At 69.0% G+C, this 55,222-nt stretch carries 55 protein-coding genes and 1 pseudogene (2 of these 56 running past the window's edge); 24 read left to right on the top strand and 32 right to left on the bottom strand.

What is annotated here, in order from left to right:
- Positions 1-524, bottom strand: partial view of a helix-turn-helix domain-containing protein gene (locus tag IEX84_RS05375; RefSeq protein WP_188870603.1) — the 5' portion only. Its footprint begins 235 nt before the window's first position; the window shows 524 of its 759 coding nt (coding positions 1-524); the start codon lies at positions 522-524; its stop codon lies beyond the left edge, outside the window.
- A 152-nt stretch (positions 525-676) separates the two neighbouring features.
- The gene (locus IEX84_RS05370) at positions 677-2,320 is read right to left on the bottom strand and encodes a cadherin-like beta sandwich domain-containing protein (RefSeq protein WP_188870601.1); all 1,644 of its coding nucleotides are present in this window, start codon (positions 2,318-2,320) and stop codon (positions 677-679) included.
- A gap of 302 nt (positions 2,321-2,622) precedes the next feature.
- Between IEX84_RS05370 and IEX84_RS05365 the strand changes: the two genes are divergently transcribed.
- Together IEX84_RS05365 and IEX84_RS05360 are read left to right on the top strand one after the other, a co-directional pair.
- A complete protein-coding gene (locus tag IEX84_RS05365) occupies positions 2,623-3,231 on the top strand; it encodes a nitroreductase family protein (RefSeq protein WP_188870599.1) in 609 nt (202 codons plus the stop codon).
- A gap of 123 nt (positions 3,232-3,354) precedes the next feature.
- The gene (locus IEX84_RS05360) at positions 3,355-3,993 is read left to right on the top strand and encodes an NAD(P)-dependent oxidoreductase (RefSeq protein ID WP_188870597.1); all 639 of its coding nucleotides are present in this window, start codon (positions 3,355-3,357) and stop codon (positions 3,991-3,993) included.
- Between the two features lie 194 nt (positions 3,994-4,187).
- Here IEX84_RS05360 and IEX84_RS05355 read toward each other — a convergent pair whose 3' ends face one another.
- From IEX84_RS05355 to IEX84_RS05330, 6 genes are all read right to left on the bottom strand, one after another.
- The gene (locus IEX84_RS05355) at positions 4,188-5,678 is read right to left on the bottom strand and encodes an aldehyde dehydrogenase family protein (protein ID WP_188870595.1); all 1,491 of its coding nucleotides are present in this window, start codon (positions 5,676-5,678) and stop codon (positions 4,188-4,190) included.
- Between the two features lie 545 nt (positions 5,679-6,223).
- The gene (locus IEX84_RS05350; RefSeq protein ID WP_188870593.1) at positions 6,224-6,931 is read right to left on the bottom strand and encodes an ABC transporter ATP-binding protein; all 708 of its coding nucleotides are present in this window, start codon (positions 6,929-6,931) and stop codon (positions 6,224-6,226) included.
- A complete protein-coding gene (locus IEX84_RS05345; protein WP_188870591.1) occupies positions 6,928-7,710 on the bottom strand; it encodes an ABC transporter ATP-binding protein in 783 nt (260 codons plus the stop codon). Before IEX84_RS05345 ends, IEX84_RS05350 begins: the two co-directional genes overlap by 4 nt.
- Complete coding sequence (locus IEX84_RS05340) at positions 7,707-8,810, bottom strand: branched-chain amino acid ABC transporter permease (RefSeq protein ID WP_188870589.1); 1,104 nt, start codon at positions 8,808-8,810, stop codon at positions 7,707-7,709. The genes IEX84_RS05345 and IEX84_RS05340 overlap by 4 nt, the downstream gene beginning before the upstream one ends.
- Positions 8,807-9,829 (bottom strand): branched-chain amino acid ABC transporter permease, encoded by a 1,023-nt coding sequence (locus IEX84_RS05335; RefSeq protein ID WP_188870587.1) that lies wholly within the window; start codon positions 9,827-9,829, stop codon positions 8,807-8,809. The genes IEX84_RS05340 and IEX84_RS05335 overlap by 4 nt, the downstream gene beginning before the upstream one ends.
- 8 nt (positions 9,830-9,837) lie before the next feature.
- Entirely contained in the window at positions 9,838-11,100 is a 1,263-nt protein-coding gene (locus IEX84_RS05330; RefSeq protein WP_188870585.1) for an ABC transporter substrate-binding protein, read from the bottom strand.
- Positions 11,101-11,706: 606 nt separating this feature from the next.
- Between IEX84_RS05330 and IEX84_RS05325 the strand changes: the two genes are divergently transcribed.
- Entirely contained in the window at positions 11,707-12,102 is a 396-nt protein-coding gene (locus IEX84_RS05325) for a DoxX family protein (RefSeq protein ID WP_188870583.1), read from the top strand.
- Positions 12,103-12,118: 16 nt separating this feature from the next.
- Here the strand turns inward: IEX84_RS05325 and IEX84_RS05320 are convergent, their stop codons facing one another.
- The 3 genes from IEX84_RS05320 to IEX84_RS05310 form a co-directional block, all read right to left on the bottom strand.
- A complete protein-coding gene (locus IEX84_RS05320; protein WP_188870581.1) occupies positions 12,119-12,352 on the bottom strand; it encodes a MarR family transcriptional regulator in 234 nt (77 codons plus the stop codon).
- A gap of 73 nt (positions 12,353-12,425) precedes the next feature.
- Positions 12,426-12,989, bottom strand: coding sequence for an NAD(P)/FAD-dependent oxidoreductase (locus IEX84_RS05315; RefSeq protein ID WP_188870578.1), 564 nt, complete (start codon positions 12,987-12,989; stop codon positions 12,426-12,428).
- Between the two features lie 72 nt (positions 12,990-13,061).
- Entirely contained in the window at positions 13,062-13,814 is a 753-nt protein-coding gene (locus tag IEX84_RS05310) for a pirin family protein (protein WP_188870576.1), read from the bottom strand.
- Positions 13,815-14,064: 250 nt separating this feature from the next.
- Between IEX84_RS05310 and IEX84_RS05305 the strand changes: the two genes are divergently transcribed.
- The 6 genes from IEX84_RS05305 (at position 14,065) to IEX84_RS05280 (ending at position 20,158) form a co-directional block, all read left to right on the top strand.
- Complete coding sequence (locus IEX84_RS05305) at positions 14,065-14,481, top strand: Rieske (2Fe-2S) protein (RefSeq protein WP_188870574.1); 417 nt, start codon at positions 14,065-14,067, stop codon at positions 14,479-14,481.
- A 360-nt stretch (positions 14,482-14,841) separates the two neighbouring features.
- Entirely contained in the window at positions 14,842-15,255 is a 414-nt protein-coding gene (locus IEX84_RS05300; protein ID WP_188870572.1) for a DoxX family protein, read from the top strand.
- A 97-nt stretch (positions 15,256-15,352) separates the two neighbouring features.
- Positions 15,353-15,970 carry a TetR/AcrR family transcriptional regulator gene (locus IEX84_RS05295; RefSeq protein ID WP_188870570.1) on the top strand — a complete coding sequence of 206 codons (618 nt, stop codon included), beginning with the start codon at positions 15,353-15,355 and terminating at the stop codon, positions 15,968-15,970.
- 112 nt (positions 15,971-16,082) lie between these two features.
- Positions 16,083-18,758 carry a PAS domain S-box protein gene (locus IEX84_RS05290; RefSeq protein WP_188870568.1) on the top strand — a complete coding sequence of 892 codons (2,676 nt, stop codon included), beginning with the start codon at positions 16,083-16,085 and terminating at the stop codon, positions 18,756-18,758.
- 51 nt (positions 18,759-18,809) lie between these two features.
- Positions 18,810-19,322: an acyl-CoA thioesterase gene (locus IEX84_RS05285; protein WP_188870566.1), complete on the top strand. Its 513-nt coding sequence runs from the start codon at positions 18,810-18,812 to the stop codon at positions 19,320-19,322.
- On the top strand, positions 19,319-20,158 hold the full coding sequence (locus IEX84_RS05280) for an MOSC domain-containing protein (protein ID WP_188870564.1): 840 nt from the start codon (positions 19,319-19,321) through the stop codon (positions 20,156-20,158). Before IEX84_RS05285 ends, IEX84_RS05280 begins: the two co-directional genes overlap by 4 nt.
- A gap of 13 nt (positions 20,159-20,171) precedes the next feature.
- Here the strand turns inward: IEX84_RS05280 and IEX84_RS05275 are convergent, their stop codons facing one another.
- The 4 genes from IEX84_RS05275 to IEX84_RS05260 all read right to left on the bottom strand — a co-directional run bounded on the left by IEX84_RS05275 (position 20,172) and on the right by IEX84_RS05260 (position 26,164).
- The gene (locus IEX84_RS05275) at positions 20,172-20,579 is read right to left on the bottom strand and encodes a secondary thiamine-phosphate synthase enzyme YjbQ (protein WP_188870562.1); all 408 of its coding nucleotides are present in this window, start codon (positions 20,577-20,579) and stop codon (positions 20,172-20,174) included.
- Between the two features lie 52 nt (positions 20,580-20,631).
- Entirely contained in the window at positions 20,632-21,825 is a 1,194-nt protein-coding gene (locus IEX84_RS05270; protein ID WP_188870560.1) for an MFS transporter, read from the bottom strand.
- Between the two features lie 172 nt (positions 21,826-21,997).
- Positions 21,998-24,634, bottom strand: a complete 2,637-nt coding sequence (locus IEX84_RS05265; RefSeq protein WP_188870558.1) for a heavy metal translocating P-type ATPase — start codon at positions 24,632-24,634, stop codon at positions 21,998-22,000.
- A gap of 87 nt (positions 24,635-24,721) precedes the next feature.
- Positions 24,722-26,164 (bottom strand): MATE family efflux transporter, encoded by a 1,443-nt coding sequence (locus IEX84_RS05260; RefSeq protein ID WP_188870556.1) that lies wholly within the window; start codon positions 26,162-26,164, stop codon positions 24,722-24,724.
- Positions 26,165-26,303: 139 nt separating this feature from the next.
- Here IEX84_RS05260 and IEX84_RS05255 point away from each other — a divergent pair, with 139 nt between their 5' ends.
- The 3 genes from IEX84_RS05255 to IEX84_RS05245 all read left to right on the top strand — a co-directional run bounded on the left by IEX84_RS05255 (position 26,304) and on the right by IEX84_RS05245 (position 29,266).
- Complete coding sequence (locus tag IEX84_RS05255) at positions 26,304-27,533, top strand: MFS transporter (protein WP_188870553.1); 1,230 nt, start codon at positions 26,304-26,306, stop codon at positions 27,531-27,533.
- A 94-nt stretch (positions 27,534-27,627) separates the two neighbouring features.
- A complete protein-coding gene (locus tag IEX84_RS05250; RefSeq protein ID WP_188870551.1) occupies positions 27,628-28,929 on the top strand; it encodes an L-lactate MFS transporter in 1,302 nt (433 codons plus the stop codon).
- A 142-nt stretch (positions 28,930-29,071) separates the two neighbouring features.
- A complete protein-coding gene (locus tag IEX84_RS05245; protein ID WP_188870549.1) occupies positions 29,072-29,266 on the top strand; it encodes a hypothetical protein in 195 nt (64 codons plus the stop codon).
- 86 nt (positions 29,267-29,352) lie between these two features.
- On the opposite strand, the gene dpsA (IEX84_RS05240) is transcribed toward IEX84_RS05245, so the two are convergent.
- The 6 genes and pseudogenes from dpsA (IEX84_RS05240) to IEX84_RS05220 all read right to left on the bottom strand — a co-directional run bounded on the left by dpsA (IEX84_RS05240) (position 29,353) and on the right by IEX84_RS05220 (position 33,353).
- Positions 29,353-29,913, bottom strand: coding sequence for a DNA starvation/stationary phase protection protein DpsA (gene dpsA / locus IEX84_RS05240; protein ID WP_188870547.1), 561 nt, complete (start codon positions 29,911-29,913; stop codon positions 29,353-29,355).
- Positions 29,910-30,059, bottom strand: coding sequence for a hypothetical protein (locus tag IEX84_RS14690; protein WP_268237630.1), 150 nt, complete (start codon positions 30,057-30,059; stop codon positions 29,910-29,912). The genes dpsA (IEX84_RS05240) and IEX84_RS14690 overlap by 4 nt, the downstream gene beginning before the upstream one ends.
- 143 nt (positions 30,060-30,202) lie before the next feature.
- A pseudogene (locus IEX84_RS14685) lies at positions 30,203-30,367 on the bottom strand (DNA starvation/stationary phase protection protein DpsA); the annotation flags it as partial.
- A gap of 116 nt (positions 30,368-30,483) precedes the next feature.
- Positions 30,484-31,029, bottom strand: coding sequence for a DNA starvation/stationary phase protection protein DpsA (gene dpsA / locus IEX84_RS05230; protein ID WP_188870545.1), 546 nt, complete (start codon positions 31,027-31,029; stop codon positions 30,484-30,486).
- 127 nt (positions 31,030-31,156) lie between these two features.
- A complete protein-coding gene (locus IEX84_RS05225; RefSeq protein WP_188870543.1) occupies positions 31,157-31,807 on the bottom strand; it encodes an SDR family oxidoreductase in 651 nt (216 codons plus the stop codon).
- 208 nt (positions 31,808-32,015) lie between these two features.
- Positions 32,016-33,353, bottom strand: coding sequence for a ribonuclease J (locus tag IEX84_RS05220; protein ID WP_188870541.1), 1,338 nt, complete (start codon positions 33,351-33,353; stop codon positions 32,016-32,018).
- Between the two features lie 286 nt (positions 33,354-33,639).
- Here IEX84_RS05220 and IEX84_RS05215 point away from each other — a divergent pair, with 286 nt between their 5' ends.
- The gene (locus tag IEX84_RS05215; protein WP_188870539.1) at positions 33,640-33,897 is read left to right on the top strand and encodes a hypothetical protein; all 258 of its coding nucleotides are present in this window, start codon (positions 33,640-33,642) and stop codon (positions 33,895-33,897) included.
- Positions 33,898-33,901: 4 nt separating this feature from the next.
- Here the strand turns inward: IEX84_RS05215 and IEX84_RS05210 are convergent, their stop codons facing one another.
- Positions 33,902-34,291, bottom strand: coding sequence for a nuclear transport factor 2 family protein (locus IEX84_RS05210; RefSeq protein ID WP_188870537.1), 390 nt, complete (start codon positions 34,289-34,291; stop codon positions 33,902-33,904).
- Between the two features lie 107 nt (positions 34,292-34,398).
- On the opposite strand from IEX84_RS05210, the gene IEX84_RS05205 reads away from it, so the two are divergent.
- Complete coding sequence (locus IEX84_RS05205) at positions 34,399-38,598, top strand: Eco57I restriction-modification methylase domain-containing protein (protein WP_188870534.1); 4,200 nt, start codon at positions 34,399-34,401, stop codon at positions 38,596-38,598.
- Between the two features lie 320 nt (positions 38,599-38,918).
- Here the strand turns inward: IEX84_RS05205 and IEX84_RS05200 are convergent, their stop codons facing one another.
- Entirely contained in the window at positions 38,919-39,317 is a 399-nt protein-coding gene (locus IEX84_RS05200; RefSeq protein ID WP_209590332.1) for a nuclear transport factor 2 family protein, read from the bottom strand.
- Positions 39,318-39,452: 135 nt separating this feature from the next.
- Between IEX84_RS05200 and IEX84_RS05195 the strand changes: the two genes are divergently transcribed.
- Positions 39,453-39,923 carry an FKBP-type peptidyl-prolyl cis-trans isomerase gene (locus IEX84_RS05195; protein ID WP_188870530.1) on the top strand — a complete coding sequence of 157 codons (471 nt, stop codon included), beginning with the start codon at positions 39,453-39,455 and terminating at the stop codon, positions 39,921-39,923.
- Positions 39,924-39,980: 57 nt separating this feature from the next.
- Here the strand turns inward: IEX84_RS05195 and IEX84_RS05190 are convergent, their stop codons facing one another.
- Positions 39,981-40,580: a class I SAM-dependent methyltransferase gene (locus tag IEX84_RS05190; RefSeq protein WP_188870528.1), complete on the bottom strand. Its 600-nt coding sequence runs from the start codon at positions 40,578-40,580 to the stop codon at positions 39,981-39,983.
- Positions 40,581-40,773: 193 nt separating this feature from the next.
- Here IEX84_RS05190 and IEX84_RS05185 point away from each other — a divergent pair, with 193 nt between their 5' ends.
- From IEX84_RS05185 to IEX84_RS05175, 3 genes are all read left to right on the top strand, one after another.
- Positions 40,774-40,971, top strand: coding sequence for a heavy-metal-associated domain-containing protein (locus tag IEX84_RS05185; protein WP_188870526.1), 198 nt, complete (start codon positions 40,774-40,776; stop codon positions 40,969-40,971).
- Between the two features lie 113 nt (positions 40,972-41,084).
- Positions 41,085-42,500 carry a permease gene (locus tag IEX84_RS05180; RefSeq protein WP_188870524.1) on the top strand — a complete coding sequence of 472 codons (1,416 nt, stop codon included), beginning with the start codon at positions 41,085-41,087 and terminating at the stop codon, positions 42,498-42,500.
- A 118-nt stretch (positions 42,501-42,618) separates the two neighbouring features.
- Positions 42,619-43,629 carry a ring-cleaving dioxygenase gene (locus IEX84_RS05175; RefSeq protein ID WP_188870523.1) on the top strand — a complete coding sequence of 337 codons (1,011 nt, stop codon included), beginning with the start codon at positions 42,619-42,621 and terminating at the stop codon, positions 43,627-43,629.
- Between the two features lie 50 nt (positions 43,630-43,679).
- On the opposite strand, the gene IEX84_RS05170 is transcribed toward IEX84_RS05175, so the two are convergent.
- On the bottom strand, positions 43,680-44,297 hold the full coding sequence (locus tag IEX84_RS05170; RefSeq protein ID WP_188870521.1) for an AsnC family transcriptional regulator: 618 nt from the start codon (positions 44,295-44,297) through the stop codon (positions 43,680-43,682).
- 153 nt (positions 44,298-44,450) lie between these two features.
- Here IEX84_RS05170 and IEX84_RS05165 point away from each other — a divergent pair, with 153 nt between their 5' ends.
- Positions 44,451-44,885: a universal stress protein gene (locus IEX84_RS05165; RefSeq protein ID WP_188870518.1), complete on the top strand. Its 435-nt coding sequence runs from the start codon at positions 44,451-44,453 to the stop codon at positions 44,883-44,885.
- 52 nt (positions 44,886-44,937) lie between these two features.
- Here the strand turns inward: IEX84_RS05165 and IEX84_RS05160 are convergent, their stop codons facing one another.
- Positions 44,938-46,203: an outer membrane protein assembly factor BamB family protein gene (locus tag IEX84_RS05160; protein ID WP_188870516.1), complete on the bottom strand. Its 1,266-nt coding sequence runs from the start codon at positions 46,201-46,203 to the stop codon at positions 44,938-44,940.
- A gap of 104 nt (positions 46,204-46,307) precedes the next feature.
- Here IEX84_RS05160 and nikR point away from each other — a divergent pair, with 104 nt between their 5' ends.
- Together nikR and IEX84_RS05150 are read left to right on the top strand one after the other, a co-directional pair.
- On the top strand, positions 46,308-46,724 hold the full coding sequence (nikR, locus tag IEX84_RS05155; protein WP_188870514.1) for a nickel-responsive transcriptional regulator NikR: 417 nt from the start codon (positions 46,308-46,310) through the stop codon (positions 46,722-46,724).
- A 78-nt stretch (positions 46,725-46,802) separates the two neighbouring features.
- Entirely contained in the window at positions 46,803-47,819 is a 1,017-nt protein-coding gene (locus IEX84_RS05150; protein ID WP_188870512.1) for a zinc-dependent alcohol dehydrogenase family protein, read from the top strand.
- 51 nt (positions 47,820-47,870) lie between these two features.
- Here IEX84_RS05150 and IEX84_RS05145 read toward each other — a convergent pair whose 3' ends face one another.
- Positions 47,871-48,416, bottom strand: coding sequence for a GNAT family N-acetyltransferase (locus tag IEX84_RS05145; protein ID WP_188870510.1), 546 nt, complete (start codon positions 48,414-48,416; stop codon positions 47,871-47,873).
- 129 nt (positions 48,417-48,545) lie between these two features.
- On the opposite strand from IEX84_RS05145, the gene IEX84_RS05140 reads away from it, so the two are divergent.
- Both IEX84_RS05140 and IEX84_RS05135 read left to right on the top strand, forming a co-directional pair.
- Positions 48,546-49,061 carry a hypothetical protein gene (locus IEX84_RS05140; protein ID WP_188870508.1) on the top strand — a complete coding sequence of 172 codons (516 nt, stop codon included), beginning with the start codon at positions 48,546-48,548 and terminating at the stop codon, positions 49,059-49,061.
- The gene (locus IEX84_RS05135; protein ID WP_188870506.1) at positions 49,058-49,585 is read left to right on the top strand and encodes a permease; all 528 of its coding nucleotides are present in this window, start codon (positions 49,058-49,060) and stop codon (positions 49,583-49,585) included. The genes IEX84_RS05140 and IEX84_RS05135 overlap by 4 nt, the downstream gene beginning before the upstream one ends.
- A 55-nt stretch (positions 49,586-49,640) precedes the next feature.
- On the opposite strand, the gene IEX84_RS05130 is transcribed toward IEX84_RS05135, so the two are convergent.
- The 5 genes from IEX84_RS05130 to IEX84_RS05110 all read right to left on the bottom strand — a co-directional run bounded on the left by IEX84_RS05130 (position 49,641) and on the right by IEX84_RS05110 (position 54,552).
- Positions 49,641-50,348 carry an ABC transporter ATP-binding protein gene (locus tag IEX84_RS05130; RefSeq protein ID WP_188870504.1) on the bottom strand — a complete coding sequence of 236 codons (708 nt, stop codon included), beginning with the start codon at positions 50,346-50,348 and terminating at the stop codon, positions 49,641-49,643.
- A 3-nt stretch (positions 50,349-50,351) separates the two neighbouring features.
- The gene (locus IEX84_RS05125; protein ID WP_188870921.1) at positions 50,352-51,134 is read right to left on the bottom strand and encodes an ABC transporter ATP-binding protein; all 783 of its coding nucleotides are present in this window, start codon (positions 51,132-51,134) and stop codon (positions 50,352-50,354) included.
- Between the two features lie 176 nt (positions 51,135-51,310).
- Complete coding sequence (locus IEX84_RS05120; protein WP_188870502.1) at positions 51,311-52,399, bottom strand: ABC transporter permease subunit; 1,089 nt, start codon at positions 52,397-52,399, stop codon at positions 51,311-51,313.
- Positions 52,400-53,275 (bottom strand): urea ABC transporter, permease protein UrtB, encoded by an 876-nt coding sequence (urtB, locus tag IEX84_RS05115; protein ID WP_188870500.1) that lies wholly within the window; start codon positions 53,273-53,275, stop codon positions 52,400-52,402.
- Entirely contained in the window at positions 53,272-54,552 is a 1,281-nt protein-coding gene (locus IEX84_RS05110; RefSeq protein ID WP_188870499.1) for an urea ABC transporter substrate-binding protein, read from the bottom strand. Before IEX84_RS05110 ends, urtB begins: the two co-directional genes overlap by 4 nt.
- 453 nt (positions 54,553-55,005) lie before the next feature.
- Between IEX84_RS05110 and IEX84_RS05105 the strand changes: the two genes are divergently transcribed.
- Positions 55,006-55,222, top strand: the 5' portion of a protein-coding gene (locus IEX84_RS05105; RefSeq protein ID WP_188870496.1) for an urease subunit beta. It continues 197 nt past the right edge of the window; only the first 217 of its 414 coding nucleotides appear in the window; its start codon is at positions 55,006-55,008; its stop codon lies off the right edge, out of view.

Below are 55,222 nucleotides of genomic sequence, written 5' to 3'. Positions count from 1 at the left end.
ACGCCGTGTTTCGACCAGTTCGTCGCGCGCTCGATGTGGTCGAAGTCGATGGAGAGGCCCTCGCGGAGGTTCCGTTCGAGTTCGTCGTACACCGCGCTCACCGCGGCGTCGTCGTCGGCGAGGATGCGCCAGACGTACTCGTTTCCGTGCTGTTCTGCGTGGATGAGCACGCCGTCGCCGAGGTGGTCCGCGACGAGGTAGGGGATGGAGCGACAGCCCGGCCCCTCGGACTGCTGGGAGTAGACGAGCCGGCTCGTCGGCGTCTCCTCCAGCACCTCGTAGCGCCAGTCGAGCGTACAGCCGCCCATCCCGCGGAGGTTCGAGCAGCGCGTCACGCCGGAGAGGACGCCGTCGTAGGCCGCGAGCGCCTCCTCGGGGCCGGTCACCTCGTCGACGCGCCACATGGCGTCGTCGGTGGCGTGACAGGAGACCGTCCGCGAGGAGAGCCCGGGGTGGTCGATGAAGACGTCCATCAGCTCGTCCGCACCCCGCTCGTAGGTGACGGTGAAGGCGAACTCGCGCATACGTATCGCGTGGGGCGCTCGCGTATATATCGGTTCGGTTGGTATGTTCCAACGCGGGGACGACGCGACGAGGCGTCGGCGCGTCGGCGCGTCGGCGTGGCGGGGCGGCGGGACGGCGGGCACCGGGGAAGCCGGTCGAGAGACGACGCGCGTCAGGCCGCCGCCGCGTCGCCGTCCGCGCTCGCGGTCCCGTTGGCACTCGCGTTCCCGTCGGCCCGATTCTCGACCGTCAGTTGGACGTCGCCGCCCTCGGGGACGGTGATGTTCTGCGTCCCGGTGATCGTCCCGTCGGCGTCCGTGACGACGACGCGGACGGTCGTGTCGCTCGCCGTCGAGGCGGGGCCGTCGGAGCCGCCCGCCCCGCCCTCGACGGCGTCGACTTCGGCCGCCGTCATGAAGGCGTAGACCGGGCGGTCGCCCTCGAGAATCGTCACGTTGCCCGTCCCGGCGTTCACGAACGCCGTGTACGTGACCCCGGAGTCGCTGCGCGGGACGACCTTCACGTGCCAGTAGAGGGCGTCGCCCTTCACTATCGGAATCGGCGAGACCGCCCGCGCGTTCGAGAGGCGGTTCACCTCGGGGTTGCGCGAGACGAAGTCGATTGCGCGCTGCGGACCTATCTGGGCGTCGTCGTACTGCTGGACGCCCACCTCGCCGGTCTGCCCGTCGAACGTCCAAATCTGGTAAACGCCGTTCCCGCTCCCCGTGGGTTCGGTCGCCACGAAGTACGTCAGGCCGTTCTGCGTGTCCGTCGGGACGACGAGCGGCCACTCGTTGCCGCCCTCGGGGAGCTCCGCGACCGTGAGGACGTCCTCCTTCCAGAACCACTTGTTGAGCGGGCCGTGGACGTACTGCATCGACCGGACGCGGTAGGTGGACAGCGAGTAGGGGTAGACGTTCTGCCCGTCGAGGAGCGCCGACGCATCCGCCTCCGCGGGCGTGAGGTGGCTAATCGAGCCGTCCGGGCGCATCACCTCGACGCCGCCGAACTGCGGGACGGCGTAGAGCTGCGGGAGCGGGAAGAACCGGACCTTCCACTCGTAGGTCGTCGTCGAGTGGGCGATGTAGCTCGTCCCGTTCGCGCGGGCGTTGAACGTCGTCTCCCAGTCGTGACGTTCGAGCGGCGCGCTCAGGACGCTCTTGTACCGGTAGGAGTCGAAGAAGAGCTGGCCGCGGCCGTTCTCGAAGCGCGTCTCCTCGGTGGTGATGTCCTTGTCCGTCGTCGTCATGTTCACGTACATCGCGCCGCGCTGGTTCCCGAGGACGGAGACGAGGAAGGCGTCGGGGACGACGCCGTACGACCACTCGTAGGTGCCGTTCCGGTACGTGATGTCGGAGCCCGTGAGCCGGTACTGCGGGTACTGCATCGAGGACTGGGCGTAGTTGTCCGCGACGCTCCGCGGGAGCATCCGGACGTTGTCGGCGGACGTATTGGGCAGCGTATCGAGTTGCGCCGCGTCCGCGCTCATCTCGTCCGCGACGTCCTCGTGGGCGTAGATGCCGCCGACGACCGGCCCCGCGAAGAGGCCGAGGACGACGAAGACCGCGAGTGCGGCCATCACGAGCGGACGACTCCGCCGGCGGTAGCCGACCGCGCCGAGGACGAGCGCGACGAGTCCCCACTGGAGCAGGGCGGGCGTCCCGACGAGGAGTCCGTAGAGCGCGCCGTGGACGCTCGGGAACGAGAGGATTCCGAACACGACGGCGACGAGCGCGCCGGCGACCACCTGCCAGCGCTCGACGTCGCTCTCGATGCGGAACGGGTCGGGGTCGGTGTCGGGGCCTCGCGAACTCATCGGCGACCACCGCCGGTGTCGGGGAGCGCTGCGGGGAGCGCTGCGGGGCGCGCTGCGGGGCGCACGGCGGGGCGCGTCGGTATCCGTGGAGGGCGCGTCATCACGTTCGTACCGTTCGCGTCCGGGCGTATATATCCCGTCGTCACGGGCGGGGCGTGCGCCGGGCGAGCCACCGCGAGGAACGACCGGGAGACGCGGTGGCGGCCGCAGGCGACGGAGCAGCGACGGAGACGGCGGCCACGAACGACGATCGACTCGCCGGGGTCAAAGGCGATATGTCGGCGAGCGGGCTATCCCGTAGTATGACAGACACCGATCCGTCGCACGATCTCACCGACGAGGTCGCCGCGCACCGCGAGCCGAGCGCGGACGTCGGCGCGCTGTTCGTCAATCGCTGGTTGCCGCGCGCGATGACGGGCGAGCCGATCCCGGAGTCCGAGTACCGTCCGCTGTTCGAGGCCGCGCGGTGGGCCCCGTCGTCGCGGAACAGCCAGCCGTGGCGGTTCGCGTACGCCGCGCGGGGGGACGAGGAGTGGGAGACGTTCGTCGACCTCCTCAACGAGTTCAACCGCTCGTGGGCGGCCGACGCCGCCGTGCTCGCACTCCTCTGTTCGGAGACGACGGACGAGAAGGGGCGGTCGCTGTCGTCGCACAGCCTCGACGCGGGCGCGGCGTGGGAGAACCTCGCCCTGGAGGGGGCGCGCCGGGGGTTGGTCGTCCACCCGATGGGCGGCTTCGACCACGAGGCGGCAGCCAACGACCTCGACGTCCCGGAGACGTACGACGTCGAGGCGATGATCGCCATCGGCGAGCGCGCGCCGGCCACCGAACTCCCGGCCGACCTCCGCGATCAGGAGTTCCCGAAGGGGCGAAAACCGCTCGACGAAATCGTCAGCCGCGGCGGCTTCTGACGGCCCGGCAGAGAGACGCGACGCGTCACCGACTCGGGAGAGGTCGCACCGCGAGCGCCGAAACCCGCGGTGCCGGCCGTTTGGCGAAACGCTATACGCGCGGGCGTGGACGGAACAGCCGAGATGGACGTACTCCTCCTCGGCGCGAGCGGACGTATCGGCCACCGAGTCGCGGACGAACTCCTGTCGCGGGGACACCGCGTGACCGGCGTCTCGCGGAGCGGCGATATCGATGACATCGAGGACCCGGACTTCGTCGCGGTCGCCGGCGACGCGACGGACGCGGACGACGTCACGAAGCTCGCGACGGGCCACGACGCCATCGCGTCGGCGCTCGGCCCCAGCGACGACGAGGACCCCGGTATCCTCTCCGAGATGATGCGCGCCGCCATCGACGGGGCGCGCCGCGCGGACGTCACGCGACTCGTCTGGACGGGCGGCGCGGGCGGCCTCGACGCCGGCGACGGCACGCCGCTCATCGAGACGCCGGAGTTCCCCGACGAGTGGGAGCCGGTAGCGAGCGCCGCCATCGACGCCCTCGACATCCTCCGGGAAGCCGACGACCTCGACTGGACGTACCTCGCGCCCGCGGCGCTCATCGAGCCCGGCGAGCGCACCGGCGACTACCGCACCGCCGAGGGCGAACTCGTCACCGACGAGGAGGGCGAGAGCTACATCTCGATGGAGGACTTCGCGCTCGCGCTCGTCGACGAACTCGAAGACCCGCAGGGCGTCCACACCTACCTCGCCACGGGCTACTGAGGGCAGAAATACGGTGCGAGAAGCACGATACCGGGTCGAAAAACGTTTTTGACGGCGGGGCGCGGTGCGGCGGGGTTTCGCGTCCCCCCGAGCGCCCCGCGCTCGGGTCCGAGTGGCCCCCGAAGGGGGTCACGACGGGCTTTTGGTCGAGCTTTTATCGGAGCGCGCGACGCGCGCTCACAGTAAAAGGTCGATCAGAAGGGATACTCGCGCGCGTCGTGCTGGATCGAAATCCACTTCGTCTCGGTTATCTCGTGGAGGAAGGCGTCGCTGTTGTACGTGCCGACGCCGGAGGCACCGATGCCGCTGAAGGGCACGTGGGCCTCGTCGTTGATCGGCTGGTCGTTGATGTGGACGTTCCCGGTCTCCATGCGGTCGGCGATGTCCTTCGCGACTTCGAGGTCGCCGGAGTGGACGGCACCGGAGAGGCCGTACTCGGTGGCGTTGGCGAGTTCGACGGCCTCGTCGACGTCGCTGAAGGGGATGACGGGCGCGATGGGGCCGAAGTGCTCGTTGCACGCCGCCGCCATGTCGTTCGTGACGCCGGAGAGCACGGTGGGCTTCACGACGAGGGAGTCATCGACGCCGTCGAGGTCGGCGGTCTCGCCGCCGGTTTCGAGCGTCGCGCCCTGCTCGACGGTCCGCTCGACGTAGTCGAGCATCTCGTCGCGCTGGCTCTCGTTGACGATGGGGCCGACGATGGTGTCGTCGTCGTGTGCGCTTCCGAGCGGGAGCGATTCGGCGCGCTCCGTGAGCCGCTCGACGTACTCGTCGTAGACGTCCTCGTGGACGATGTGGCGGTTGATGGAGATGCAGACCTGCCCCTGGTGGACGAACGAGCCGAACGTCGCGCCGTCGAGGGCGCGGTCGAGGTCTGCGTCGTCGGTGACGACGAAGGCGTTGTTCCCGCCGAGTTCCATGGCGGGCACGGCGAGGTTCTCGCCGGCGAGGCCGGCGACGTGCTGGCCGACCTCGGTGCTCCCGGTGAAGGAGACGACGTCGCTCTCCGGATGGGAGGCGATGTGGTCGCCGATCTCCGAGCCGCGGCCCGTGACGACGTTGACGAGGCCGTCCGGGATATCCGTCTCCTCGAAGAGCTTGGCGAAGAGGAGGCCGCCCGTGATGGGGGACTCCGTCGAGGGCTTGAGGACGACGGCGTTCCCGGCGGCGATGGCGGGCGCGACCGCGCGCATCGAGAGGTTCAGCGGGAAGTTCCACGGCGAGATGACCGTGACGACGCCCTTCGGTTCGCGCTGCACGAGGTTCTCCTTGCCGGGGATGTTGGAGGTGACGTGCTCGCCCTTCATGCGGCGCGGCAGGGTCGCGGCCTCGCTCGCGTGGTCGCCCGCGATCTGGATGGAGGTCTCGCCCATGATCGCCGAGCCGCCCACCTCGTGCGCGAGGAGCTCGATTATCTCGTCGCGGTGGTTCTGGACGGCCTCGTCGAACTGCTCGACGACGGCCTGTCGTCGCGCGGGCGGCGCGTCGGCCCACTCCTCCTGGGCGGCCGCGGCGGCCTCGTAAGCGGCGTCGACGTCCGCCTCGGTCGCGGCGGCGACCTCGGTGAAGACCTCGCGCGTCGAGGGGTCTTCGTTCGGGATGGTCTCGCCGCTCTCGCTCTCCGTCCACTCGCCGCCGATGTAGAGCTTGTCCCACTCCGCGTCGACCGAGAAGTCATTCGACATCGTACTCTGACCGTATGGTCTAACCACTTAAAAGCAGGGAGGAAGGGGGAAGGTGTTACCGATTGCCAACCAGCGGACGTGTCAGCGGTCGTGAGCCACCCCGACGGGGGCTCGAGGTGCGCGTGCGGACCCGGGTCGCCGCGCGCGCGACGACCACGTGTTACCGCGAGCGGCGAGCGCGGCGTCACGACGAGGCGGTGGTGCGACGCGACGAGAAAATCGGTCCGACGGAAGAAATATCGATTGACAATTAATTCCTGTTCGAGTCGTATATATCTAAAATATCAATATAGTATAAATCTTCTTATCAGCTAGTAACTGGTTTGAGCAGCTTTGAGCCTATTTAGTGCCTCCCGTATCTGACTTCACCGATAACAATCAGTATTCAATAATTTATTTTCTATTGTCTATTCGAGCAAGCGGTTCCGTCCACGACCGTCTCGGATGGGTGGCCGTGCGGTCGGGCGCGGGGTCGAAAGTCGCGGACGGGTCGGAGACGGGAGAGGACCGACGACGCCGAGCCGAAGGGGCGGCAGACGTCGGGACTAGACGCCGAGGTAGCGCTGGCGGAGTTCCTCGTCTTCGCGGAGGCGTTCCGTCGTCACCTCATCAACGATGTGGCCCTCGTCGATGAGGTAGTGCCGGTCGGCCGTCGCGAGCGCGACCGCGACGTTCTGCTCGACGAGCAGGATGGTGACCCCCTCGTTCTCGCTTATCTCCTGGATGATGTCCTCGATACGCCGGACGATGTAGGGTGCGAGCCCCTCGCAGGGCTCGTCGAGGAGAATCATCTGGGGGTTCGTCACGAGGCTACGCGCGATGGCGAGCATCTGCTGTTCGCCCCCGCTCATGTTCTTCGCGGCCCGGTCGCGCATGTCGTCGAGTTCCGGGAAGCGCTCGAACATCGCCTCGATGGAGCGGGGGTCCTCGGCGTGGTTCGCCGCGAGTCGGATGTTCTCCGTGACCGTGAGGTCGCCGAAGCACCGGCGGGCCTCGGGGACGAGTGAGAGGCCGAGGCGCGGGATGTCGTGGGTCTTCGTGGCGAGCAGGTCGTGGCCGTCGAACGTGACCGAGCCGCCGCGAACCGTCGGTTCGTCCGCGCCGACGATGGAGCGCATCGTCGTCGTCTTCCCCGCGCCGTTGCGCCCGAGCAGCGAGACGACTTCGTCGCGCTCGACGTCGATGTCGACGCCGAAGAGGACCTGTCCCGTCTCGTAGCCGGCGTCGAGGTCGCGGACCTCCAGGAGGCTCATAGTTCCTCCCGGACGCCGCCGAGGTAGGCGTCCTGTACGTCGTCGTCACCCTGTATCTCGTCCGGCGTGCCCGTGGCGAGGACGGAGCCGCGGTTCAACACCGTGATGCGGTCGCTCACCGAGAGGACGATTTCCATGTCGTGTTCGATCATCAACACCGTCAATCCGAGGTCGTCCTGCAGCGACTGGACGAGCTCGACCGTCTCGCGGCTCTCGCCGGGGCCCATCCCGCTCGTCGGTTCGTCGAGGAGCAACACCGACGGCTCGGTGGCGATGGCCATGGCGATGCCGAGACGGCGCTGGTCGCCGTGCGAGAGGTTCTTCGCTTCCGTCTCGGCGTGCTCGCTCAGGCCGACGCGTGCGAGGATGTCGCGCGCCTCGTCCGCGCGGACGGCGCGCCCGTCGCCGAGGAGGGAGAAGGAGAACGTCCCGTCCGCGGCCGTCTGCGCGATAACTCGGACGTTCTCCAGTACGCTGAGTTCGGCGAACAGTTCGTTGCTCTGGAAGGAGCGCGCGAGCCCGAGGTGGGGGCGACGCTCCTGCGGGACGTCCGTAACGTCCTCGCCGTCGAGGTAGACCGACCCCGAGGTCGGCGCAAGGGCGTGCGTGACGACGTTGAACAGCGTCGTCTTTCCCGCACCGTTCGGGCCGATGATGGCGCGGAGTTCGCCGGACTCGACGGCGAGGTCGACCTCGTCGACGGCGACGATGCCGCCGAAGTGCTTGCTCAGCCCCTCGGTCCCGAGGGCGGCCGAGCGCGGGTCGGCGTCGTCGCTCATTCGCTCTCACCCCGGATGCGGGCGGAGAGTCGCCCCAGGACCGTCTTCAGCAACCCGAGGATACCCTCGCGCGGCGAGACCAGCACCGCGACGACGAACAGGAGGCCGAGGAAGAACTGCCAGTAGACGAGGACGCCCGCGAGTTCGATGCGGGCGAGTGGCACCTCGGTGAGCGGGAGGACGAGCGTGTGGAAGTCCGCGAGGTACTCCTCGACGAACATCCAGACGAAGACGCCGGCGAGCGGGCCGAAGAAGTAGTTCGCCCCGCCGAGCACCGCCATGATGATGATGTTCCCGCTCGTCACGATGGAGAGTTCGGAGAGCGTCGCGCCCTGGTTGTTGATTTCGAGGAGGACGCCGCCGAGCGCGGCGAACGCGGCCGCGAACGTGAACGCCCAGACCTTGTAGCGACGGACGTCGACGCCCATCGCGCGCGCGAGCGCCTCGTTCTCGCGGACGGCGACGAGCGTCCGCCCGAACGGCGAGCGGACGAGCTGCCACAGGAGCAACATCCCGACGACGAAGACCGCGGCGACCGCCCAGTACCAGTCGATGCGGAAGCCGCCGAGGGCGACGTACGTGAACCCGCGCGAGGTCTCGATCCACGCGGGCATCGTCCCGTCCGCGAGGCCGGTCGTCCCGCCCGTGAGACCGCCGGGGTTGTAGTTCGCCACGAAGTGAGCGGACTTCGCGAACGCGAGCGTCAGCATGGCGAAGTAAATTTCGCCCTTGTGCGCGATGAGGCGGCCGACGAGGTAGGCGACGCCCGCGGAGAGCAGGATGCCGAGCGGCGCGGCGACGAGGAACGGCACCGCGAAACTGGAGAGGGCGATGGCGACCGAGTACGTCCCGATACCCATGAACATCGCGTGCCCGAAGGATATCAACCCGGTGTACCCCATGAGGAGGTTGAACGAGGCGACGATGATCATCCAGATGAGGAAGGAGGTCGCCACCTGCGGGTAGCCGAGCATGAGGTCGTGCGAGACGACGGGACGGAGGAGGACGGCGACGGCGAGGAGCCCCAGCGGGACCTGCCAGACGCCGAGTTCGACCGCGCCGAGGCGTTCGAGGACGCCGGCGGTGGCGTCGCGGCTCATTCCATGAACCCCTCCTGGCCGTAGAGCCCGCGCGGGCGCACGAGCAACACGAGTATCATCACGAGGTACGGGACGAGCCCGCCGATGCCGGGGACGGCGAGCGCGCCGACTCCGGTGACGTCGGCGAGCGACCGGAGGACGAGGGGCGTCAGGAAGACGGCCTCGCCGATGAGGAGGCCGGCGACGACGCTCCCGAAGAGACTGCCGATGCCGCCGACGACCACGACGACGAACGTGATGATGATGTACTGTTGGCCCATCGTCGGGCTCATCCCGACGGCGGTACCCTGGAGGACGCCGCCGATTCCGGCGATGACGGCGCCGAGGAAGAACATGAGGACGAAGCGCCGCGGCATGTCGATACCGAGGAAGCCCGCCATCTCGCGGTCCTGGACGCCCGCGCGGACGGAGAGGCCGAAGTCGGTGCGCTCGATGAGGAGGTAGACCCCGAGGACGACGAGCGCGGCGACGACGACGCTGAAGAGGCGGATGCGCGCGACGGTCGTGACGGCGAGGTCCGCGCTCTGCGCGAGGACCGCCGGCGTGGCGACCGAGAGTGGCGTGTCGCCCCAGATGGCGCGCGTCGCCTCCTGAATCATCAGCGCGATACCGAACGCGGCGAGCAGGCCGGCGAGCGGCGGTTCGTCGTAGAGCCACTGGAGAACGAGTCGCTCCATCAGCACGCCGACGAGGCCGACGAGCAGGGGCGCGACGACGAGCGCGACCCAAAACGGCAGACCCCAGAGCGCCATGAGCTGATACGTGAAGTACGCGCCGAGCATGAACAGCGCGCCGTGCGCGAAGTTCACGATGCCGAGCAGTCCGAGGATGATGGAGAGCCCGAGCGCGATGAGCACGAGCGTCATCCCGTAGACGAGGCCGCCGACGAACTGATCGACGAACAGGCCGGGCTCCACCGCGAGAGCGACGAGGAGGAGGAGCGCGATGGCCCCCCAGACGGCCGCGCCGCCGGCGGAGAGACGGTCGAGTCCGAGTGTGCGAGACGAAGACGTGGACATCGGGGGAATCAGAGGGTGCAGCCGGTCTCCTCACACGACCGGACGACGTCGTCGCCGGGGGTCGTGTCCGTCACGTCGAACCACTGCTTGTAGGGGTCGTCCTGCATGGCGCTCGCCTCCCGCGCGGTGGCGCTGAAGACGGGCGAGACGAGTTCGTGGTCGCACGCGCGCCAGTACATCTCCCCGCCGCCGTGGATGTCCTTCGCGGCGCTCTGGACCTCGTGGCCTTCGAGTTCCTCGCGGATGTCCTCGGCGCGCGTGGAGCCGGCGCGGACCGCCGCGCGGACGTGCTGGTCGGCGGAGGTGTAGGACTTCGCGTGACGCACGAACGGGTCGAGTTCGCCCGCCTCGGCGACGCGGTCGTTGAAGTCGCCGACGCCGTCGATGGTGTTCACCCACCCCATCGAAGCGATGTCGACCATCGCGGCGGCCTCGTGGTCGAGCCCCCAGAAGACCATATCCTCGAGCATCTGCGCGCCGATCGTGATGTCGGTGAGCCCCTGATTGCGCATCTGCTTCACGGCACGCGAGGCGTCCGGACCGGGGATGAGGAGCGCGACGCCGTCCGCGTCGGAGTTGGCGACGTTGTTGATGTACTGGGTGTAGTCGTCGTTCGGGAACGGCGTCGCGTCCTTCCCGACGACCGTCGCGCCGTTCTCCTCGACGGCGCTGGTGACGACCTGCTCCGCGTTGTGCCCCCAGACGTAGTCCGCGTAGAGGACGTACCAGTTGTCGGTGGTGTCGGCCATCTCGCGGCCGATGGTGGTCGCCATCATGTGGTTCGTCTGATAGACCATGTACATGAACGGCTGACAGGCCTCGCCGCGCAGGGAGTCCGAGGCGCCCTGCCCGATGTAGGAGACGTTGTTGTCGGACGCCCACGTCCCGATCTTCGTGCAGACGGAGGAGTTGATGCCGCCCTGCGCGAAGTCGATGCCGTCCGCGGTGACGGCGCGCTTCATCGCGTCGAGCGCCCCGCTCGGGTCCGTCTTCGTGTCGTAGACCTCGAGGCCGACCGAGACGTCGAGCTCGTTTTCGAGGTCCTGGATGGCGAGACGCGTGCCCGTTTCGAGCGACGGCCCCCACGGCGCGAACGCCCCGCTGTTCGGCGTGAAGAGACCGAGCGTAATCTCCATCGGGCCGGTGCTACCGGTCGTCGTCCCCCCCGAACCTGACCCCTCACCGCCGGGGCCGCTGGAACAGCCGGCGAGGCCCGCGATACCCGCCGCACCGAGACCTTCGAGAGCGCGTCGTCTGGTAATCTTCGGCATACCACCGTAATTCAAACGTGTGCTTATAAAGATTGTTATGGATGCGATTTGGGGGTTCGTCACCGGTGTCGTGGCACGGACGACGCCCGGCGTCGCGAGTCGTCTGCGATATACAAACGGTTCGGGACGCCGTCGCGCCGAAGCCACGACGCCGACGCGCACGACGCACGCTCGACCGCCGACCGAGGGACGTGATTACGGCCGTATTCACGTAAAGGAGCGAGGATTCACGCGGACTCGTCTGCGATACGCAAACGAGTGGGTTGCCCGGGCGCGTCGAGCGCGGAAGCGCGGCCGTCTCGAACCCCGGTTCGGTCGACCCACGAACGCGGCTATTGTATTCGCGTATTTCGAGCTTTTTAACTAATAGACAATCTACGTATGATTCTACTATCCCACCTCACGATGGCGGAGCTATATCGAGACACATCTTTAGAGAATTTACCTCCGTTTGTGCCGCGCTCAGGCTACGTGTGGAGAGCGAGTGACGTATGCTCTCCGAGACGTCCCGTATTACGATACTACTATGATTTCGTATAGTTCTGTCCGGTACGTTCGTCCACGGACGCACGTAGGTTTTTGGGCGTCCCGCCGGTAGTGTGGCGCATGACGACCGACGACGACGATGGTGGCGCGTCGCTCTCCCGGGTGGGGCGCGTGGCGCTCGGCCTCGGCCTCGCGCTACAGGCCACGGAGGATTTCCGAGACATGGAGGATACGGTCGACTACGCGGAGTCGGCGGGGGTCCCCGCGCCCTCGCTCCTCGCGCCGCTCGCCTCCGGGACGATGGTGTCGGCGGGGCTCGGTATCGCCCTCTGGCGACTGCCGCGGCTCGCCACGGGGGCCGCCGCGACGTTCCTCTCGGTCGTAACGCTGACGATGCACGACTTCTGGACGAAAGAGCCCGACGAGGGACGCAGCGGCGAGCGCCTCGCGTTCTTCGGGAACCTGGCGATGCTCGGCGGCGTCCTCATCGCACTCCGCGAGGCCTGGCGGCGCTGAGAACGGTGGTTCCGGTCTACTCCTCGGCGGTCGCGGTCAGGCTGTAGAGGTCCTGGCGAGCGTCGGGGATGTACATCTCCTTCTCGATAACGTCGTTCTCCTGGAGGCGTTCGAGCGCCTCGCGAGCCGTCCGCTGTGAGAGGCGGGTGCGTTCGATGATGTCCTTCTGCGTCAGCGCGCCCTCGTGTTCGAGTACCTTCAGTACGAGTTTCGCGCTCGGTGGCAGTTGCGTCGCCGTCTCGTCGTCCATCCCTGTGTACTAGTGGTCGCGTGGTCGTTCGAGGCCGATACGCCCGCGGGGTTCCGCGCCGTCTCGCGTCGCCTCAGAGCTCGGGGACGTCGTCGGGCACGTCGAAGTCGTGGTAGTACTCGCCCTTCTCCTTCGAGAGGATGTCGAGGACGGCGGACGCGCCGTCGCCGACGGCGATGGCGGCCTGCCACTTCGTGTCGCGGCCCATCGCGCCGGTCGCGTAGACGCCATCGACGCTCGTCTGCATGTCGACGTTCACGTCGACGACGTCCTCGTCGGTGAACTCGCAGCCGAGGTCCTCGGCGAGCTCGCGGTTCGCGCCCGTGGCGAGCACGACGTAGTCCGCGTCGTACTCCTCGTCCGCGGTGGAGACGACGAAGCCGTCGCCGTCCTGCTCGACGGCCGTGACCTCGGTGTTCTCGTGGACGTCCGCGCCGCGGTCGCGGGCCTGGTCGCGCGCGATGAGGAGGAACTCCTCGCCGCTGATGGAGCGAATCGCGGGGTAGTTGAACAGGTGCGCGCGGTACATCCACGACTCGTCGGTGTCGAAGACGACCGTTTCGAGGTCGTTCTTCGCGGCGAACTGTGCGGCACTGAGGCCGGCGGGACCGCCGCCGACGATTGCGACGTCTACCATACACGCCACTCACACCGCCTCGGTAAAGAGCCTTACCATCTGGTAAAGTCGGTGCGCCGGACGCGTCGCGCCTCAGAGGACGAAGGGGCCGCGCTGCTGTATCGGCTCGTCGTGCGGCCGGCCGGCGACGGCGACGAACCGGACGGTGCCGTCGTCCGCGGCGGCCGTGACGTCGCGGGCGTCGGTGACGGGAAGGAGGTCGCCGACGCCGAACGCGTCGCCGTCGACGGTCCCCTCGCCCTCGACGCCGTAGAGGAAGCCGGTCCAGCCGTCGGGGACCGACCACGTCCACGTATCGGAGACGCGGACGTCGAGGTACGCCATCTCCGTGTGGAGGTCGATGGGCGACCCCTCGCCGACGACGGTGGTGACGGTCGCGCCGTCGTGCGTCTCGGTCGGGAGTTCGGCCGCGCTCGCGTCGACGTAGTCGGGTTCGACGTCCTTCTTCGCGCGCGGGAGGTTCACCCAGAGCTGGAGGCCGTTGCAGGCCCGCCCGTCCGCCGGGAACTCGGAGTGACTGATCTCCCGTCCGGTGGTGATTCGCATCGCTTCGTCCTCGTAGGCGGTGTGTTCGACGCCGAGGGAGTCCTCGTGTTCCATCCCGCCCTCGATCATGTACGAGACGATCTCGAACCCCTTGTGCGTGTGCATCGGGAACCCCTTGTCGGGGTCGATGTAGAAGCGCTCGAAGAGGACGAACGGGTCGAGGTGGTGGGGGTACGCCTCGGTCGGGAAGGCGCGATTCGACTGGACCCCCGTCCCGTGCTGGACGGTCCGGCCGGCGACCGGCTCCTCGCGACCGCGCGGCGTCTCGTTGCGTGCCATGCGCCGAACTACGTTTACCAGATGGTAAAGGCTGTCGGGCGCGGAGCCCGAACCCGGCGCTGACTAACCATACAGTAAACTTTTTCCGCGGCAGGGGGATACGGATAGATGGCGTTCGTCGGAACGCCGGCAGACGCTGCAATCGCGGGACGGCGGGCAAACACCGGGTTGGCATACACATGGGATCGCCCCGGGCCCGCCTGCCGTCCCCGGGCAGCACGCTTTTGACCGCGTCGGCCCTCCCGACCGCATGGTCGACGGAACCGAGATAGCGTCGCTCGACGACGTGCCCGAGCTCGGCTCGTACCTCTTCACCGCCGAGGACATGTTCACGAACGAGGAGGAGGTCATCCTCGTCCGCTGTGAGGACGACCCGGGCGTCGAGGCCTGGGTGAACAACTGCCCGCACGAGAGCCAACGCTTCGACCGGGGTGACGGCGCCCCGATGCGCGACGGCGAGATAATCTGCCCGAAACACGGGTCGCTCTTCGACAGTTGCACCGGCGAGTGCGACAACGGCGAGGCCGCGGGCACCACCCTCCCATCCGTCGATATCGCCGTCGATGAGGGGACAGTCTACCTCACGGACGACGACTACACCTTCCTCCACGCGGGCCCGCGCGACGACGACGAGGGGCCCGGCTCGACGTCGCACCTCTCCTTCTGAGGCGCGCCCGCCGTCGGCGGCGGGCGACCGGACAGCCATACACGTGTAAATCAATTGTACCGTCTGGTCGAGGACGTGTACCGTTCGGTCAAATAGCTCCGGCGAAGCTGGCCGACTCGCCGAACAGCGAGCGATTGACGACGCGAACGACCGTTATTTCTGCTTCAATTGATACGTTCGTTCGTGTCCGGCGTCGGCGTCGAGAGCCGCTCCGTCCCCCGAAACCGTCGTCGCGGCCGGCCGTCACGCGTCCCGAATCGTAAGACGGATGACCGAACCGACCGTTGGGGGGGGTATGACGACAGCCGCGACGTCGGCCGACGCGAACGGACCGAACGACGAAACGACGGTGAGCGGGCGATGAGCACGGGCCTCGAAGGGGTCCTCCTCGTCGTCGGCCGCCTCCTCTTCGGCGGCGTCCTCGCCTACACCGGCATCGGGCACTTCACCGGGACGGAGGGGATGGCCCAGTACGCCGAGTACAAGGGCCTACCGGCGCCGAAGCTCTCGGTGCTCGCCTCGGGCGTCCTCCTCGTCGCCTGTGGGCTCGGCGTCGTCGTTGGGGTCTTCCCCGCCGTCGCCGCGGTCGTACTCGCCGTCTTCCTCGTCGTCTCCGCCGTGCTGATGCACGACTTCTGGAACGTCGACGAGGAGCAGCGCCAGAGCGAGGTCAACAACTTCCAGAAGAACATCGCGATGGCGGGCGGCGCGCTCATCCTCGCCTCGGTCGCCACGAACGACTGGACGATGGGGCTCGGCGTCGGCCTCTTCTGAGCCCCGCGAAGCGCCCGCGCGGGCCGCGAGAGGCCCGGTCGCGGCGACCGACGCGGACCTCACAAGTCGTATAAGGCTCTCAACCGTACGTTCTCGTATGACCGCTTCGAGCACGTCCAAATCGTCGTCCGAGACGCGGGAGGCGATCATGGAGGCGACGTTTCGGGCGCTCAGCGAACACGGGTACAGCAACCTGCGCGTCCGGGACATCGGCGAGGAGTTCGAGAAGAGCCGCACGCTCATCCACTATCACTTCGACGGGAAGCACGACCTCATCTCCTCCTTCCTCGAATATCTCGTCGCGCAGTACGAGAGCGACCCCGCGGTGCCCGCGGACGCCGACCCGTGGGCCGTCCTCGACGAGCGCCTCGATCAGTGTCTCTTTGGGCCCGACGTCGGCGACTTCGACCACTGGGAGCGGATGCGCGTCTACCACGAGCTCTTCTCGCACGCCCGCCACGACGAGCGCCACCGCGAGGCGTTCAACGAGCATTACGAGACCATCCGCGGCAACATCGCGCGCGTCCTCGAAGCCGGGATCGAGCGCGGCGTCTTCGCCGACGTCGACGTCGACGACATGACGCAGCTCATCACGGACGTCATCCACGCCGCGCGGGCGCGCAAGATTTCGCTCGGCCACGACGACGCACCGACCCAATCGCGGCGCGCCATCGACGAGTTCGTCCTCTCGGCGCTCGAACGCGACGCGGCGTGACCGGCGCGACGCGACGCGGCGGGCGAGACCCGAACGGCGCTCGCACCCGGGCCGAGGCGGCGTGCGAAGAAGGTTAGGGGGCAGGGAGCGTACGTCACGTATCGACAACCGCATGTCCGGCACACCACCATCGACGTCGCGCGCGCCGCCCGCCGAGCGCTGGTCGCCACCGGGGCCGATCCGCGTCCTCTACGTCGACGACGACCGGGCCTTCGCCGAGCTGGCCGCGACGCACCTCACCCGTCACGACGAGCGGTTCGCGGTCACGATAGAGACGGCCCCCGAGGAGGCGCGCGAACGCGTCCGCGAGGAGCCACAGCACTTCGATTGTGTCGTGAGCGACTACGAGATGCCGTCGCTCGACGGGCTCGCGCTCCTCGACGCCGTCCGCGACGTCGCCCCGAACCTCCCGTTCGTCCTCTTCACGGGGATGGGCAGCGAGGAGATAGCCAGCGAGGCGATCTCGCGCGGCGTCACCGACTACCTCCAGAAGGGCGGGACGGAGCAGTACGCCGTCCTCGCCAACCGCGTCCGCGACGCGGCGGCGACCTCCCGAATGAGGCGACAGCAGCGGCGCTACCTCGCGGCCATCGAGACCGCGCGCGAGGGCATCAGCGTCCTGAACAGCGACGGCGAGTACGTCCACGTCAACGAGACGTACGCGGACCTCTACGGCTACGAGCCGGCGGAGCTCCGCGGCGAACACTGGGCGGTCACGTATCCCGACGAGGACACGGCGTTCGTCCGCGAGGAGGTCCTACCGACGGCGCGCCGCGAGGGATACTGGCAGGGGTTCACGACGGGGGTGCGCGCAGACGGCACGACCTTCCGCGAGGACCACGTCGTGGCGACGACGGACGGCGGCGACCTCGTCTGCACGGTCCGCGACGTCGCGGACCTCGACGACCGGGCCTTCGAGATGAAGCTCCCCGCCATCGAGGCGGCACCCATGGGAATCGCCATCAGCGACCCCGGGCGGGCGGACAACCCCCTCGTCTACGTCAACGACCGCTTCGAGGAGCTGACCGGCTACGACGAGACGGAGATTATCGGCCGGAACTGCCGATTCCTGCAGGGCGAGGGGACGGACGAGGCCGCCGTCGCAAAGCTCCGCGCCGGAATCGAGGCCGAAGAACGCGTCTCCGTCGAGCTGCTGAACTACCGGAAGGACGGGACGCCGTTCTGGAACCGCGTCGACGTCGCACCCCTCTACGACGACGCGGGGGACCTGACGCACTTCGTCGGCTTCCAGCAGGACGTCACGGAACGCCGCGAGCGCGAGGCGCGCGTGGAGGCCGTCGCGGCGCAACTGGAGGCGCTCTTCGATAACTCCCCGGACATGATCGAGGTCCTCGACGCCACCGGCGAGCGTATCAGCGTGAACCGCCGGCTGTGCGAGGAACTCGGCTACGAGGAGTCGGCGCTCCTCGGGACCGAGGTCTGGGAGACCGACCGGCTGACGACGGCGACAGAAGTCCGCGAGACGCTGGCCGGACTGGCGAACGGCGAGCGCGAGCGTTTCGAGGGCGAGCTCGAGCGCCGCGACGGCTCGACGCTCCCCGTCGAGGTCCACCTTATCAGGTTCGACGTCGACGGCGAACGGCGCTTCGTCTCCGTCGTCCGCGACATCACCGAGCAGAAGCACCGCGAGGAGACGCTGCGCGCGCTCTACGAGTCCACGCAGTCGCTGATGGACGCGGCCGACCGACAGGCGGTCGCGGAGCAGGCCGTCGAGACGGCACGGAGCGTCCTCGACCGCCCGCTCAACACCCTCTGGCTGTACGACGAGAACGCGGACGCCCTCCGGCCGGCCGCGACGACCGCCGAGACCCGCGAGGTGTTCGACGGCATCCCCACCTACACGGGCGGCGAGAGCCTCACGTGGGAGGCGTTCCGGACGGGCGAGGTCGCCGTCTACGACGACGTCGGGACCGAGGACGACCGCTACAACCCGGAGACGCCGGTCGGGAGCGAGATGATCCTCCCGCTCGGGCCGTACGGCGTGCTGATAATCGGTGCGCGCGAGGCGGCGGCGTTCGGTGACGAGGAGGTCTGGCTCGCCCGGCTCTTCGCGCGGACCGTCGAGGCGGCGCTCGCGCAGACCGGCCGCGAGGAGGAGTTGCGCGCCCAGCGCGCGGAACTCGAACGGCAGAACGACCGCCTCGACGCGTTCGCGGGCGTCGTCTCCCACGACCTCCGCACGCCGCTGAACGTCGCGGACGGCTACCTCGAACTCCTCGCAGCGGACGCCGCGGACGAGCGCGTCGAGAAGGTGCGGGACGCGCTCGACCGGATGGACGCGATCATCGAGGAGACGCTGACGCTCGCACGCCAGGGCCGGACGGTCGGCGAGATGACGGACGTCGACCTCGACGCGCTCGCCCGCGAGTGCTGGGAGCGCGTCGACACGGCCGACGCGGCGCTCGACGTCGCCGGCGACCGGACGATACGCGGGGACCGCGAGCGCCTCCAGCACGTCTTCGAGAACCTCTTTCGGAACGCCGTCGAGCACGGCGGCGACGACGTGACGGTGACGGTCGGCCCGCTCGACGACCGCGGCTTCTACGTCGAGGACGACGGGACCGGCGTCCCGGCGGAGCGACGCGACACCGTCCTCGAACCCGGGCACTCGACGGGCGGCGACGGCGTCGGGTTCGGACTCGCAATCGTCGCCGAAATCGTCGACGCCCACGGCTGGACGCTGGAGGTGACCGAGAGCGCGAGCGGCGGCGCGCGCTTCGAAATCGTGACGGACGACGGGACGGACCGAGAGCGTCGAGGCGCGTAGCGCGTCGGCGGACACCACCGACTTAACTGGGGGGCCGACGTACGGCCGCGTATGTCAGATTCAGCGACGCTCGGGTCGTCGCTCACCGAGCGGACGGAGGTCCTGATGCCGGAGGGGACGAACCACCTCGGTCGGGCGTTCGGCGGCCGCATCCTCGAGTGGATGGACGTCGTCGCGTCCGTCGCCTGCCGGCGCTTCGCCGGCACGCAGGTCGTCACCGCGAGCATCGACCACGTCGACTTCCACGCGCCCATCTCGGTGGGTGACGTGGTCACCATCGAGGCGTACGTCTTCGACGCCGGGCGGACGAGCCTCACCGTCCGAACGACCGTCCGCGCCGAGGACCCCGAGAACGACGAGGAGTGGGACGTCACGGGGGCGTTCTTCACGTTCGTCGCGGTCGACGACGACGACCGGCCGACCGCCGTCCCGTCGCTCGACTGCCCGAGCGAGAACGAGATGAAGCTCCGCGAGCGCGCCCTCGACGAGCGCCGCGAGCACCGCGAGGACCTCGTCGAGCGTCTCGACGCGGAGACAGCGGGGGCGAGCGCCGAGTCTGAATGACCGACGTCGACCCGCATCTCGCGCGGCTCCGCGTCTACCCCGTGAAGTCCCTCGACCCGGACGACCGGACGCGGGCGCGCGTCCTCGCCGACGGCGGCCTCACGCACGACCGGGCGTACGCGGTCCGCGACGCCGACGGCCGCTACGTCAACGGGAAGCGCGAACCGGCCGTCCACGGTATCGACGCGACGTTCGACCCGGAGAGCCACGAGCTCGCCCTCCGCGCCCGCGAGCGCGCGGCGGAGGGGGGAGCGCTCCCCGCGACGACGTTCGCCGTGGGCGAGGCGTCGGGGCGCGACGCCGCCGCCGACTGGCTCTCGGCGTACTTCGGCTACCCCGTGACGCTCGAACACGACGGAACCGGGGGGTTCCCGGACGACACGACCGCGCACGGCCCGACCGTCGTCTCGACCGCGACGCTCGACGCCGTCGCCGACTGGTTCGACCTCGGGACCGAAAGCGTTCGCCGGCGCTTCCGCCCGACGCTGGAGCTCGGCGGCGTCCCGGCGTTCTGGGAGGACCGCCTCTACGCCGACCGCGAGCGCGTCGTCCGCTTCCGAATCGGCGACGCCGTCTTCCGCGGGACGAACCCGTGTTCGCGCTGTGCCGTCCCGTCGCGCGACCCCGAGACGGGCGAGGCCATCGCGGGGTTCCGCGAGACGTTCGTCGAGCGCCGCGAGGCGACGCGCCCCGACTGGGCCGACGCGACGTGGTTCGACCACCACTATCGGCTCGCGGTGAACACCGCCGTCCCCGAGGCGACGGTGGGCGAGACGCTCGCCGTCGGGGACGCGGTGGAGGTGCTCGGCATCGACGACGGCAACCCGCAGTCGTAGGGCGCGGGGCGCGCTACGCGTCGTCGCGTCCGACGGTCGGCGCGACGCGCACGTCCAGCGAACGCGTCCGCGGGCCGTCGCACTCCACGAAGAGCACCGACTGCCACGTCCCGAGGTCGAGCGACCCCTCGGAGACGGGGACGCTGGCGCTCGGCCCGAGGAGCGACCCGCGGAGGTGGGCGGCCGCGTTGTCGTCGACCGCGTCGTGGGCGTAGTCGGCGTCGGGGACGAGGCGCGCGAGCGCGTCCTCGACGTCGGTGATGAGACCGGCCTCGGCCTCGTTGATCGTGACGCCCGCGGTCGTGTGCGGGACGAAGACGGTACAGACGCCGCGCTCAACGTCGTCCGGGACCGCGTCCGCGACGCGCGCGGTGACGTCCGTGACGGCGAGGCGCTCTGTCGTTTCGAGGGAGAGTCGCATGATGAGAGGGAGGGGCGACGGCACAAAGAGCGATTCGCTCGGCGGGCCGGACTCAGCGCGCGCGGCGGAGCGCCGCGACGATCACGGCGGCGAGGAGGAAGCCGGCACCCATGGCGACGACGGCGTCGAGGTAGGAGAAGCGCGTGATGACCGCCCCGAGGATGACGGGGGCGAGCGCGCCCCCGATGGGGAGGCCGGTGTAGACGAGGCCGAAGCTCTTGCCGGTATCGGCGGTCCCCGAGAGCGCGTTGGTGATGCTGTCGCGCGCCGGGAGGGAGACGCCGAGGCCGATGCCCGCGATTCCCCAGACGACCACGAGCGTCGTCGCGTCGAGGTCGAGCGTCGCGCCCGCGGCGAGAATCACGCCCGACCACGCGAGGCCGGCGACGATGATGGTGAAGGCGTCGTATCGGTCGGCGAGCCAGCCGCCGGCGAGCACGAAGAGGGCGGTCACGCCGAGGAACGCCGTCAGCGCCGCGTTGCCGACGACCGTCGAGAGCCCGAGGTGGTTCACCGCGAACGCCGTCGTGTACGTCTGGATGCCGGCGTCGGTGAACGTCACCAGCAAGAAGAACGCGAACATCCCGGCGACGAGCGGCCGTTCGAGCATCCGGAGGCTGTCGAGGAACGACCCGTCGTCCGCCGACTCGTCCGTCACGGCCTCGCGGAGCGCGCGCCGGTGGACGGGCGCGAGCCCGACGGCGAGGACGCCCGCGTAGACGAGCCCGAGGGCCCCGAGCGCGACGAGCGCCGCCCGCCAGTCCGCGAGCGCCGCGATGCCCGTCGTCAACACGGGCGCGGCGGCGAAGCCGACGAAGCCGCCGAAGGAGTGGACGCTGAACTGTCGGCCCTCTCGCGAGGCGTCGCCCGCGGCGTCGAGGAGCGCGTAGTTCGCCGGGTGGAACGGCGACTGGCCGACCCCGGAGAGGAACGCGCAGCCGAGCACCTGGAGGGCGGACGTGGCGAAGCCGGCGAGCGCGACGCTCGCGGCCGTCAGCGCGAGGCCACCGACGACGACGCGCTTCGCGCCGGCGCGGTCGACGAGCTCCCCCGCGGGCACCTGACAGAGGAACTGCGCGCCGAAGATCAGCGTCACGCTCACCGCCAACTGCGTCGCCGGGACGTCGAACGCCCCCGCGATGAGCGGGAAGAGCGGCGGGAACGCGAGGAGGTAGACGTGCGAGAGGAAGTGGTCGACGCTCACGAGCGTCGTCACGCCGAGGACGCCCGACGCACGCCGCGTCATCGGGCGCGACGGCGGGGCGTGACTGTGGGGCTGTACGACCGCGACCGTTCTACCAGACAGGACATGTCGGTGAGTCGATGCGCGGGTGCCTAAGCGTTTTCCGTCCGTCGGCACGCGGACGCGGACGCGAACGCGAGGCGCAGGGCGAGGGCCCGTCGCACGACAGTCCGAACTACAGCACCGAATACTCCTCGGACGGATCGTACTTCCTGAAGAGGAGGCTGTTGGAGAGCACGCTCACGCTGCTGAACGCCATCGCGGCGGCGGCGAGCGCGGGCATCATCAGCCCGAGCGAGGCGAGCGGGATGAGGACGGTGTTGTAGCCGAGCGCCCAGAAGAGGTTCTGCTTTATCTTCCGGAGCGTCGCGTCGGAGACGTTGATGGCCTTCAGGACGTCGGCGGGGTCGTCGCGCATCAGCGTGACGTCCGCGGCCTCGATGGCGACGTCGGTGCCGGAGCCGATGGCCGCGCCGACGTACGCGGCGGCGAGCGCGGGCGCGTCGTTCACCCCGTCCCCGACCATCATCGCGCGCGAGCCGTCGGACTGGATGGCGCCGACGGCGTCCGCCTTCTCGTCCGGCAGCACTTCGGCGCGGACGTGCTCGGCGGGAATGCCGAGTTCGTCGGCGACGGCGCGCGCCGTCCGCTCGTTGTCGCCCGTGAGGAGGCGGACCGTCTTCCCGCGCGCCTGGAGGTCCGAAACGGCGCGCTTCGCCGTGGGCTTCACGGTGTCCGCGGCCGCGACGACGCCCGCGAGTCGGCCGTCGACGGCGACGAGCATCGCGGTCTTCCCCTCGGATTCGAGGCGTTCGCGGGCCTCCGCGGCGGCATCGACCGGGACGCCGGCGTCGGAGAGCAAGGCGGCGTTCCCGACGAGCACCTCGCGTCCGTCGACCGTCGCGCGCACGCCCTTCCCGGCGGTGTTCTCGAAGTCCGTGGGCGTCGCGTAGTCGATGCCGCGCTCCGTCGCGCCCGCGACGATGGCGTCGGCGAGCGGGTGTTCGCTCGCGGACTCCGCGCTCGCGGCCGCGTAGAGCAGGTCCGTCTCGGGGTCGGTGGGCGTCGCGTTCTCGCCGCCCTCCGCGGCCGCGACGGGGCCGCTACCGACACCGTCGGCGCGGGCGTCGCCGCCGTCCGCCGCGGTGCGGTCGAGCGCGACGACGTCCGTGAGCGTCATCTCGCCCTTCGTGAGCGTCCCCGTTTTGTCGAAGACGACCGTGTCGACGTCGCGGACGCGTTCGAGGACGTCACCGCCCGTGAAGAGAACGCCGTTCGTCGCGCCGATGGAGGTGCCGATCATCGTCGCCGCGGGCGTGGCGAGCCCGAGCGCGCAGGGGCACGCGACGAGCACCGCGGAGGCGAAGACGACGACCGCGAACTCGAAGACGCTCACCGTCCCGCCGGCGACGACGGGGCCGCCGCCGACGAGCCCCCAGAGCGGGAGCCACTCGACGACGCCCGCGAGCGTCCCGGGGGCGGCGTACCAGAGGACACCCCAGAGGAGGGCGTTGGCGATGACGGCGGGGACGAAGTAGGCGCTGATGCGGTCGGCGAGGTTCTGCACCTCGGGCTGGCGCGATTGGGCCTCGCGGACGGTCTCGACGATCTGCTGGAGCGCCGTCTCGGAGCCGACCTTCGTCGCCTCGACGACGAGGCGGCCGTTCTCGTTGACGGTGCCGCCGACCACGTCGTCGCCCGGCGTCTTCCCGACGGGTTCGGACTCGCCCGTCACCATCGACTCGTCGATTGCGGACTCGCCCTCGACCACGACGCCGTCCGTCGGGACCTTCTCGCCGGGCTTGACGACGAGGTGGTCGCCGACCTTGACCGCACTGATTTCGACCTCGCGCTCCTCGCCGTCTTCGAGGACGCGCGCGGTGTCGGCCTCCATCTCCAGGAGGGAGCGGATGGCCTCGCCGGCGCGGCTCTTCGAGCGCGCTTCGAGGTAGTTACCGAGCGTGATGAACGTGAGGATGAACGCGGCGCTGTCGAAGTACGACCCGCCGGCGACGAGGCCGGCGAGGGTGGCGACGCTGTAGACGTACGCCGTCGAGGAACCGAGCGCGATGAGGACGTCCATGTTCGCCCGGCCGTTCTTCACGAGCGCCGTGTACGAGTTCGCGTAGAACTCCTTGCCGAGGACGTACTGGACGGGCGTGGCGAGGACGAAGCCGACGACCTCGAACGGGAGGCCGGTGCCGGGGAGCGTCTCCGGGAGGAGGTCGGGGGCGAACAACCCTTCGAGCATCAGCGCGAACAGCGGGACGGCGAACGCCGCGCCGAAGAGCGTGAGGTTGCGCTGTTTGCGCGTCTCCGCGCGCCGCGCGGCGTCAGCCGCGCTCTCGCCGCTCTCGCTCTCGCCCTGACCGTCGGCGTCGCCCGTGCTCTCCGTCTCGCGGACGGGCGAGTATCCCGCGTCGGCGATAGCGTCGTAGAGGTCGGCCGTCGACGCCGTTGCGGGATTGTAGCGCACGCGCGCCTCGTCGGTAGCGAAGTTCACGTCCGCCGTAATCACGCCGGGCATCCCGAGGAGCGCGTCGTGCACCGTCTGCGAGCAGTTCGCACACGACATGTCGGTTATCGTCACCGTCACCGTCTCGTCGACGGGGTCGTAGCCCGCGTCCGCGACGGCGTCGTAGATGGATTCGAGCGACACCGCCTCGGGGTCGTAGGTGACGCTCGCCTCGTCGGTGGCGAAGTTCGCGTTCGCCTCGGTGACGCCGTCGAGGTCGGCGAGGGTGTCCTCGATGGTCGCCGAGCAGTTGGCGCAGGACATCCCCTGGACGTCTATCCGCTCGGTTCTGGGCATAGGTGTGTGTAGGGTCTCCGGGTTCAACCGACTTGCCCTTACGGAACGTAAGCGCGAGGACGTATCGACTTCGATATTCGAGGGCGGTCAGTCGCCCGCGGCGTCGTCGGGCCGGTAGCCGCGGCTGATGGCGCGCCACGCGCCGGTTCGAAAGCGGTAGTAGTTGACCGCGGCGGGGACGGTCGTCTCCGCGAAGAGCGCGAGGTAGACCCCGGCGACGCCGAGGGCGGTCGTCGCGCCGAGGTACGTGAGCGGGACGGCGAGCGCGAACATGGCGACGACGCGCCCGTAGAACGGCCAGCGGGTGTCGCCGGTCGCGTCGAGCGCGCCGTCGAGCGCGCGGGCGACGCCCTGCGGGACGACGGCGACCGCGGCGACGCGCACGAGGTCACGGGCGATGGGGACGACGGGGCCCGCGGGGTCGTCGACGAACAGGCGGACGATGGGGCCGGCGAACGCGACGACGAGACAGCCGGCGAGGAGGTAGGTGGCGGCCGAGAAGACCGCGATTTCGCGCGCGTGGACCTCGGCTGCGGCCTCGTCGTCGCGGCCGAGCGCCTGCCCGACGAGGCTGCTCGCGGCGAGCCCGAATCCCCACCCGGGCGTGTTCAACAGCCCCCAGACGCGCCGGGTGACGACGTAGGCGGCGAGGACGTCGCTCCCGAGGAGGCCGACGAACGCGAGCATCGGGAAGCGAGCGACCGTCCAGATGCCGTTCCGACCGACGACCGGGACGCCGATGGTGAGGACGTCGCGGACGAACCCCGGCTGGAGGTACGGCCCGCGCGGCGAGACGGTGACGGGGAAGTCGCCGAGGCCCGGGAGGCCACCGCGCGCGAACCCGACGACGAAGACGACGGCGACGAGGGCGTTCGAGACCGCGGTGCCGTAGCCCGCGCCGGCCGCGCCGAGGCCGAAGCCGAAGACGAGGACGGCGTTGAGCGCGATGTTCGCGGCCGCGCCGCCCGCGCGCACGACCATCGGGGTCCACGCGTCGTCCGCGCCGACGAGCGCGCGACTCCCGACGAGGTTCAGCGCGGCGATGGGGACGCCCACGCCGAGCGCGCGGAGGTAGGCCGCGCCGTAGCCGATTGCGGCCGCGTCGTCCGTGAGGAGGCCGACGAGCTCCGCGGGGACGGCGACGAAGAGCGCGGCGAGCGGCAGCGAGCAGAGGACGACGAGGAGCGCGCTCGTGCGGACGGCCTGCGCGAGTTCCTCGGTCGCGCCCGCGCTGTAGCGCTGGGAGACGAGCGCGATGGTGCCCGCGGCGAGGCCGCCGCCGAGCGCGAAGACGAGCCCCCAGTAGGAGCTGGCGTAGCCGACGCCCGCGATGGCGCTCGCGCCGAGCGCGACGCCGACCATCGCCACGTCCGCCGCCCCCTTCGACATCCGCGCGAGCCCGGTGACGATGCGCGGCCACGCGAGGTCGGCCGTGCGGCGGACGTTCGCCGGCTCGACGAGCCCGAGACGGGAGAGCGCGAGGCCGACCCGGAGGAGGACGGCACGAACGGGGTTCGGGAGGGAAGACACGGTGGCGTACGGTCGGTAGGACCGGGGACCCTTTGGCCGTTCGCACAGCGGCCGCCCGCACCGGGTCCCCGCCCGTCCACGGGACGCGGCGACGCGAGGCGACGCGTACAAGACGACGCGGGCCGCTACGAACGCCCACATGAGCCTCGGCGTCGGTACGGGATGGTCGGGACCGTCGGCCGTCCAGCGCGACCGGGCGGTCCTCGCCCTCGTCGTCTTCGTCGTCCTGTTCGCCCAGGTGCTCCTCTACCCCGGAATCACCGACCTCGTCGCCGCGCTCGGGCGCGCGCCGTCGCTCGACGCCGGCACGTGGTTCCTCGGGGCCGAGTTCGCCGCCTTCGTCCTCTTCGCCGGGCTCTGGGGCTACCTGAGCGACCGCACCGGCCGCCGGACGGCGTTCATCGTCGCGGGCGCGCTCGGCGGCGCGCTCGGCTACCTCTCGCTCGCCGCCCTCGGCCGCGGCGGCGACGTCCCGTTCGTCCTCTTGCTCGTCGTCCGCTTCGCGCAGGGCGCGTTCACCATCGGCGCGCTCTCCCTGGCGATGACGATGCTGATGGACCTGGAGGGGGGCCACGGGAAGAACATGGGCGCGGCGGGCATCGCCATCGGGTCGGGGACGGCGCTCGGCGCGCCGCTCGGCGGCCAGCTCTACGAGCAGGGCGCCCTCGTCCCGCTCTGGGTCGCCGGCGCGGGACTGCTCGTCGCGGCGCTGTTGGCGACGCGCGTTGCCGACCGCGCGCCGAGCGGGAACGGGCGAGCGGTCGGCCTGCGCGACGTGCTCGCGCGCCTCCGCGCGACCCCCGAACTCGGCTTTCCCTACGCCTTCGGCTTCATGGACCGGCTCACCGCGGGGTTCTTCGCGCTCGTCGGCACCGTCTACTTCCGCGAGACGTTCGGCCTCGACGCGGGCGGCGCGGGCCTCGTTCTCGGGCTCTTCTTCGCGCCGTTCGCGCTCCTTCAGTACCCGCTCGGCGTCGTCTCCGACCGCGTGGGACGGACGCTCCCCATCGTCGTCGGCTCCGTCTGCTACGGGGCCGTCGTGGTCGCCGTCGCGCTCGCGCCGACGCTCGCACTCGCCGCGGCCGCGATGGTCGTCCTCGGTGTCTGCGGGGCGCTCGTCTCGCCGGCGACGATGGCGCTCGTCACGGACATCGCCGCGGACGACGAGCGCGGCGTCGCCATGGGCGGCTTCAACGTCTTCGGCAACCTCGGCTTCCTCGCCGGGTTCGTCGTCGGGAGCGTCGTCGCCGGCGCCGCCGGCTACACCGCCGCGTTCCTGACCGCGGGCGCGCTCGAGGCCGGCATCGTCCTCCTCACACTCCCCGCGTTCCTCCGGCTCGACGTCCTCGGGAGCGGTCAGCGTACATAATACGAGAGGAATCCGGCAGTTACGGCCCCTTTAACGCCGGTTAGTAATTCCGAATCGGGAGGGTTTATGGTCTCCGCGGTTCAGACCAAAAATCATGGGTAATAACGGTGCAGACAAGAACAGATGGCTGATCGCGGTCGGTGCGGTCGCCATCCACCTCTCCATCGGTGGAATCTACGCGTACAGCATCTATCAGAACCCGCTCCAAAGCGCGCTCGGCTGGGAGACCTCCAGCGTCTCGCTGGCGTTCTCCATCGCCATCTTCGTGCTCGGGATGACGGCCGCGTTCCTCGGCAGCTACGTCGAGAAGTACGGCCCCCGGAAATCCGGGCTCGCCGCCGCCGTCCTCTACGGTATCGGTACCATCGGGGCCGGTGTCTCCGTACAGCTCGGTAGCCTCTACCTGTTCTTCGCCACGTTCGGCCTCATCGGCGGGATGGGCCTCGGGCTCGGCTACATCTCCCCCATCGGGACGCTCCTCGAATGGTTCCCGGACCGCCGCGGTATGGCGACCGGCCTCGCCGTCATGGGCTTCGGTGCCGGCGCGCTCCTCACCAGCCCGCTCGGTAACGCGCTGATGCTGAACTTCAGCACCGGCTCCGCGCAGTACACGCAGTCCGGTATCGCGACGACGTTCTACGTCCTCGGTGCGCTCTACTTCGTCCTCATGTCGCTCGGCGCGAGCTACCTCGCCAAGCCGGAGGAGGGCTGGCTCCCGTCCGGGATGGAGCAGACCGAGGCGGCACAGGAGAAGGCGAAGTCCGCCATCTCCGGTCTCTCGAACCTCACCGCCGCGGAAGCGCGCAAGACGCCGCGCTTCTACATGGTCTGGCTCATCATCTTCATCAACGTCTCCGCGGGCATCATGCTCCTCGCGTACGCCTCCCCGATCCTGCAGACGCTCGGCGGCGCGTCCGCGACGACGGCCGCGTTCATCACCGGCTACATCGGCCTGTTCAACGGCGGCGGCCGCATCTTCTGGTCGAGCCTCTCCGACTACATCGGCCGGACGACGACCTACGGTGCGTTCTTCGTCATCCAGATAATCGCGTTCTTCATGCTCCCGCAGGTCGCGGGCGTCTGGATCATCGCCATCACGCTGTTCATCATCATCACGTGTTACGGCGGCGGCTTCGCGTGCCTGCCGGCGTACCTCAGCGACCTGTTCGGCACGAAGGAGGTCAGCGCGATTCACGGCTACGCGCTCACCGCGTGGGGTCTCGCCGGTGTGGCCGGCCCGACCCTCGCCTCGACCATCCTCGAGTCCACGGGTAGCTACACGACGGCGCTGTACATCATCAACGTCGTCCTCGTCGTCGGTCTCGCCGTCGTCCTCGTCCTCCGCTGGCGCATCGGGCAGGTCGGCGACCAGAGCGCGACGGCCACGGCGAACTAACGCGTTCGCCACCATCGCCACGCCACCCCGCATCGCGCGCGAACCACGCTGTTTCGGCTTTTTCGACCGGCGACGCGCCGGAGACATCACCCCCCGAAGCGAGACCCGTACCTTTTTCTTTAGGTGTCCCTAAACGTGGCGTATGTCACCATCGCGTCGTTCGTCTCGGGTCGAGCGGTCGGACGACCCGGACGCTCGGAGCACGACTGACGCACCGGAGAACGAGGCACCGACGGTCAACTGCCGCGAGCTCCACGCGGAACGCCGCGTCTTCACCGAGGACGGGAACAGCGACGGCTGGATATCGACCGACCTCACCGTCGTTCCCGAAGCGTAACGCGACGTCACCGTCCGTCACGTACCGTGGCGTATCGAACCGCGAGGTAGGACGGGACGAGTCGCGCGAGAAAATACGGGGAGCGTCTACTCGTCGGTGCGGACGAGAGTGTCGTCCGCGAGGAACTTCTCGACGTCGTGGGCGTCCTCCTCGATGGTGCGGAGGTGCCCGCGGAGGATTTCGACGGTGGTCTCGTCACCCAACTCCTGGGCGAGCGCGACGTGCTCGCGGAGTTGCGCGACGAGGACCGCGTACGCCTCCAGGTCGTTTTCGAGGGAGGGACGGAGCGCGTAGACGTCCGCTGCCTCGATGCCCATCGGAGCGTGCTGGCGGATTCCCATGGGACCGTTGACGGGGACGCCGCCGAGGGCGTGAACGCGGATGGCGATCTCGTCCGTCGCCTCGGAGAGGCGGTCCGCGGCGTCCTCCAGGAACTCGACGACCGGTCGGACCTCCCGGCCTTCGAGCGTCCAGTAGTGTTTGCGCAGTTGGTTGAAGAGGATGTAGAGCCCGGAGAGGTCGGCGTTGAGCGCCTCGACGACGCGCGCGGCGGCGTCGCGGTCGAGGCGGAGTTCGTTGTCGACGACGGTGTCCCACTCCTGGCGGAGCGCGTCCGCACCGGGGTTGCGGAGGTGGGGCGCGCTCATCGGGACCCCCCCGTCACGAGCGTGTCGTCCGCGAGGAAGTCCTCGATGTCGTTCGCGTCGTCTTCGAGGTCCTCGAGGCGGTCCTGCAGGAGTTCGACCGTCGCCTCGTCACCCAACTCCTTGGCGAGGCCGACGTGCTCACGCATGCTCGCGGCGAGCGTCGCGTAGGCCTCCAAGTCCCCTTCGAGGGAGGCGCGAGGTCGAAGTGGTGTTCGGCCTCCAAGTGGACCGGCGCGTACTCCTGGAGGGTCGGGGGCGTGCTCGCCGGGACGCCGCCGAGCGTCGTGATGCGCTCGGCGAGGTCGTCGTTCAGCTCTCGGGCGCGCTCGTACTGCGCTTTGAGCACGTCCGCGACGTCCTCGTGCTCGGCCCCCTCCGCGGTCCAGTAGTGCTTGCGCAGCACGTAGAAGAGGTTGAACGCGCCGGCGTGGTCGGCGTTGAGCGCCTCGACCATCCGTGCGGCGTCCTCCCGGTCGAGCCGGACGGCGTTCTCCGTGACCGTCCCCCACTCCTGGCGGACGGCCGCGCCGTCGAGCTCGCGCACCAGACGCCCGGTCCGTGGTTCGGCCATCAGTTGGTCGCGTTTTCGAGGACGAGGGTGTCGTCTTCGAGGTAGTGGTCGACCTCGTGCGCCGCGTCTTCGAGGTCCTCGAGGACGCCGCGCAGGAGCTCGCTCGTCGCGTAGTCACCGAGGTCCTCGGCGAGGGCGACGTGTTCGCGGACGGACTCGATGACGTCGCCGTACATCTCGCGGTCGTTCTCCAGCGACGTGCGGATGTCGTAGACGTCCTCGCCCTCGAAGTCGACGTGGGCGTGCTCCGCGAGCGCCGCGGGCCCGCTCACGGGGACGCCGCCGAGCGCCTGCGCGCGCTCCGCGATGTCGTCCGCGGCGTCCTCGGCCTCCTCGGCGCGGTCGCCGAGGAACTCGTGGAGGTCGTTGAACTCGGCACCCTCGACGTTCCAGTGGTGCTTGCGGAGCTGGTGGTAGAGGACGTACGACGCCGCGAGGTCCTGGTTCAGCGCCTCAACTATCTGTTCGGCCTTCCCCTGGTCGAGTCGCAGTGCGTTCTCCTCGACGGTACCCGCTTCGCGACGGATCGTCTTCTGGGTGCTCATCGTACTACACGCTACGCTCCCTTCACACTTAAAGGTTTCCGCCAACGAGAACAATTCTTCCCGCATCAAAAAATTAGGGTTGCCTAAAACAAACCGATGTGGCGGCGACCGATAGTCGCGCCGCGGCTCAGTCGGCCAGCGGCGAGCGAAGCGCCCGCTCTATCGGCGTCTCACCCGAGAGCAACTCGAAGGTCACCCCGTACGTGCTCACCATCGGCAGGGCCGCGACGAGCGTCGCCGCGACGTCCTCGCGGGGAACCGACGCCGCCGACCGGTCGAGGTCGGCACCGACGCGGACGTGGCCCGTACCCGGCTCGTCCGTCAACGCCCCCGGTCGCGCGATGGTCGCCGTCAGCTCGCTCTCGCGGAGGTACGCGTCCGCCTCGGCCTTCGCGCGCAGGTACTCCCGGAGCTCCGCGGGGCTCTCCCCGGGCGCCTCGGCGTTCATCGCGCTCAACATCACGAAGCGCTCGACGTCCGCGTCCGCACAGGCGTCGACGCAGTTCCTCGCCCCGTCCCGGTCGACGCCCCACACGTCCGCACCGCTCGACCCGGCGGCGAAGACGAGCGCGTCCGCACCGCTCTCCTCGAGCGCGGCGTCGAGCGAGTCACGGGCCGTCACGTCGCCCCGAACCGGCGTCGCGCCGAGCGCCGCGATATCGTCGTCGTACGACGGCGTCCGAACCATCCCGTGCGCCGCGTGGTCGTCGTGTTCCGCGAGCAGGCGCGTCACGTGCTGGCCGACCGCGCCGTGCGCACCCGCGACGAGTACGTCCATGCGGACCCGTGGACGCGCGGCGGCCAAGAACGCTGTGCCCGACGACGCGCTCACGTTCGAGAGCCGGCGCTCCGCGGGCGTGAAAGAACGGAGAGAAGCGGAACGCGACGTGAGCGTGCGCGGGCTCGCGCCCGTCACGTGTTCGGGCCCGAACCGGCGTACTCGGGGCCGACGCCGCTCGTGTGTGCAGTCGCCCCTACGGGCCGACTTACTCGGTCAGCTGGACGACGTTCCCGTTGCGCGAGATGTGAAGGTCGTCGCCGACGTTGTACCCCTGCGACTCCGCGAGGTCGACGTACGGCGCGAGGCCGCCGAGCGACTGGTGGGCGGGGATGATGTTGTCCGGGCGGACCGCCTGGAGCATCCGGTAGTGGCCCTCCTCGCGGAGGTGACCGGAAACGTGAATCTCGTCGTAGATGCGCGCGCCCTGCATCTTCAGGAGCTTCTCCGCGGCGTAGCGCTGGCCCTCGTTGGTGGGCTCGGGGATGACGCGGGCGCTGAAGACGACCTTGTCGCCGTCGTCGAACTGGAACGGCGTCTCGTCACGCGCCATCCGGGTGAGCATCGCGCGCGGCTCGCCCTGGTGGCCGGTGACGACCGGGAGGAAGTTGCCCTTCCCCTCGTTCATGATGCGCTTGAAGGCGCGCTCGCGCGAGCGCCGGTGGCCGTAGATTTCGAGGTCGTCCGGAATCGGGTAGCCCAGGTCACGCGCCGTGTTCGTGTACTTCTCCATCGAGCGCCCGAGGAGGATCGGCTTGCGGCCGATCTCCTTCGCGAACTCGACGAGGCTGGAGACGCGGGAGACGTGACTGGAGAACGTCGTGGCGACGATGCCGCCGGTGTAGTCCTCGAAGCTCTTCAGCGTGTCGTGGAGGTGCTTGCGCGCGACGGACTCGCTCGGCGTGCGGCCCTTCCGGCCCGCGTTCGTGCAGTCCTCGATGTAGCAGAGGACGCCCTCGTCGCCGAGCTCCTCGAAGCGCTCCATGTCGAAGGGGTCCTCGAGGACGGGGTTGTGGTCGATGCGCTTGTCGAGGCCGTAGACGATAGCGCCCTCGGGCGTGTGGAGGACGGGGCTGACCGCGCCGACGATGGAGTGCGTGACGTGGACGAACTCCATCTCGACCTCGTCGCCGATTTCCATCGTCCCGCCGGCCTCCATCTTCACGAGGTCGTTGTCGACGTCGAACTTCGACTCGTCCTCGATCTCCTGACGGACGAGCTCGATGGTGAACGGCGAACCGACGACGGGCGCGTCGTAGCGGTGCGCGAGCTTCCCGATTGCGCCGATGTGGTCGAGGTGGCCGTGCGTCGGCACGATGGCCTTCACGTCCCCTTCGAGCTCGCTCATGACGCGGTCGTCCGGGATGGCACCCATGTCGATCAGGTCGAGGCTGTGCATCTGCTCCGTGCGGACGTCGTCGTGGATGAGGACCTGCGAGAGGTTGAGCCCCATGTCGAAGACGACGATGTCGTCGCCCACACGGACGGCCGTCATGTTGCGGCCGACTTCCTCGTAGCCGCCGATTGTCGCAATTTCGATTTCCATATGTATGAGCCGATCAATGCGTTCCTGCGACGACGCCCGCGACGTCGACGACGCAGCGCCCACCCGACCCGGCGGTCGAGCATGGCGGTGCGTCCCCGACGAACGCGTCGTCGCGGACCGCACGTCTTTCGGATACGTGGACTGTGGAGTTCGGGCCTTAAGAGCTTCCGGGTTCTCAGCGCCCTCCCCCGCCGGACGACGGGGGCGACCGCTCGGGATGGCTCCCGAGCGCGCAATAGCCCTCCGTATCGGGTTTCTTGGACGTGCCGCCCGTCGGGTCGGCCGCATGTCACGCGCGCTCCTCTTGCGCTGTCCGGTCTGCGACGCGACGCACGCCTTCCGCGGCGACCGGGACGACCACGAGAAGGCCGAACTCCTCGACCGCGCAGACGACCACCTCCGCGACCACGCGCTCGGCGAGAGCGCCCGCGCGATACGGAAACACGAGGTCGTCGCCGACGCCGAAGAGCGCATCCTCGCCGGCGACGAACTCGACCGGCTCCCGACCGACGGCTGGCGAGCGGACGTTGCGCTCGTCGGCTGAGCGCTCAGTGCTCGATGCCGCCCACGACCGCCGTGTGGGCGATCAGCCACTCCCCGTCGACGCGGCGGTACTCGTCTCGGTACTCGGCCTGCTCCGTCCCCGTCTCGCCGTCGACCGCGTAGTGGAGCGTGAGGTACCACCGGCCCGTCGCGGTGTCACCCTCGACGTCGATGACGGGGTTCGTGAGGACGTGGGCGGTCTCGTCGAAGGCGTCCTCGATGCTCGCGGCGAACTCCCGGAGCTCCGCGTCGCCCTCGAAGCGCTCGCCCTCCGGGGTGTCGAAGCGGGCGTCCTCGGTGAAGCAGTCGACCACGGCGTCGTACGCCCGGTCGTCGATGCGGTACGCGTACTCGCGTTTGACCCGCTCGATGGCCTGAATGTCAGCTGGTGGCATGGTACGGAGTCGTTCGGCGAGCTACATAATACGCGGGTGCGACGCACTTATGATGACGGAAGGAATCGGGTAGTCCCAACCGCTGACAGGCGGCGCGCGCCCACACGATGCATTCGACACCTACCTATCGGACGAATCGGGACCTCTTCTCGAATCACTACCTCGACGACCACCTCCGCGAGACGGAACCGTGGGAGTCGGTCGACGACGGCGACGTGCGAGCGGCCTACGAGTCGATCCGCGACCTCGTTGCGGAGAAGCGCGAACGCGTCGCCGACTACAACGAGGCACAACTCGAACGGAACGTCATCCGTCCCGTGTTCGAGGTCCTCGGGATTCCCTTCGAGATCGAGGAGACCGTCCGACGGAACGCGCGCCGTCCCGACTACGGCTTCTTCCCGAGCTCTGAGGCGGCGGACGCGGCGTTCGACCGCGAGGACTTCTACGCGGAGGCCGTCGCCGTCGCCGACGCGAAGCGATGGGGGCGCAAGCTCGACACGCGCGGCGAGGCCAAACGCGACTTCGAGAACCCGAGCTACCAGATACACGCCTACCTCCAGGAGACCCCGGTCGAGTGGGCCGTCCTCACGAACGGCGCACAGTGGCGACTCTACTACGGGCCGACGAGCCACCGCCTCGACTCCTACTACGAGATCGACCTGCCCGCGCTCCTCGACACCATCGAGTCCGGCGACGCGGGGATGGAGGCGTTCAAGGAGTTCTACTGCTTCTTTCGCCACGAGGCGTTCCTCCCGGACGCCTCGGGCGAGTGCTTCCTCGACGACGTCCACGACGAGTCGAGCGTCTTCGCGGAAGCCATCGGCGAGGACCTCCAAAACAACATCTACGAGGCCATCCGCGTCCTCGCCGCGGGGTTCCTCGACCGGCACGACGACCTCGACCGCTCGGACCTCGACCTCGTCCACGACGCCTCGCTCATCTACCTCTATCGCCTCATCTTCGTCCTCTACGCCGAGAGCGAAGGCCGCGACCTCCTCCCGACGGACAACGACATCTACGCGGAGAGCTACGCGCTCAACGACCTGAAGCGCGAGGTCGCATCGAAGCGCGACGAGACGCGCCAACACTACCAGCCGTGGCAGACGACGCTCTGGGACACCCTGGAGGAGCTCTTCGAGCTCATCGACCAGGGGAGCGAGGCGAAGGGGATCGACCCGGATACCCTCTACGTCCCCGCGTACAACGGCGGGCTGTTCCGCACCGACCCCGGCCCGGACGACGGCGCGGAGGCGCGCTTCCTCGCCGCCCACGACGTCGGCGACCAACACCTCGCGGAAGTGCTCGACCTCCTCACGCGCCGCGAGCGCGAGGGCGACGGCGAGACCGACGGTGACGGCGACGCGGACGGCCGGGTGTTCGTCGACTACTCCTCGCTCGACGAGCGCCACCTCGGGTCGATCTACGAGGGCCTCCTCGAATACCGCCTCGACGTCGCCGACGAACCGCTCGCGCTCGACGACGGCGAGTACGTCCCCGCCGAGGCGGACGACGCCGTCGCGGTCGCGGCCGGCGAGGTCTACCTCCGTACGGACGCGGGTGAGCGCAAGGCCACCGGGTCGTACTACACGCCCGAGTACGTCGTCGAGTACATCGTCGACGAGACGCTCGGGCCGCTCGTCGACGACATCCGCGAGGACCTCCTCGCGCAGGACCCCTTCGAGCAGGCCGGCGGCGGCCAGTTCGCCGCGGAGTTCGCCGAGCGCGTCTTCCAGTTGAAGGTCCTCGACCCCGCGATGGGCTCCGGGCACTTCCTCGTGAACGCCGTCGACTACCTCGCCCGCGAGATCATCGACGCCCAAGAGCGCCAGGACCAGCAAGCCGCCGCGTCCGGCGAGGAGGCTCGAATCAGCGACCCCACCACCGAGGAGGGCGAGCTTCGGGACATCAACTGGGCGCGCCGGAAGGTCGCCCAGCGGTGTCTCTACGGCGTCGACCTCAACCCCCTCGCCACCGAGTTGGCGAAGGTCTCGCTCTGGCTTCGCACCCTCGCCGCCGAGCAGCCCCTCGCCTTCCTCGACCACCACCTCAAAACCGGGAACTCCCTCGTCGGGAGCGACATCGAGGCGGTCCTCGGCGACGCGGACGACGACGAGGGCGGCCAGCTCACCCTCCAGCAGTCCTTCGACCACACGCGCCAGCGCGCCCTGGAGCACGTCATGGAGCGCTTTTCGGACCTCCTCAGCATCGACAACGAGACGCTCGCGGACATCAAGGAGATGGAGGCCGTCTACGAGGCCGTCCGGGACGACGACCTCTACCAGCGCCTGCTCGCCATGGCGAACGTCCACACCGCCGCCGACTTCGGCCTCTCCGTCCCCGACGACGCCGAAGAACGCATGGCCGCCGCGCTCCGCGACGACTCGTGGGCCGACATCGAGGATCAGGACTGGTTCACGAGCGCGCAAGCCATGGCCGAGGACGAAGCCTTCTTCCACTGGGAACTGGAGTTCCCCGTCGCCTTCTACGGCGAGGACGGCGAACGGCTGGCGAACGCGGGGTTCGACGCCGTGATCGGGAATCCGCCGTACGTGAAGATACAGAACTTAGAGAAGTCTGTTCGGTCAGTCTACGAACAAGGGTATCAGACTGCAGAGCAGCGGTTCGATATTTACAATTTGTTCGTCGAGCGGGGATACTCGCTCACAACCAACAAATTTGGATACATCCTGCCAAACAAGTTCTTTGAGTCGAACGGAGGGCAGCCACTCAGAAGATTCATCGCTGAACAGGGAGCACTCTCAGAAGTCGTTGACTTCGGGAAAGAGCAGGTATTTGACGGAGTATCTACATATACGTGTTTACTTTTCCTAAGTAAGGAACGGTCTACAAGGCCGCGTTATGTACAAGTCCGCGACGATCCAATGCAAATACGACGCTCATTAGAATTTCGACATGTGTCGATAGAAAGTGGAGAGAAATGGAATTTCCTCACTAAAAACGAAAAGGAGATCGTCTCGAAAATTGAAGGAACAGGAACAGAGCTCGGGGAAGCTATTGAACAGATGTTTGTTGGAGTGCAAACAAGCGCGGATAAGACGTTTGTTCTCCAAGAGTGTGAGATTAGTGGAGAGGAGGTTTCAGGATACTCTAGGTCATCTGATAGGGAAGTCACAGTAGAATCTGGAATATGCCACCCATACGTTACCGGAAGCGAGGTCCAGCGATATCAGTCGCCAGAGACACAGCAGTACATCATCTACCCGTATACTGAGGAGGGGAGATTACTACAGGAAGATGAACTGTCAGAGATTTATCCGAAAGCATTCAGCTATCTTAGCGAAAACCGGGATAGCTTAGCATCCCGTGGAGGTGAGAACCAACAATTTGAGTCGTGGTTTGCTCACTGGTGTCCACGAACTCCCGAGAAATTTGAGCGTGAAAAGGTTCTTATCCCAGAAATCGTCAAAGGGGGGAATGCAGGCTTAGACCGAAGCGGTGAGCTATATCACTCTACGACCGTATATAGCCCGATCCTTCCAGATGGTTCGGGAACATCTATCACTAATGAAGGAATACTCTCTATCCTCAATTCACAGCTGATCTGGTTCTACATTATGAAAACGGGGACAGTTCTTCGTGGTGGGTATTACCGATACAAGACAGAGTATTTGGAACCGATTGGATTACCCGAAAGTGTTCCAGCAGAGGCGAAGGAAGCAGTAAACGAGGTTATTGAGCTTACTGACCGCCGCGCATCCCTCAATCTCTCCCTCCGCGACTACCTCGGCAACTACGCCGAGGGGCCGAGCCTCCCCGACGTCGGGCTCTATCAGCCGACGGGCGCGAACATCCTCGACGCGACGACGGAGGACTACGAGAAACTGCGCGTCGGCGAGGTGCGCACGAAACGCGACGGCGAGACGGTCACTATCGAGGCGACGGCGCGCTACAAGCCCGAGAACGAAGAGGCGTACGAGACGGACCAGTGGGGCTACACGGAGACGGAGTACCACGAGGCGTTCGCGCTCGCGGACCTCGACGAGACCGAAGCGACGCTAATCGAGGCGTTCGTCCCCGTCGCCGTCGCGGAGGCGGACGGCTTCGCAGGCTTTCGGGACAACGCGACGAAGACGAACTCGCTCGTGGACCGCCTGAAGGCGATCACGCTGCCCGACCCCGACGACGTCGCGGCGGACCTCGAACGCTACGCGGAGACGCGCGAGCGCGCCGCGGAACTCGACGCGAAGATCGAGGAGACGGACCGGCTAATCGACGAAATCGTCTACGACCTCTACGACCTCACGGAGGAGGAAATCGAAATCGTAGAAGAGTCGGTGGGGGAGTAGAGCAGGAACGTCGAGCGCGAAGCGCTCGGAATTTTTCGCCCTCGCGGGACCTGCGGCCCCGCTTCGTCCCGCACTCTCGTTGCTCGCGCGGACCGTGTTTTTGCGGGAGTGGTCGCCGGAGGCGACCCGAACCGGAAAAAGATGGTCGACGGTCGTAGAAGAGGCGGTGGGGGAATCGGTCGTCGCGTCGCCGAGCGGAACGCGGCGACCGACACACCACGTACCGAGTGACCGGCGGGGTCGGACACGACTCGGACTATCGTGCTTTCACTCGGTGTGCGGTGTGTGGGCGCGACGCCGTCGTCGCCCGAAACCCCGATTCAGTCCGACAGGCGGACGCCGTAGGTGAGGTCGACGTCGGCGATACGCCACGCCCCCTCGACGCGCTCGAAGGTGTCCTCGTAGGTGGCCTGCTGGACGGCGGTCTCGCCGTCGGCGGTCTCCTGGTAGAGCGCGAGGTACCATCGGCCCGTCGCCGTGTCGCCCTCGACGTCGACGACGCCGTTCGTCAGGGTGTGGGCGGTCTCGGCGTAGGCGTCGTCGAAGACCTCGGTGGCGAACGTGTCGAGTTCGTCGTGGCCCTCGAAGGCCGTGCCGTCGTCGCCGCAGAAGCGGCCGTCCTCGGTGAAGAGAGCGACCCACTCGTCGTAGTCGCCGTCGTCGATGCGGTACGCGTACTCGTGTTTGAGGCGCTCGATGGCGCGGACGTCGTCGCTCACACGGGCGTCTGGGGCCGCCGCCGAGATAAGGGTCCGCGTCGCGGCGCGTGTTGCGCGGGACGCGGGGTGCGTCGTCGCGGCGTGCGGGCGCATCTCGATACGGCCCCTTTTCCGCGTGGCGCACGTCCACGGTGTATGAGCATCACCGACGGCGACACGGTCACGTTCGAGTACACGGGACGACTGGACGACGGCACGGTCTTCGACACCTCGCGGGAGGACGTCGCGGCCGAGGCGGGGCTCGCGGAGGCCCAGCCGGAGCGCGACTACGACCCGCTGACGGTCGAGGTCGGCGCGGGCGCGGTCATCGAGGGGATGGAGGAGGGCCTGCGCGGTCTCGACGTCGGCGACGAGGAGACGCTGGAGATTCCGCCCGAGGAGGCGTACGGCGAGTGGCGCGAGGAGGCCGTCCAGGAGTTCGAGACGGCGGAGCTGCGCGAGATGCTGGGCGAGACGCCCGAGGAGGGCGCGTACCTGCAGGCCCAGAGCGGCCAGCAGGGCGAGGTCGTCCACGTCGACGAGGAGACGGTCCGCGTCGACTTCAACCCGGAGCTGGCGGGCGAGACGCTGACGTTCGAGGTCGAAGTCGTCGACGTCGAAGACTGACGGAACCGACGAAACCGACGGGCCGACCGACTCGCGAAGCGACCGGGACCGACGAGGCTACCGGGTCGCGGTGACGGCGAGGGTCTCGACGCGCTCGTCCGCACGGTCGACGTCGAAGCCGGCGCCCGCGAGCATCGCGGCGGCGTCGTCGGCCTCGTAGCGCTCGCTCAGCGGCGGGCCGGTCTCGCCCGCGCCGGCGGCGCTCCAGTCGACGAGCGCGAGGCGCGCGCCCGGCCGGCAGACCCGCGCGAGTTCGGCGACGCTCGCGTCGTCCGCGAACTCGTGGAACGTCATCGTGCCGTACGCGCCGTCGAGCGCGTCGTCGGCGAACGGCAGGTCACCGACGTCCGCGGCGACGAGGTCGACGTTCGCGGGGAGGCCGGGCTCGGTCGCCCCCCTCTCGGCGCGCTCGTCGCGCGCGCTCTTCTGGCGGTAGTAGTCGTGCATCGCCGGCTGGACGTCGACGGCGTGGAGCGTCCCGACGTGGGGCGCGACGTCGTCCGCGTAGAACCCCGTTCCGCTCCCGAGGTCCGCGACGACGGCCGCGGGGTCGGGCGCGAGCATCCCGAGGAGTTCCTCGCGCGAACAGTAGCGATACCGCTCGGCCGCGTCCTCCAGGCGCGCGGCCTGTTCGGCGTCGAAGGTGTGAAAGCCCATAGTCCCCCTTCGCCGGCCAGCGCCATAGGTCGCGGGATGGAGGCGCCGTGCGACCGCGCCGGACGCGTCGTCCGCGACAGCCGACGGACACCGTGGCACACCCGAGGGTTCGAAAACCGAATCTATCGGGGTACCTGAGTTCGCTTTCGAAGGCACAAACGGCGTAAGTGGGGCACCCGTACGTTCACCCGTCATGACGAAGACCTACACCGTCACGGGCATGTCGTGTGGTCACTGCGAGCAGAGCGTCGAGGACGCCGTCGGCGAGCTCGAGGGCGTCGAATCCGCCGAGGCCGACAACGAGGCGGACACGCTCGTCGTCGAGGGCGAACCGGACGACGACGCGGTCGCGGCCGCCGTCGACGAGGCCGGCTACGAGGCCTCGGCGTAACGCGGGCCCCGAGTCGCACGCCCCGTACGCCGCGCCGCCGCGCGCCCCGCCCCGTCACGCACGGGCGAACCGACCGCCGATTCCCCCGACCCAATCCGACCCGAACACCACCGATGGACACGCGTGACTACCTGATACTCGCCGGGATGGCCGCACTGGTCGTCGTCGTCGGCGCGCTCGCGACGACGAAACCGCTCGACGCGTATCTCGTCGCGGGCGCGGTCGAGGCCGCGCGCACCACCGCCGCGATGGCGTGGATAACGTGGTGGGCGCTGGTCTTCGGCTTCGCCATCGCGGGCGGCGTCGAGGCGTGGGTGGACTCGGACGACATCGCCGACCACCTCGCGGGCGACGGCCCGCGGGCACTCGCGCTCGGGACGTTCTTCGGCTTCGTCTCCTCCTCGTGTAGCTACTCCGCCATCGCCACCGCGAAGAACCTCTACAAGAAGGGCGCGAGCGCCGGCGCGAGCCTCGGCGCGTTCATGTTCGCCTCGACGAACCTCGTCATCGAGATCGGCTTCGTCATCTGGCTGCTGTTGGGGTGGCAGTTCGTCCTCGCGGACTTCCTCGGCGGTCTCGTCCTCATCGCCCTCCTCGCGCTCGCCTTCCGCTACGTCGTCCCCGACGACGTCCTCGAACGCGCCCGCGAGCACGCGACGGACGACGACGACACCGTCAGCTGTCCGAACTGCGGGATGGACGTCGACCCCGAGGAGACGGAGTACACCCGCGAGGTGGAGGGCACCACCTACTACTTTTGCTCGCGCTCGTGCATGGAGTCGTGGGACCCCGAGGCCGCGAACACGACGATACGCGAGCGCGCGACGTCGCTCGCCGGCTGGCGCGACCTCGCCGACAAGCAGTACAAGGAGTGGGGGATGCTCTACGACGAGATCGCGCTCGGCTTCGTCTTCGCGGGTATCCTCGCGGGCTTCGTCCCGCAGTCCGTCTGGACCGCGCTCTTCGGCACCGAAGTGCTGGGTTCGCCCGCGATCACCGTCGTCGCGATGGCGCTCCTCGGCGCGGTCGTCGGCGTCGTCACCTTCGTCTGCTCCGTCGGCAACGTCCCCTTCGGCGCGCTGCTCTACACCGAGGGCCTCCCCTTCGGCGGCGTCCTCTCCTACATCTACGCCGACCTCGTCATCCCGCCCATAATGGAGGCCTACCGGGAGTACTACGGCGGGACGTTCGCCGCCGTCCTCTCCGCGCTCATCTTCGTCGCCGCGGTCGTCACCGGCGTCCTCGTCCACGTCGTCTTCGTCGCGCTCCACGGGGCCACCGGCATCGTCTTCGTCCCGGACCCGGCGACGGCGACCGTCACCGAACTCCGAATCGAACTCAACTACAAGGCCGCGCTGAACGCGCTCGCCGTCGTCGTCTTCGCCGCCCTCTACTGGCTCCACCGGACGGGCGACGACGCCATGGACGGCGACGGTGGCGGCGGTCGCGGGCACGACGGAAGTCACGACGGGGGCACCCACGACCACGGACGCGACGAGGGTCACGGGAGCGACGCCGCGGCCGACTGAGGAGCGGGAGCGGGCGAACGGCGCGGCGTGACGGAACGACTCGACGCGGGTGTCAGAGAGGGGGCGGTGACGTCGGGGTTAGCGCGCCTTGAAGGCGTTCGCGCTCCTCTCCGTACCTATGGCAGACCCGAACCCGACGCCGGGCATCCACCACGTGACCTGCGTGGCGAGCGATCCGCAGCAGAACCTCGACTTCTGGGTGGAGACGCTCGGCCTCCGCCTCGTGAAGCGCTCGATCAACCAGGACGACCCGGGCACCTACCACTTCTTCTTCGCGGACGCGGAGGGGACGCCCGGGACGAGCATGACGTTCTTCCCGTGGGGCGACATGCAACAGGGGACGGTCGGCTCCGGGCAGGTCGCCCGAACCGCCTTCCGCGTGCCCGCGGGGAGCCTCGACTACTGGGAGGCGCGCTTCGACGACCACGGCGTCGACTACGACGAGCGCGTGGAGCGCTTCGGCGAGACCGTCCTCCCCTTCCGCGACCCCGACGGGCTCCCCGTCGAGCTCGTCGCCGTCGAGATTCCCGACGACGACCCGACCGTCCCGTGGGAGGCCTTCGTCCCCGCCGAGCACGCCATCCGGGGCTTTCACTCCGTGACGCTCTGGCTCACCGACCCCGGGCCGACGACCGAGCTCCTCGAAACGATGGGCCTCGAACAGGTCGGCACCGAGCAGTCCCAGGGCGACACCCCCGGCGACGAGCGCACGCGATTCGAGGCCGCGGGCGAGGTGGGACAGTACGTGGACGTCCTCCCGACCGTCTCGGCGAGCCGGCAGGGCCACGGCACCGTCCACCACGTCGCCTTCCAGACGCCGACGGACGACGACCAGGCCGAGATGCGCACGGCCGTCCGCTCGATGGGCCTGCGCCCCACCCAGCAGATCGACCGCCACTGGTTCCGCTCCGTCTACTTCCGCGAGTTCGACGGCGTCCTCTTCGAGCTCGCCACGTCCGAGCCGGGCTACGCGAGCGACGAACCCCTCGACGACCTCGGCGGTCGCCTCGTCCTCCCCGGAACGTTCGAGGACCGCCGCGAGGAGATCGAGGCGAACCTCCCGGACGTGACGGTCCCGACGCCCGACGAGGAGGAGCGCGCCGACGTCGAGGCCGACGCGGACGACTGAACGGGGGAGAGACGGCCGGAACGAACGGGGGGCGACGCTCCTGTATCGGTCTACGCCCCGTCCGCCCCGTCCGTCCTGTCCACCCCGTCCGCGAGTTCCTCGTAGCGCTCCGCGAAGCGCGCCTCGCAGGTCGGACAGCAGAACCGATAGCGGTCGCCGCCGAAGCGGGCGCTCGTCCCCTCGTCCGTGACGGTGTTCCCGCACTCCGCGCAGGCGACGGCGAGGTCCGCGTCGGCGAGGTCGTTCGTCCAGTCGCTCGCCGCGAGGACCGAGACGTCGTAGTCCGCGACGACCGTCGTGTCGAGCGCGTCCGCGAGCCACGACTCGACGTCCGCGTTCGGGAGGCTGACGTGCGCGACGACGCGCGCGTCCGCGCTCCGGTAGACGTGCTGGGTGCCCGCGGCCTCGCGCAGGGCCGCGTAGACGGCCGTCGCGTGGCCGGGTTCGACCGCGACGTCGACGAGCAGCGGCACCCGACCCGCGAACGTCGAGCGATCGACGTCGACCGTGAAGCGCTCGATGACGGCGGCCTCGCGGAGCCGCGAGACGCGCTCCGAGACGGCGGGTCCGGAGAGGCCGACCTCGTCCGCGATCTCGCTGTACGGTCGGCGCGCGTCCGCGTGGAGGAGTCGGAGAATCTCCCGGTCGGTCTCGTCCAGGTCGTTCACGGCTCGTCTAGCGGCCGCGGGGGCAAGGCGATTTCGGGGGGCGGCGACGAACCGGGCCCGCGAGCGTGGTCCGGCGCGTGCCGCGGGCCGAACCTACTTCATCGGGGGCGGCGAAGGGACGCCCGTGCGACGAAGCCCTACGGGTGAGCGAGTGTGACGTACGAGAACGTGCTCGTGCCGACGGACGGGAGCGGCGGGGTACAGGACTCGGTGACGCAGGCGCTCGACATCGCCGAGCGCGCCGACGCGACGGTCCACGCCCTCTACGTGGTCGACGGGAGCCTCCGCAAACGGCTCGGTGACGTCGCGTTCCGTGACGACGACCTCCGCGTCGCCGGCGAGAACGCGGTCGCGTCCATCGAGGGCGCGGCCCACCGCGCCGGCCTCGACGCCAAGACCGAGATCGTCGAGGGCGACCCGGCGGGCGAAATCCTCTCCTACGTCGCCGACAACGCCATCGACCTCGTCGTGATGGGGACGCACGGCCGCGAGGGGGCCGCGCGCGCCGTCCTCGGGAGCACGACCGAGCGAGTCCTCCGCCGCGCCGACGTGCCCGTCCTCGTCGTCCACACGACGAAACACGAGTGACGGCGCGGGGGACGCGGAGTCCGGCGGCGGCGCGGAACGCCCGAACCCGACCTCACTCGCGGTCCCCGACCGCGATGACCTGCGCGTCCGTCGTCACCGCGAGCACCTCGTCGTCGCCGTCACCGTCGAGGTCCGCGCTTCGGAGCCCCGCCCAGACGGCGACGTCCTCGTCCTCCCAGCCCCAGACCCCGCGGGACGCGCCGGAGGCCGCGTCGAACGCCCGCATCGGGCCGTGGCCCGTCGTTGCCACGACCGACCGGTTCCCGTCGCCGTCGAGGTCCGCGAGCGTCGGCGGCGGCACGTAGTGGCGCTCCCGGTCGAGCGTCCGGTTCCAGACGACCCGCCCCGTGGCGAGGTCGTAGGCCGTGAGCCGGCCGTCCGTGCTCGTCACGTACGCGCGCGCTGACGCGTCCGGCGCGGGACGACCGACCGCACCGACCGCGAGCGTCCCCGTCCCCGCACTCCGGTGTCGCCACAGGCGCGTCCCGTTCGCCGCGATTGCCTCGACGTGCGCGCCGTCCGTCGCCGCGTTCTGCCCGGTTCCGACGAGGACATCGCGGCCGTCGAGGGTGCCCGCGCGGAGGAACCGCGTCGGTTCGTGGCGACGCCACAGCGTCTCGCCCGTCGCCGGGTCGAGCGCGACGAGGCCGCCCGTCGTCCCGAGGACGAGCGCGCGCGTCCCCGAGGCCGTCGTCACCACCTGGGGCTCCTGTCCCCGGACGTTGTCCGGGAACGACCGGTGCCACGCGACCGACCCGTTCGGGCGATAGGCCCACACGTCGCCGGTCATCGACGGGAGGACGACGCGCGTCGGAGCGTCGACCACCACCGGCCGGACGAACGGCATCCCGCGCGGGAACGATGTGTTCAGCACCGAGCGGCCGCTCGCGGCGTCCGCCGCGTAGAGCCGGCGCTCGTGCGTCGCCCACACGACGTCGAGGCGGCCGTCGCCGTTCACGTCCCCGAAGGTCGCGTCCCCGGTGGGTTGCGTCCCGCACGCGTCGCTCGGGATGGCGCGCGTCCAGCGCGTCCCGCCCGAGCCGTTCAGGACGACGAACGAACACGTCACGTTCGCGCCGGCGTCGCCGAACCCGGTCGCGACGTACGTCTCGCCGTCCGCCCGGGCCGCGACGGCCGGATGGTGCGACCCGCCGGGATTGGCCGGCGTGTCGCTGACCCAGACGGGACCGAGGGCACCGTCGTCGAACGAGAGCGGCCCGACGTCCACGTCCACGCCTGCGCCCGCGCCCGCACACCCCGCGAGGACGACCAGCGCGAGGACGGCGAGACCCACGACGACCCGGGAACGAGTGCGCATCACGACGGGGTTGGGGACGCCGCGACGTGAGTCGCCCGGTTCGCCCCCGCCGGGGACGGGAGCGAGGCGGACCGCTTAACCCGGACAGCGGCGAACGCCACCGCATGAGCGACGGCCTCGAACGGATGAGCGTCACCGTCCCGTCCAACCTCCGCGACGCCCTCGACGACGTGGTGGAGACGGGAGATTACGCGAGCCGCTCCGAAGCGACGCGCGACGCCCTCCGCGCGTTCGTCACCGAGTTCAACCGCCAGACCGGGCTCTCCGGAGCGCTCAGCGGGACCGTCGTCGTCCTCTACGACCACGACCACAGCGGCGTCGCCGAGGCCATGACCGACCTCCAACACGACTTCGCCGACACCATCATCGCCGTCCACCACGTCCACCTCAGCGACCACCTCTGCCTCGAATCCATCGCCGTCGAGGGCGACGGCGAGCGCATCGAGACCCTCCTCGACCGCCTCCGGCCGCTCGAAGGCGTCCACCACGTCAAGCTCACCGTCGTCGACGCCGAGAGCTGACCGTCGGCGGAGAGGGACGATTGCGGTGGTTTCCGACGCCTCCCGGAGCTACAAGCCCCGGCCGGTCCATCGTTCGGTATGCGCGCGTACGAGCTACGAGAGGAGGACCCGGAGTTCGAGGGACTGGAGATCGTCGAGCGCGAGCGCCCCGAGCCCGGCCCGGACGAGGTATTGGTGAAGATCGAGGCGGCCTCGATCAACTACCGCGACCTCGCCATCGCGGCGACGGAGTTCGGCTATCCGGGCGAGGAGTACCCGATGGTCCCGCTCTGCGACGGCGCGGGCGACGTCGTGGAGACGGGCGCGGACGTCGAGCGCCTGGAGGAGGGCGATTCGGTCGTCGCGCCGTTCTTCCCGGACTGGGTCGACGGGCCGGGAACGCCGGAGAAGACGCACACGGCGACCGGTGGGAATCGCCCGGGGACGCTCGCGGAGTACGCGGTCTTCCCGGCGGACGCGACGCCGCGGATGCCGGCGTCGCTCGACTACGAGGAGGCCTGCACGCTGACGTGTGCGGGGCTGACGGCGTGGACGGCGCTCGAGGAGCACGGCGACCTGACGCCGGGCGAGAGCGTGCTCTGTCTCGGGACGGGCGGCGTCTCGACGTTCGCGCTCCAGTTCGCGGACGCCGCGGGCGCGACGCCACTCGTCACGTCCTCCAGCGACGCGAAGCTCGACCTCGCGGAATCGCGGGGGGCCGAGGTGACCATCAACTACGAGGAGAACCCCGAGTGGGACGAGGCGGTCCTGGAGGCGACGGACGGCGTCGGCGTCGACCACGTCGTCGAGGTCGGCGGCGCGGGGACGCTCGAACGCTCGCTCGGGGCGGTGCGGTACAACGGCGAAGTTCACCTGATAGGCGTGCTCTCGGACCCCGAGGCGGATGTCTCGCCCCAGCCCGTCCTCCACAAGGCGAGCAGCGTGCGGGGCGTGAGCGTCGGGAGCCGCGCGGCGTTCGACCGGATGGCGCGCGCCATCGACGCGAACGGTATCGAGCCTGTCGTCGACCGGGTGTTCGGCTTCGAGGACGCGAGGGCGGCGTACCGCTACGTCTGGAACGGCGAGCACACCGGGAAGGTCGTCATCGAGGTCTGAGCGAGCCGGGAAGGCCGGGACGAAGCCGAACGCGGACCGGCGCGCGGCGGCTCAGAGGTCGCGCACCATCTCGAATTCGAGCGGGCGTTCGTCCGTAATCTCGAAGTCGTAGCCCTGGTAGAGCGAGACGGCGGGGGCGTTCGACTTCTCGACGTGGAGCCAGACCGTCTCGACGCCGCGCTCGCGGCCGTAGTCGAAGAGCGCCTCCATCGTGTGCGTCCCGACGCGCGCGCCCTGGTACTCGGGTTGGACGAAGATGGCGAGCTCGTGCGCGTCGCCGTCGGGGACGAGGACGGCGTGGGCGACCGGCACGTCGTCGTGCTCGACGAGGACGTGGCGAGCGCCGGAGTCGCCGAGGCGTTCGAGCCACGACCGGACGGCGTCGAGCCCCATCGGCGGGAGCCCCTGTGCGCGGTCCTCGAAGCCGAACGTCCCGTACATCCCGGCGAGCGCGTTCGCGGTGCCGTCCGGGAGGACGCCGCGATACCCGGTGATGTCGAGTTGTCGCCCCGCGCCGTCGGTGACGGCGGCGACGTGGACGCCACCGTTAGTTGACGAATTGGTACCGATTTCCGATTCGGAGGCGCTTTTCGACATCTTGTTCTCGAATCTGTGTACGTACGCATCGTACAAATAGGTTTTTGCGTACGTATTTTCACTAGGTATGTTGTCCCGGTCGTTGGGGAATCGCCCACCTACAAGCGAATCGCGGACGACGACGAACGTATGTCGTCCCTCGATATCCTGCTCGGCGCGAGCGTCGGCCAACGCGTCGTCGTCGTCGGTACGCTCGTCCTCTACGGCTATCTGGTCGTGCGGCGGCCGGCGACGGCGCGCGCGGCGGCGAGAAACGGGGCGAAGACGCTCGGCGCGCTCACCACGCTCGTCCTCGCCGCGCTCCTGTTGGCGAGCGCCATCGGTCGGCTCCTCCCGCGGGAGGCCGTCGCCGGGCTGATCGGCGGGGCCGCGGGCGCGCCCGGGACCGTGCTCGCCGGGCTCGTCGGCGGCGTCCTCCCCGGCGGTCCGTACGCCGTCTACCCCATCATCGCGGAGGTCGCGGACAGCGGCGCGGGGCTCACCGCCGTCCTCGCGCTCCTCGTCGGCTACGGTGGCATCGGGCTGTTGCGCGTGCCGTACGGGCTCGTCTTCTTCGAGGAGCGAGTCGTCGCCGCGCGCGTCGCCATCGGCGTCGTCGTGACGGTCGCGTTCGCCGCCGTCGCCGCGGTGGTGGTCGGCGCGTGAGCCGCCTCGACCTGCTCGTCGGCGACTCGTGGGGCCAGCGCGTCGTCGTCCTCGGGACGCTCGGCCTCTACGCGGCGCTGTTCGTCACCGACCCCGGCGTCGCCCGCGCGGGCCTCGCGGGCGGGCTCTCGACGGTCACGAGCCTCGCCACGACCATCGTCGCCGCGTTCTTCCTCGCGAGCGCCATCGGCGAGTTGCTCCCGGAGGACCGGCTCGCCGAGTTCCTCGGCGCGTCCGCGAGCGTCCACGAGGTCGTCGCGGCCGGGCTCGTCGCCGGCCTCATCCCCGGCGGTCCCTACGCCGTCTACCCCATCGTCGACCGGATGCGCGAACGGGGCGCGGACACGCCGGCCGTGCTCACGATGCTCACCGGCTACAACCTCATCAGCGTCGGCCGCGTCCCGTACGGCCTCGTCTTCTTCGGCCCGCACGTCATCGGCCTCCGACTGCTGGTCGCCGGGACCGCGACGGTCGCCGTCGGGACCGGGCTGTTCGCGCTCGGCGCGCTCCGCCGCGGCGCGTGAACAGACCGGGGAAGTCGCGAAGAAGAAGAAATCGGGGAGGAGAGGACCGAGGTGCTCAGACGGCGAGGTAGGAGGCGATGGCGTCCTCGTCCCGGAGCTCTTCGGGGCCGACCTCGTCGACGATGCGGCCGCGTTCCATGGCGTAACACCGGTCGGCCATGTCCTGTATCGCGCCGAGGTTCTGCTCGACGAAGAGGACGGTCGTCCCCAGTTCGTCGTTGAGTTCGCGGAGGTTCTCGCTTATCTCCTCGACGATGGAGGGTTGGACCCCCTCGCTGTGCTCGTCGAGGAGGAGGAGGTCGGGGTTACCGACGAGCGCGCGCCCGATGGCGAGCATCTGCTGTTGGCCGCCGCTCATCGTCCCGGCCTTCTGGGTGCGGCGCTCCTCCAGTATCGGGAAGTAGTCGTACACCTCGTCGTAGAGGTCGTGGTCGCGCTCGCGGTTGACGCTCTCGCCGACGAGGAGGTTCTCCTCGACGGTGAGGTCGGGGAAGACGTCGCGGCCCTGGGGGATGTAGCCGATACCGGCGTTCGCGCGCTCGTCGGCGCTCGTCCCCGCGAGGTCCTCGCCCTCGTAGCGAACGACGCCCGAGGCGGGTTCGAGCAGGCCGATGATGGTCTTCATCAGCGTGGACTTCCCCGCCCCGTTCTTCCCCATGACGCCGACGATTTCGCCCTCGTCGACGGTGAGGTCGACGTCGCGGAGGACGAGCGTGGAGTCGTACGCCGCGGAGAGGTCCTCGCATTCGAGAACGGGCGACACGACTCACTCACCCCCCAGGTAGATGCGCCGGACCTCGTCGTCGTCGCGGATGGCCTCGATGGAGCCCTCGCGGAACACCTCGCCGCCGTGGAGGACGGTCACCTCGTCGGCGATGTTCGCGACGAAGTCGATGTCGTGCTCGATGACGATGAAGGCGATGCCGTCGCCGTTCAGCTCGGTGACGAGGTCGGCGACCTCGTTTCGCTCCTCGACGGAGAGCCCCGCGACGGGTTCGTCGAGGAGGAGGTCGGGTTCGAGCGCGGCCGCCATCCCGATCTCCAGGCGGCCCTGCTGGCCGTGCGAGAGCTCGCCCGCGGGAGTGGTGGCGCGCTCGGCGAGGTCGATGCGTTCGAGCGCGTCGCGGATCGCCTCGTCGAGGTCCGCGTCGGCGTGCGTCCGCTGGACCGAGAGGCGCATGTTCTCGTACGCGGTGAGTTCGTCGAAGACCGAGGGCACCTGGAACTTCATCCCGATGCCGAGGTCGACGCGCTCGTGCGGCCGGCGGTCCGTGATGTCGGCGCCGTCGTAGTAGATCGCGCCGCTCGTCGCGTCGTGGCGGCCCGTGATGAGCTTCAGGAGCGTGGACTTCCCGGCGCCGTTTGGCCCGATGAGACAGCGGAGCTCGCCCGCCTCGACATCGAAGTCGACATCGTCGATGGCGGTGAACCCCCCGAAGCGCTTCGTGAGGCCGTCCGTCTGCAGGAGGGTGTCGGTCCCCGGCCCGGTGGCGGCGACGGCGGGCGACTGCCGACCGGAGGTGTCGGACGGCGGCGTCCCGGCGGCCACCGCTTCCGGGTCGGCGGCGTCCGACGCGTCCGTCGTGCCGCCGTCCGGCGCCGCGTCGGCTGAAGCGTCCGGCGTCGTGGCGTCCGCGACCTCGGTCGCCTCCGCACTCAACGCGTCGGTCGTCTTCGCGGTCGATGCGTCCGTCCGTTCGGTGTCGGTGTTCGTGTCTGTCGCGGTCATTCCGGGGTCCCCTCCGGCGTGTCTGCGTTCGTGGCGAATCGGTCGCGGACGTCGGTGAGCGCCGCGTCGAGGCGCGGGACGACCCCTTCGGGGACGAAGAGGATCGCCGCGAGGAGGACGACGCCGACGATGATCAGCGCGTACTGGCTCCCCGTCGCGGAGAGCTGCTGGCGGAACCACTCGATGACGACCGTGGCGACGATGGCCCCGAGGAGGGAGCGCCGGCCGCCGACGGCCACCCAGACGACCGGGATGGACGCGAAGGTGATGCCGAAGACGGAGGGGCTGATGTAGTTGCCCCACGTCGCGTAGAGGACGCCCGAGAGGCCGGCGAGTGCGCCGCCGAGCGCGAAGACGAGCAGTTTGACGCGCCGGACGTCGTAGCCGAGCATCTCCGTGCGGTCCTCGTCCTCGCGCGTGGCGACCATGGTGTAGCCAAAGCGGCCGTTGACGAGCGCGCGGAGGCCGAGGTAGCTGGCGACGAGCGCGGCGAGCGTGAACCAGTAGAAGGCCGACCCGTCGAGCGTCACCGCGGCCTCGCCGACGCCGAAGGTGAGACTCGGGATGGCCGGGATGCCGTTGAAGCCGCCGAGGGCGACGGAGCCGACCGTCCACTCGGAGCCGGCTGTCTGGGCCATGAAGGTGTTGAGGACGAGCGCGACGACGAGCGTCAGAATCGTGACGTAGACGTCGCGGACCTCGCCGTAGAACATGAAGTAGCCGAGCACGAGCGCGGCGAGCGTGGCGAGTCCGACGGCGACCGGGAGCGCGAGCGTCGTCGCGAGCGCGCTCTCCAGGTTCATGCTGATGAGGGCGAAGGAGTAGCCGGCGACGCCGAAGAACACCACCTGCCCGAAGCTGAGGATGCCCGTGTACCCCCAGATGACGGTGAGCGAGAGCGCGAGAATCGCGTAGAGCAAGTAGAGGGCGGCGCTGGAGGCCGCGTAGCTCCCGAAACCGATTGGGTAGCCGACGAGGCCGGCGAGGACGACGAGGAAGCCGACCCAGAACGCGCGGCTGTTGCCGAGCGTGTTCGGCCCCTCGAAGGGCCGACGGAGCCGGTCGAAGGTATCACCGAGGCCCATTCACTCGCCCTCCACGCGGTTGCGGACGCTCTCGACGAGCCCCGTGAGGCCGTTCGACAGCACGCGGATGACGACGATGGCCGTCAGGAGCATGGCTATCTGCCCGTAGAACGTCCCGAAGAGGTTCGTGAACACGGCGTCGATGGTGCCGAGCAGGCCGCCGGAGAGCGTCGTCCCGAGGAGGACGGAGGGCCCGCCGACGACGACGGCGACGAACGCCTCGACGAGGAACGACGACCCCATGCCGGGGACGACGGTGAGCGTCGGGGCGTAGAGCGCACCGGTCAGCCCCGCGAGCGCGGAGCCGATGACGAACGTCGCCGTGTACATCCGGTCGGTGTCGACGCCGAGCGCGCGCGCCGTGTCGGGGTCCTGAATCGTCGCCCGCGCCCGGATGCCGAACTCCGTGCGCGTGAAGACGACGTAGAGCCCGCCGAGCACGAGGAGCGCGACGGGCAACAGGAGGACGCGGTACGTCGAGTAGGAGAACTCGCCGTACGCGATGTTCCCGAGCGGCGTGGAGACCTGCGGGATGGAGTTCCCGAAGAGGATGCGCATCCCCTGCGTGAGGATGAGCCCGAGCGCCCACGTGGCGACCATCGAGTCGAAGAGCCGGTCGTAGAGCCGGTGGATGATCGTCCGCTCCAGGACGAACCCCATGACCGCGGTGACGAGCACGCCGACCGCCATCGCAACCGGGAGCGGCGCGCCCGCGTTCGCGGAGAGCGTCGTGCCGTACGCGCCGATCATGATGAACTCGCCGTGGCCGAGGTTGATGACGCCCATCATCCCGAAGATGACGGCGAGCCCGACCGCCGCGAGCACGACGAACGCGAAGTTGTCTGCGAACTGGAACACCAGGTTGAGCGCGTTCATTCTTGCGTGGCGTCGGCCTCCTCGTAGTAGTCCGCGGGGACGTACTGGGTCGTCTCCTCGTTCTCGCGGAGGTTGCAACCGACCGTCTCCGAGAGGAACTGCTCGGGAATCAGCTGTTCGTCCTCGACGGTGATGTTGTGGTTCTCGTCACACCGGAAGACGCGCATGTTGTGCGTCATGTGGTGGACCGGCCCCTGCAGCGAGATGTCGCCCTCGGGGGCGGAGACGTCCATGCCGGTCTCCAGTTCCTCGATGATGTCCGCCTGGTTCGTCGAGCCGACGGCCTCGGCGGCGCGGGCGTACATCTTGATCGAGAAGTAGTTGTTGACGGCCTCCTCGTTGATGTACGCGGCGTCCGGGAACTTCTCGTAGTAGCGCTCGACGAACTCCTGGTTGCGGTCCGTCGGTATCTCCTCCATGTAGTTGAAGCCGCCGTAGACGTTCGCCATCGCGGGCGGGTCGAGGCGCTTGTGCTGGTAGCCCTGGGCCATCACGGTCGAGGTCCCCATCGGGACGTCGAGGCCGGCGGAGGTCCGCTGGTTCCAGAAGGACGTGTGGTTCGCGCCGACGAGCAGCGCCATCACGAAGTCCGGGTCCGCCTCCTGGATGTTGTTGATGGTCGAGCCGAAGTCGGTGACGGAGAGCGGGATGAACTCCTCGCCGATGACGTTCGCGTCGTTCTCGTCGGCGAGCACGCGGACCCAGTCCGCCGAGAGCTGACCGAAGTTGTAGTCGGCGGCGATGGTGTAGATGTCCGACCCGAAGTTCTCGACCATGTACGGGAGGACGCTCCCGAGCTGCTGGCGCGCCGTCGCGCCCATGCAGAAGGTGTAGGAGTCACAGACGCCGCCCTCGTACTGCGTCGTGTAGAAGTAGAGCTGTTCGTTCTGGTCGATTATCGGCCGAATCGTCTCGCGCGTCGCCGAGGAGTAGCCCGCCCAGAGGGCGTCGACGTTCTCCTCGTTGATCGCCTGCCGGGTGAGCTGCTGGTAGCGCTGATTGTCGGACTGCGGGTCGGGCGCGAACGTCTCGATCTCGTTCCCGAGGATGCCGCCCTCCTCGTTGAGCTCCTCGATGGCGAGCATGCTCGCGTTGTACTTCGGCGTGCCGTTGAGCGCGAAGTTGCCGGAGCGGTCCTCGATTATCCCGAGGGTCACCGTCTCCTCGCCGCCGCTCCCGCCGCCACCGGTGAGACAGCCGGCGAGCGCCGCGCCACCGATTGCGCCGCCGGTGGCGAGGAACGAGCGCCGCGAGAGCCCCGAGCGCTGTTCCGTCATTCGAGACACCCCATTACTGAACGAAATTCAATAGATGCGCGACTGTAGCTAGTTGTTTCGGTAGTGAAATCCGAGTATTCTGGGTGACCGTCCATGTTTTCGACAGTCCACCGAATCGGGTACACGTTGAAAAGCCTTGTCCACTACACTACATTCATTATGGGAATGGACATGTACTGTTTAAGGATGTGTATATAGACGGTACCGAAAGGTCGATTCGTCACGATATATCCGCCACTCCGGAACGGGCATTCGGATGGCGGAGAACGCCGCTGTCGGCCGGGAGCGACGGCGTGCGGACGGATTTGCCCACGCGTGATTCGCCGAATCCGAACCGAATCGGGGTTGGATAGCGCAAGTATTGTCTTCTGTGGCGTATCTTATTACGATATAGCTAGAATTTGCGCTCAGAATGAATACATCGCGTTCAGAAGAGACGGAGGGGGCGGGGCGATGACGGAGCGACTCGTCCCGGGCGAGATAGACCCCGGCGAGGGTGACGTGACCATCAACGAGGGGCGGGAGACGGCGACCGTGACGGTGTCGAACACCGGCGACCGGCCCGCGCAGGTCGGTTCGCACTTCCACTTCTTCGAGGCGAACGCCGCGCTCGCGTTCGACCGCGAGGCCGCCTTCGGGATGCGCCTGAACATCCCGGCGGGGACGGCGG

The sequence above is a fragment of the Halarchaeum rubridurum genome, from assembly GCF_014647115.1.
Classification (GTDB): domain Archaea; phylum Halobacteriota; class Halobacteria; order Halobacteriales; family Halobacteriaceae; genus Halarchaeum; species Halarchaeum rubridurum.
Note: the sequence above shows the minus strand (reverse complement) of the source record. Positions and strands in the feature narration are given on the sequence as shown.

Bases quoted from the DNA above. Each gene is read 5' to 3' on its own strand.
- IEX84_RS05370 (WP_188870601.1), bottom strand. From the start codon at position 2,320: ATGAGTTCGCGAGGCCCCGACACCGACCCCGACCCGTTCCGCATCGAG.
- IEX84_RS05365 (WP_188870599.1), top strand. From the start codon at position 2,623: ATGACAGACACCGATCCGTCGCACGATCTCACCGACGAGGTCGCCGCG.
- IEX84_RS05360 (WP_188870597.1), top strand. From the start codon at position 3,355: ATGGACGTACTCCTCCTCGGCGCGAGCGGACGTATCGGCCACCGAGTC.
- IEX84_RS05355 (WP_188870595.1), bottom strand. From the start codon at position 5,678: ATGTCGAATGACTTCTCGGTCGACGCGGAGTGGGACAAGCTCTACATC.
- IEX84_RS05350 (WP_188870593.1), bottom strand. From the start codon at position 6,931: ATGAGCCTCCTGGAGGTCCGCGACCTCGACGCCGGCTACGAGACGGGA.
- IEX84_RS05345 (WP_188870591.1), bottom strand. From the start codon at position 7,710: ATGAGCGACGACGCCGACCCGCGCTCGGCCGCCCTCGGGACCGAGGGG.
- IEX84_RS05340 (WP_188870589.1), bottom strand. From the start codon at position 8,810: ATGAGCCGCGACGCCACCGCCGGCGTCCTCGAACGCCTCGGCGCGGTC.
- IEX84_RS05335 (WP_188870587.1), bottom strand. From the start codon at position 9,829: ATGTCCACGTCTTCGTCTCGCACACTCGGACTCGACCGTCTCTCCGCC.
- IEX84_RS05330 (WP_188870585.1), bottom strand. From the start codon at position 11,100: ATGCCGAAGATTACCAGACGACGCGCTCTCGAAGGTCTCGGTGCGGCG.
- IEX84_RS05325 (WP_188870583.1), top strand. From the start codon at position 11,707: ATGACGACCGACGACGACGATGGTGGCGCGTCGCTCTCCCGGGTGGGG.
- IEX84_RS05320 (WP_188870581.1), bottom strand. From the start codon at position 12,352: ATGGACGACGAGACGGCGACGCAACTGCCACCGAGCGCGAAACTCGTA.
- IEX84_RS05315 (WP_188870578.1), bottom strand. From the start codon at position 12,989: ATGGTAGACGTCGCAATCGTCGGCGGCGGTCCCGCCGGCCTCAGTGCC.
- IEX84_RS05310 (WP_188870576.1), bottom strand. From the start codon at position 13,814: ATGGCACGCAACGAGACGCCGCGCGGTCGCGAGGAGCCGGTCGCCGGC.
- IEX84_RS05305 (WP_188870574.1), top strand. From the start codon at position 14,065: ATGGTCGACGGAACCGAGATAGCGTCGCTCGACGACGTGCCCGAGCTC.
- IEX84_RS05300 (WP_188870572.1), top strand. From the start codon at position 14,842: ATGAGCACGGGCCTCGAAGGGGTCCTCCTCGTCGTCGGCCGCCTCCTC.
- IEX84_RS05295 (WP_188870570.1), top strand. From the start codon at position 15,353: ATGACCGCTTCGAGCACGTCCAAATCGTCGTCCGAGACGCGGGAGGCG.
- IEX84_RS05290 (WP_188870568.1), top strand. From the start codon at position 16,083: ATGTCCGGCACACCACCATCGACGTCGCGCGCGCCGCCCGCCGAGCGC.
- IEX84_RS05285 (WP_188870566.1), top strand. From the start codon at position 18,810: ATGTCAGATTCAGCGACGCTCGGGTCGTCGCTCACCGAGCGGACGGAG.
- IEX84_RS05280 (WP_188870564.1), top strand. From the start codon at position 19,319: ATGACCGACGTCGACCCGCATCTCGCGCGGCTCCGCGTCTACCCCGTG.
- IEX84_RS05275 (WP_188870562.1), bottom strand. From the start codon at position 20,579: ATGCGACTCTCCCTCGAAACGACAGAGCGCCTCGCCGTCACGGACGTC.
- IEX84_RS05270 (WP_188870560.1), bottom strand. From the start codon at position 21,825: ATGACGCGGCGTGCGTCGGGCGTCCTCGGCGTGACGACGCTCGTGAGC.
- IEX84_RS05265 (WP_188870558.1), bottom strand. From the start codon at position 24,634: ATGCCCAGAACCGAGCGGATAGACGTCCAGGGGATGTCCTGCGCCAAC.
- IEX84_RS05255 (WP_188870553.1), top strand. From the start codon at position 26,304: ATGAGCCTCGGCGTCGGTACGGGATGGTCGGGACCGTCGGCCGTCCAG.
- IEX84_RS05250 (WP_188870551.1), top strand. From the start codon at position 27,628: ATGGGTAATAACGGTGCAGACAAGAACAGATGGCTGATCGCGGTCGGT.
- IEX84_RS05245 (WP_188870549.1), top strand. From the start codon at position 29,072: ATGTCACCATCGCGTCGTTCGTCTCGGGTCGAGCGGTCGGACGACCCG.
- dpsA (WP_188870547.1), bottom strand. From the start codon at position 29,913: ATGAGCGCGCCCCACCTCCGCAACCCCGGTGCGGACGCGCTCCGCCAG.
- IEX84_RS14690 (WP_268237630.1), bottom strand. From the start codon at position 30,059: ATGCGTGAGCACGTCGGCCTCGCCAAGGAGTTGGGTGACGAGGCGACG.
- dpsA (WP_188870545.1), bottom strand. From the start codon at position 31,029: ATGAGCACCCAGAAGACGATCCGTCGCGAAGCGGGTACCGTCGAGGAG.
- IEX84_RS05225 (WP_188870543.1), bottom strand. From the start codon at position 31,807: ATGGACGTACTCGTCGCGGGTGCGCACGGCGCGGTCGGCCAGCACGTG.
- IEX84_RS05220 (WP_188870541.1), bottom strand. From the start codon at position 33,353: ATGGAAATCGAAATTGCGACAATCGGCGGCTACGAGGAAGTCGGCCGC.
- IEX84_RS05215 (WP_188870539.1), top strand. From the start codon at position 33,640: ATGTCACGCGCGCTCCTCTTGCGCTGTCCGGTCTGCGACGCGACGCAC.
- IEX84_RS05210 (WP_188870537.1), bottom strand. From the start codon at position 34,291: ATGCCACCAGCTGACATTCAGGCCATCGAGCGGGTCAAACGCGAGTAC.
- IEX84_RS05205 (WP_188870534.1), top strand. From the start codon at position 34,399: ATGCATTCGACACCTACCTATCGGACGAATCGGGACCTCTTCTCGAAT.
- IEX84_RS05195 (WP_188870530.1), top strand. From the start codon at position 39,453: ATGAGCATCACCGACGGCGACACGGTCACGTTCGAGTACACGGGACGA.
- IEX84_RS05190 (WP_188870528.1), bottom strand. From the start codon at position 40,580: ATGGGCTTTCACACCTTCGACGCCGAACAGGCCGCGCGCCTGGAGGAC.
- IEX84_RS05185 (WP_188870526.1), top strand. From the start codon at position 40,774: ATGACGAAGACCTACACCGTCACGGGCATGTCGTGTGGTCACTGCGAG.
- IEX84_RS05180 (WP_188870524.1), top strand. From the start codon at position 41,085: ATGGACACGCGTGACTACCTGATACTCGCCGGGATGGCCGCACTGGTC.
- IEX84_RS05175 (WP_188870523.1), top strand. From the start codon at position 42,619: ATGGCAGACCCGAACCCGACGCCGGGCATCCACCACGTGACCTGCGTG.
- IEX84_RS05160 (WP_188870516.1), bottom strand. From the start codon at position 46,203: ATGCGCACTCGTTCCCGGGTCGTCGTGGGTCTCGCCGTCCTCGCGCTG.
- nikR (WP_188870514.1), top strand. From the start codon at position 46,308: ATGAGCGACGGCCTCGAACGGATGAGCGTCACCGTCCCGTCCAACCTC.
- IEX84_RS05150 (WP_188870512.1), top strand. From the start codon at position 46,803: ATGCGCGCGTACGAGCTACGAGAGGAGGACCCGGAGTTCGAGGGACTG.
- IEX84_RS05145 (WP_188870510.1), bottom strand. From the start codon at position 48,416: ATGTCGAAAAGCGCCTCCGAATCGGAAATCGGTACCAATTCGTCAACT.
- IEX84_RS05140 (WP_188870508.1), top strand. From the start codon at position 48,546: ATGTCGTCCCTCGATATCCTGCTCGGCGCGAGCGTCGGCCAACGCGTC.
- IEX84_RS05120 (WP_188870502.1), bottom strand. From the start codon at position 52,399: ATGGGCCTCGGTGATACCTTCGACCGGCTCCGTCGGCCCTTCGAGGGG.
- urtB (WP_188870500.1), bottom strand. From the start codon at position 53,275: ATGAACGCGCTCAACCTGGTGTTCCAGTTCGCAGACAACTTCGCGTTC.
- IEX84_RS05110 (WP_188870499.1), bottom strand. From the start codon at position 54,552: ATGACGGAACAGCGCTCGGGGCTCTCGCGGCGCTCGTTCCTCGCCACC.